Origin of the sequence: Aurantimonas sp. A2-1-M11 (assembly GCF_036549475.1) — a bacterium.
In the GTDB taxonomy this organism is placed as follows: domain Bacteria; phylum Pseudomonadota; class Alphaproteobacteria; order Rhizobiales; family Rhizobiaceae; genus Aurantimonas.
Genome location: NZ_JAZHLI010000008.1, coordinates 1 through 56,285 on the forward strand (window position 1 = coordinate 1; position 56,285 = coordinate 56,285).

General features: G+C 65.3%; 58 protein-coding genes and 1 pseudogene (1 of these 59 running past the window's edge). 28 read left to right on the forward strand and 31 right to left on the reverse strand.

Annotation, left to right across the window (positions count from 1 at the left end):
- Positions 1–161 precede the first annotated feature (161 nt).
- Both VQ042_RS25935 and VQ042_RS05335 read right to left on the reverse strand, forming a co-directional pair.
- Positions 162–557: an EAL domain-containing protein gene (locus tag VQ042_RS25935; RefSeq protein ID WP_442880036.1), complete on the reverse strand. Its 396-nt coding sequence runs from the start codon at positions 555–557 to the stop codon at positions 162–164.
- 35 nt (positions 558–592) lie between these two features.
- A pseudogene (locus VQ042_RS05335) lies at positions 593–1,765 on the reverse strand (EAL domain-containing protein); the annotation flags it as partial.
- Positions 1,766–1,961: 196 nt separating this feature from the next.
- Between VQ042_RS05335 and VQ042_RS05340 the strand changes: the two are divergent.
- The 3 genes from VQ042_RS05340 to VQ042_RS05350 all read left to right on the forward strand — a co-directional run bounded on the left by VQ042_RS05340 (position 1,962) and on the right by VQ042_RS05350 (position 6,384).
- On the forward strand, positions 1,962–3,566 hold the full coding sequence (locus VQ042_RS05340) for a GMC family oxidoreductase (RefSeq protein ID WP_331816347.1): 1,605 nt from the start codon (positions 1,962–1,964) through the stop codon (positions 3,564–3,566).
- A gap of 121 nt (positions 3,567–3,687) precedes the next feature.
- Positions 3,688–4,671 carry an ABC transporter substrate-binding protein gene (locus tag VQ042_RS05345; RefSeq protein ID WP_331816349.1) on the forward strand — a complete coding sequence of 328 codons (984 nt, stop codon included), beginning with the start codon at positions 3,688–3,690 and terminating at the stop codon, positions 4,669–4,671.
- Between the two features lie 12 nt (positions 4,672–4,683).
- Positions 4,684–6,384 carry an ABC transporter permease gene (locus VQ042_RS05350; RefSeq protein ID WP_442880042.1) on the forward strand — a complete coding sequence of 567 codons (1,701 nt, stop codon included), beginning with the start codon at positions 4,684–4,686 and terminating at the stop codon, positions 6,382–6,384.
- Positions 6,385–6,394: 10 nt separating this feature from the next.
- Here the strand turns inward: VQ042_RS05350 and VQ042_RS05355 are convergent, their stop codons facing one another.
- From VQ042_RS05355 to VQ042_RS05370, 4 genes are all read right to left on the reverse strand, one after another.
- Positions 6,395–7,489: an ABC transporter ATP-binding protein gene (locus VQ042_RS05355; protein WP_331816353.1), complete on the reverse strand. Its 1,095-nt coding sequence runs from the start codon at positions 7,487–7,489 to the stop codon at positions 6,395–6,397.
- 153 nt (positions 7,490–7,642) lie between these two features.
- Positions 7,643–8,233 (reverse strand): ion channel, encoded by a 591-nt coding sequence (locus tag VQ042_RS05360; protein ID WP_331816579.1) that lies wholly within the window; start codon positions 8,231–8,233, stop codon positions 7,643–7,645.
- A complete protein-coding gene (locus tag VQ042_RS05365) occupies positions 8,128–8,577 on the reverse strand; it encodes a hypothetical protein (RefSeq protein WP_331816355.1) in 450 nt (149 codons plus the stop codon). The genes VQ042_RS05360 and VQ042_RS05365 overlap by 106 nt, the downstream gene beginning before the upstream one ends.
- Positions 8,578–8,806: 229 nt before the next feature.
- Positions 8,807–10,486, reverse strand: a complete 1,680-nt coding sequence (locus VQ042_RS05370) for a formate--tetrahydrofolate ligase (RefSeq protein ID WP_331816357.1) — start codon at positions 10,484–10,486, stop codon at positions 8,807–8,809.
- Positions 10,487–11,148: 662 nt separating this feature from the next.
- Between VQ042_RS05370 and VQ042_RS05375 the strand changes: the two genes are divergently transcribed.
- The 5 genes from VQ042_RS05375 (at position 11,149) to VQ042_RS25940 (ending at position 15,039) form a co-directional block, all read left to right on the forward strand.
- Positions 11,149–12,096: a choline ABC transporter substrate-binding protein gene (locus VQ042_RS05375; protein WP_331816359.1), complete on the forward strand. Its 948-nt coding sequence runs from the start codon at positions 11,149–11,151 to the stop codon at positions 12,094–12,096.
- A 187-nt stretch (positions 12,097–12,283) separates the two neighbouring features.
- Entirely contained in the window at positions 12,284–13,126 is an 843-nt protein-coding gene (gene choW, locus VQ042_RS05380) for a choline ABC transporter permease subunit (RefSeq protein ID WP_331816361.1), read from the forward strand.
- Positions 13,123–14,175, forward strand: a complete 1,053-nt coding sequence (choV, locus tag VQ042_RS05385; RefSeq protein ID WP_331816363.1) for a choline ABC transporter ATP-binding protein — start codon at positions 13,123–13,125, stop codon at positions 14,173–14,175. The genes choW and choV overlap by 4 nt, the downstream gene beginning before the upstream one ends.
- Before the next feature lie 63 nt (positions 14,176–14,238).
- Positions 14,239–14,397, forward strand: coding sequence for a hypothetical protein (locus VQ042_RS05390; RefSeq protein WP_331816365.1), 159 nt, complete (start codon positions 14,239–14,241; stop codon positions 14,395–14,397).
- A gap of 6 nt (positions 14,398–14,403) precedes the next feature.
- Entirely contained in the window at positions 14,404–15,039 is a 636-nt protein-coding gene (locus VQ042_RS25940; protein WP_442880037.1) for a phosphatidylglycerophosphatase A family protein, read from the forward strand.
- Here VQ042_RS25940 and VQ042_RS05400 read toward each other — a convergent pair.
- From VQ042_RS05400 to VQ042_RS05425, 6 genes are all read right to left on the reverse strand, one after another.
- Positions 14,948–15,952, reverse strand: coding sequence for a dipeptide ABC transporter ATP-binding protein (locus VQ042_RS05400; RefSeq protein WP_331816369.1), 1,005 nt, complete (start codon positions 15,950–15,952; stop codon positions 14,948–14,950). The genes VQ042_RS25940 and VQ042_RS05400 overlap by 92 nt on opposite strands.
- Positions 15,949–16,944: an ABC transporter ATP-binding protein gene (locus tag VQ042_RS05405; RefSeq protein WP_331816371.1), complete on the reverse strand. Its 996-nt coding sequence runs from the start codon at positions 16,942–16,944 to the stop codon at positions 15,949–15,951. Before VQ042_RS05405 ends, VQ042_RS05400 begins: the two co-directional genes overlap by 4 nt.
- Positions 16,945–16,948: 4 nt before the next feature.
- Entirely contained in the window at positions 16,949–17,890 is a 942-nt protein-coding gene (locus VQ042_RS05410; protein WP_331816372.1) for an ABC transporter permease subunit, read from the reverse strand.
- A 9-nt stretch (positions 17,891–17,899) separates the two neighbouring features.
- The gene (locus tag VQ042_RS05415; protein WP_331816373.1) at positions 17,900–18,907 is read right to left on the reverse strand and encodes an ABC transporter permease subunit; all 1,008 of its coding nucleotides are present in this window, start codon (positions 18,905–18,907) and stop codon (positions 17,900–17,902) included.
- Positions 18,908–19,034: 127 nt separating this feature from the next.
- A complete protein-coding gene (locus VQ042_RS05420; RefSeq protein ID WP_331816375.1) occupies positions 19,035–20,630 on the reverse strand; it encodes an ABC transporter substrate-binding protein in 1,596 nt (531 codons plus the stop codon).
- Between the two features lie 96 nt (positions 20,631–20,726).
- Positions 20,727–21,893: an Mrp/NBP35 family ATP-binding protein gene (locus tag VQ042_RS05425; RefSeq protein ID WP_331816377.1), complete on the reverse strand. Its 1,167-nt coding sequence runs from the start codon at positions 21,891–21,893 to the stop codon at positions 20,727–20,729.
- A 231-nt stretch (positions 21,894–22,124) separates the two neighbouring features.
- On the opposite strand from VQ042_RS05425, the gene VQ042_RS05430 reads away from it, so the two are divergent.
- Positions 22,125–22,943: a HugZ family pyridoxamine 5'-phosphate oxidase gene (locus VQ042_RS05430; RefSeq protein ID WP_331816379.1), complete on the forward strand. Its 819-nt coding sequence runs from the start codon at positions 22,125–22,127 to the stop codon at positions 22,941–22,943.
- A 28-nt stretch (positions 22,944–22,971) separates the two neighbouring features.
- Here VQ042_RS05430 and VQ042_RS05435 read toward each other — a convergent pair whose 3' ends face one another.
- The 5 genes from VQ042_RS05435 to VQ042_RS05455 all read right to left on the reverse strand — a co-directional run bounded on the left by VQ042_RS05435 (position 22,972) and on the right by VQ042_RS05455 (position 26,265).
- Positions 22,972–23,280 (reverse strand): hypothetical protein, encoded by a 309-nt coding sequence (locus VQ042_RS05435; protein ID WP_331816382.1) that lies wholly within the window; start codon positions 23,278–23,280, stop codon positions 22,972–22,974.
- 105 nt (positions 23,281–23,385) lie between these two features.
- Positions 23,386–23,670: a hypothetical protein gene (locus tag VQ042_RS05440; RefSeq protein ID WP_331816384.1), complete on the reverse strand. Its 285-nt coding sequence runs from the start codon at positions 23,668–23,670 to the stop codon at positions 23,386–23,388.
- 127 nt (positions 23,671–23,797) lie between these two features.
- Positions 23,798–24,121: a hypothetical protein gene (locus VQ042_RS05445; RefSeq protein ID WP_331816386.1), complete on the reverse strand. Its 324-nt coding sequence runs from the start codon at positions 24,119–24,121 to the stop codon at positions 23,798–23,800.
- Positions 24,122–24,199: 78 nt separating this feature from the next.
- The gene (locus VQ042_RS05450) at positions 24,200–25,213 is read right to left on the reverse strand and encodes a sensor histidine kinase (protein ID WP_331816388.1); all 1,014 of its coding nucleotides are present in this window, start codon (positions 25,211–25,213) and stop codon (positions 24,200–24,202) included.
- Positions 25,214–25,470: 257 nt separating this feature from the next.
- Positions 25,471–26,265, reverse strand: coding sequence for a response regulator (locus VQ042_RS05455; protein ID WP_331816581.1), 795 nt, complete (start codon positions 26,263–26,265; stop codon positions 25,471–25,473).
- 354 nt (positions 26,266–26,619) lie between these two features.
- Here VQ042_RS05455 and VQ042_RS05460 point away from each other — a divergent pair, with 354 nt between their 5' ends.
- The 7 genes from VQ042_RS05460 (at position 26,620) to VQ042_RS05490 (ending at position 29,579) form a co-directional block, all read left to right on the forward strand.
- Positions 26,620–26,802 (forward strand): NepR family anti-sigma factor, encoded by a 183-nt coding sequence (locus VQ042_RS05460; protein WP_331816390.1) that lies wholly within the window; start codon positions 26,620–26,622, stop codon positions 26,800–26,802.
- 6 nt (positions 26,803–26,808) lie between these two features.
- Positions 26,809–27,360 carry a sigma-70 family RNA polymerase sigma factor gene (locus tag VQ042_RS05465; RefSeq protein ID WP_009210302.1) on the forward strand — a complete coding sequence of 184 codons (552 nt, stop codon included), beginning with the start codon at positions 26,809–26,811 and terminating at the stop codon, positions 27,358–27,360.
- A 164-nt stretch (positions 27,361–27,524) separates the two neighbouring features.
- Complete coding sequence (locus VQ042_RS05470; RefSeq protein ID WP_331816394.1) at positions 27,525–27,881, forward strand: DUF883 family protein; 357 nt, start codon at positions 27,525–27,527, stop codon at positions 27,879–27,881.
- Positions 27,882–27,883: 2 nt separating this feature from the next.
- Entirely contained in the window at positions 27,884–28,333 is a 450-nt protein-coding gene (locus VQ042_RS05475) for a hypothetical protein (RefSeq protein ID WP_331816396.1), read from the forward strand.
- Between the two features lie 70 nt (positions 28,334–28,403).
- A complete protein-coding gene (locus VQ042_RS05480) occupies positions 28,404–28,850 on the forward strand; it encodes a host attachment family protein (protein ID WP_331816398.1) in 447 nt (148 codons plus the stop codon).
- A 66-nt stretch (positions 28,851–28,916) separates the two neighbouring features.
- Entirely contained in the window at positions 28,917–29,156 is a 240-nt protein-coding gene (locus tag VQ042_RS05485) for a hypothetical protein (RefSeq protein ID WP_331816400.1), read from the forward strand.
- Between the two features lie 54 nt (positions 29,157–29,210).
- Positions 29,211–29,579, forward strand: coding sequence for a hypothetical protein (locus VQ042_RS05490; RefSeq protein ID WP_331816402.1), 369 nt, complete (start codon positions 29,211–29,213; stop codon positions 29,577–29,579).
- A 92-nt stretch (positions 29,580–29,671) separates the two neighbouring features.
- Here the strand turns inward: VQ042_RS05490 and VQ042_RS05495 are convergent, their stop codons facing one another.
- Positions 29,672–30,586: a diacylglycerol/lipid kinase family protein gene (locus VQ042_RS05495; protein ID WP_331816403.1), complete on the reverse strand. Its 915-nt coding sequence runs from the start codon at positions 30,584–30,586 to the stop codon at positions 29,672–29,674.
- Positions 30,587–30,790: 204 nt separating this feature from the next.
- Here VQ042_RS05495 and VQ042_RS05500 point away from each other — a divergent pair, with 204 nt between their 5' ends.
- The 11 genes from VQ042_RS05500 (at position 30,791) to VQ042_RS05550 (ending at position 44,257) form a co-directional block, all read left to right on the forward strand.
- On the forward strand, positions 30,791–30,955 hold the full coding sequence (locus VQ042_RS05500) for a DUF1328 domain-containing protein (protein ID WP_331816404.1): 165 nt from the start codon (positions 30,791–30,793) through the stop codon (positions 30,953–30,955).
- A 190-nt stretch (positions 30,956–31,145) separates the two neighbouring features.
- Positions 31,146–32,678 carry a PRC-barrel domain-containing protein gene (locus VQ042_RS05505; RefSeq protein ID WP_331816405.1) on the forward strand — a complete coding sequence of 511 codons (1,533 nt, stop codon included), beginning with the start codon at positions 31,146–31,148 and terminating at the stop codon, positions 32,676–32,678.
- Positions 32,679–32,912: 234 nt separating this feature from the next.
- Complete coding sequence (locus tag VQ042_RS05510; protein WP_331816406.1) at positions 32,913–34,256, forward strand: efflux RND transporter periplasmic adaptor subunit; 1,344 nt, start codon at positions 32,913–32,915, stop codon at positions 34,254–34,256.
- Positions 34,253–37,420, forward strand: coding sequence for an efflux RND transporter permease subunit (locus tag VQ042_RS05515; RefSeq protein WP_331816408.1), 3,168 nt, complete (start codon positions 34,253–34,255; stop codon positions 37,418–37,420). Before VQ042_RS05510 ends, VQ042_RS05515 begins: the two co-directional genes overlap by 4 nt.
- Before the next feature lie 182 nt (positions 37,421–37,602).
- Positions 37,603–39,450, forward strand: coding sequence for an ABC-F family ATP-binding cassette domain-containing protein (locus tag VQ042_RS05520; protein ID WP_331816410.1), 1,848 nt, complete (start codon positions 37,603–37,605; stop codon positions 39,448–39,450).
- Between the two features lie 158 nt (positions 39,451–39,608).
- Positions 39,609–41,699, forward strand: coding sequence for a flagellar biosynthesis protein FlhA (gene flhA / locus VQ042_RS05525; RefSeq protein WP_331816412.1), 2,091 nt, complete (start codon positions 39,609–39,611; stop codon positions 41,697–41,699).
- On the forward strand, positions 41,696–42,451 hold the full coding sequence (locus VQ042_RS05530; RefSeq protein ID WP_331816414.1) for a flagellar biosynthetic protein FliR: 756 nt from the start codon (positions 41,696–41,698) through the stop codon (positions 42,449–42,451). The genes flhA and VQ042_RS05530 overlap by 4 nt, the downstream gene beginning before the upstream one ends.
- Complete coding sequence (locus VQ042_RS05535; RefSeq protein WP_331816416.1) at positions 42,448–42,855, forward strand: hypothetical protein; 408 nt, start codon at positions 42,448–42,450, stop codon at positions 42,853–42,855. Before VQ042_RS05530 ends, VQ042_RS05535 begins: the two co-directional genes overlap by 4 nt.
- A gap of 56 nt (positions 42,856–42,911) precedes the next feature.
- On the forward strand, positions 42,912–43,424 hold the full coding sequence (locus tag VQ042_RS05540; protein WP_331816418.1) for a rod-binding protein: 513 nt from the start codon (positions 42,912–42,914) through the stop codon (positions 43,422–43,424).
- Between the two features lie 12 nt (positions 43,425–43,436).
- Positions 43,437–43,796, forward strand: coding sequence for a flagellar protein FlgN (locus VQ042_RS05545; protein ID WP_331816420.1), 360 nt, complete (start codon positions 43,437–43,439; stop codon positions 43,794–43,796).
- Positions 43,793–44,257 (forward strand): hypothetical protein, encoded by a 465-nt coding sequence (locus tag VQ042_RS05550; RefSeq protein ID WP_331816422.1) that lies wholly within the window; start codon positions 43,793–43,795, stop codon positions 44,255–44,257. The genes VQ042_RS05545 and VQ042_RS05550 overlap by 4 nt, the downstream gene beginning before the upstream one ends.
- 9 nt (positions 44,258–44,266) lie before the next feature.
- Here VQ042_RS05550 and VQ042_RS05555 read toward each other — a convergent pair whose 3' ends face one another.
- Positions 44,267–44,569, reverse strand: coding sequence for a hypothetical protein (locus VQ042_RS05555; protein ID WP_331816424.1), 303 nt, complete (start codon positions 44,567–44,569; stop codon positions 44,267–44,269).
- Positions 44,570–44,782: 213 nt separating this feature from the next.
- Between VQ042_RS05555 and VQ042_RS05560 the strand changes: the two genes are divergently transcribed.
- The gene (locus VQ042_RS05560) at positions 44,783–45,262 is read left to right on the forward strand and encodes a hypothetical protein (protein WP_331816426.1); all 480 of its coding nucleotides are present in this window, start codon (positions 44,783–44,785) and stop codon (positions 45,260–45,262) included.
- A 30-nt stretch (positions 45,263–45,292) separates the two neighbouring features.
- Here VQ042_RS05560 and VQ042_RS05565 read toward each other — a convergent pair whose 3' ends face one another.
- From VQ042_RS05565 to fliK, 12 genes are all read right to left on the reverse strand, one after another.
- Entirely contained in the window at positions 45,293–45,604 is a 312-nt protein-coding gene (locus VQ042_RS05565) for a polyhydroxyalkanoic acid system family protein (RefSeq protein ID WP_331816428.1), read from the reverse strand.
- Between the two features lie 202 nt (positions 45,605–45,806).
- Positions 45,807–47,171, reverse strand: a complete 1,365-nt coding sequence (locus VQ042_RS05570; protein ID WP_331816430.1) for a DEAD/DEAH box helicase — start codon at positions 47,169–47,171, stop codon at positions 45,807–45,809.
- Between the two features lie 225 nt (positions 47,172–47,396).
- Entirely contained in the window at positions 47,397–48,581 is a 1,185-nt protein-coding gene (locus VQ042_RS05575) for a D-alanyl-D-alanine carboxypeptidase family protein (RefSeq protein ID WP_331816432.1), read from the reverse strand.
- 168 nt (positions 48,582–48,749) lie between these two features.
- The gene (fliQ, locus tag VQ042_RS05580; protein WP_331816434.1) at positions 48,750–49,019 is read right to left on the reverse strand and encodes a flagellar biosynthesis protein FliQ; all 270 of its coding nucleotides are present in this window, start codon (positions 49,017–49,019) and stop codon (positions 48,750–48,752) included.
- Positions 49,020–49,024: 5 nt separating this feature from the next.
- On the reverse strand, positions 49,025–49,432 hold the full coding sequence (gene flgD / locus VQ042_RS05585; protein WP_331816436.1) for a flagellar hook assembly protein FlgD: 408 nt from the start codon (positions 49,430–49,432) through the stop codon (positions 49,025–49,027).
- Positions 49,429–49,890, reverse strand: coding sequence for a flagellar biosynthesis repressor FlbT (gene flbT / locus VQ042_RS05590; protein ID WP_442880043.1), 462 nt, complete (start codon positions 49,888–49,890; stop codon positions 49,429–49,431). Before flbT ends, flgD begins: the two co-directional genes overlap by 4 nt.
- Complete coding sequence (gene flaF, locus VQ042_RS05595; RefSeq protein ID WP_331816438.1) at positions 49,890–50,237, reverse strand: flagellar biosynthesis regulator FlaF; 348 nt, start codon at positions 50,235–50,237, stop codon at positions 49,890–49,892. The genes flbT and flaF overlap by 1 nt, the downstream gene beginning before the upstream one ends.
- Positions 50,238–50,383: 146 nt before the next feature.
- Entirely contained in the window at positions 50,384–51,439 is a 1,056-nt protein-coding gene (locus VQ042_RS05600; protein ID WP_331816440.1) for a flagellar hook-associated family protein, read from the reverse strand.
- 11 nt (positions 51,440–51,450) lie between these two features.
- On the reverse strand, positions 51,451–52,950 hold the full coding sequence (gene flgK / locus VQ042_RS05605) for a flagellar hook-associated protein FlgK (protein ID WP_331816442.1): 1,500 nt from the start codon (positions 52,948–52,950) through the stop codon (positions 51,451–51,453).
- A gap of 42 nt (positions 52,951–52,992) precedes the next feature.
- Entirely contained in the window at positions 52,993–54,150 is a 1,158-nt protein-coding gene (locus VQ042_RS05610) for a flagellar hook protein FlgE (RefSeq protein WP_331816445.1), read from the reverse strand.
- Between the two features lie 161 nt (positions 54,151–54,311).
- Complete coding sequence (locus tag VQ042_RS05615) at positions 54,312–54,983, reverse strand: response regulator transcription factor (RefSeq protein WP_331816447.1); 672 nt, start codon at positions 54,981–54,983, stop codon at positions 54,312–54,314.
- Between the two features lie 242 nt (positions 54,984–55,225).
- Positions 55,226–56,285, reverse strand: the 3' portion of a protein-coding gene (gene fliK, locus VQ042_RS05620; RefSeq protein WP_331816449.1) for a flagellar hook-length control protein FliK. 431 nt of this gene lie beyond the right edge of the window; 1,060 of the gene's 1,491 nt are visible here — the last part of the coding sequence; its start codon lies beyond the right edge, outside the window — the gene reads right to left on this strand; its stop codon occupies positions 55,226–55,228.

A 56,285-nucleotide genomic window follows, 5' to 3' on the forward strand; every position in this document is an offset into this window, starting at 1 on the left:
CGCAGAGACCCCGGGAAGGACTCACAGCGCCTCAGGCGAATGACCGCAGCATGGGACGACGAGTTCCTTGCAAGCCTCGTCAGACCCTGAGCTCATTCACCCGATTCCCCTGCGTTCGGCCTACGACGCGTCAGCCAACGGCGGACGGCCCGGGCAGGCCCCTATGCCGCAAGTTCGAGCGGCTTTTCCATGGCATCGCGAGACACGATGAAGTCGGCGAAGGCCTGGATGCTCAGCGGACGCGAGATGTGATAGCCCTGCACATAGTCGATGCCCGGCCGCATCTGGAACAGTTCGTGAAGACGCTCCGCTGTCTCGATGCCCTCGACCACCATCACCCGGCCCGAACAATGGATCATCTCCACGGCATGATGCAGCATCCGGGCCATCACGCTTCCGACCGGAGCCATGGCGAAGGCACGATCGAGCTTGACGCCTTCGACCGAAAGCGCCGCGAGGTTCTGGATGCTCGAATAGCCGGTTCCGAAATCGTCGATATAGGTGAAGATGCCCGCTTCGCCGAGGCTCTCGATCTCCCGCTGGGCATGCTCCACCACGATGGCATCGCTTTCGACGAGTCGATGACAATGCGGAAGCGGTCGGGTTCGGCCGCAAAGGGCCGGAAGATCTCGCGCAGCGCAGCGCTGTCGAGATCGCGCGGAAAGACGTTGAAGGTCACCTTCAACTGCCGGTCCGTCGGCATGGCAGCCGAGAGTTCGCGATAGGCCCGTTCCACCACCATCCGCGTGAATTTCAGCGTGAGCCCGTATCGCTCAATGAGCGGGATGAACCGGTCCGGATAGACGATCGTGTCGTCGATATCGCGCCAGCGGGCTAGGACCTCGCAGCCGGCGATCCGGCCGGTGGCCAGTTCCATGATCGGCTGGTAGGCGCAGACCACCGTCTCCTCGGAAATGTAGCGGCGAAACCTGGCATCGAACGCCCAGCGCCGCACGATGAGAGCGCGTGCCTGCAGGGCCAGGACGGCGGCCATGAGCCCCGCGAACAGCAGAGCGGCAATCGCGTACGGTGCACCGTCCTCGAGCAGAGCCATCACCGACGTCTGCGTGGCGACGCAGACCATCCCGCTTGCGCCACACGTGATGTCGCGGAGGTTTCCGTCCAGCCACGGCGTGCTGTCGACCGCCAACTGTCGGTTGCGTTCGAACAGCCCGGAAGTACCGCCCAGATGCCACCAGCGACCAGCCTCTGCCGCAATGACGGTTTCAATTTCCATCCATAGCGGCACGGCCAGCGGAGTGCCGGCGTCGCGCACGACGATGGCGAAGGAGCCTTTGCTGATGATGCTCCCCGCGAGCCCGTCAAGGTCCGAGAACGTCAGGTCCCGGCTGATCCAGGCAGAGATCTCCGATCCAATGCGGATGTCCGGCTCGCCCAGTTGCAGAGGGGTCTCGAACACGCCCATGTTCGCTGAGCAAAGGGCTTTGCCGTCAGTGACATAGAGGAACTCGTGGAAGCCATCCGGCAGAAAGGCGACGCGGCGCAATTGCCCGTTGAATTCCTGTGTGCAAGGCGCGGAGGTGACCTGCGCTTCCAGTGCGGCAAATGTGGAGAGCAGATTATTGTGGATCTTGGCGTAGGGGGCCAGCGCGACGCGGCTCTCGTCCAGCATGGCCTGCCGCGCCTGATGCAGGGCGAACAGGCCCGCCGAAGCAATCAACGTGAGGAAGATAATGATCCCCAAGACGATCGCGATGATCGTTTGCTGGCGACGAGAAATGAAAAGACTGACAAGCTTCGCCATGAAACCGCTGCTAGGTTTTCAGTCCCGGCAGTCAATGCCAAAACCCTCTACGAGTGCTTAAAAAATGCACACGACATGCGGGCGGCTCGAAGCTTTACAAGCGTCGCAAGGCCGCACCTTCCCCAACGGCCCCCTGTGACCCTTTGGGCGAGCGACCGGCATTTCCCAAGCCGGCAGTTTCGGCTAGAGCGAGGTCATGGAAGAATTCGACTATATCGTCGCCGGTGCCGGTTCGGCTGGATGCGTTCTCGCCAACCGGCTCTCGGCCAATCCGCGCAACCGGGTGCTGCTGCTCGAGGGGGGTGGCAAGGACAACTGGATCTGGTTCCACATCCCGGTGGGCTACCTCTTCGCCATCGGCAATCCCCGTTCCGACTGGATGTTCAAGACCTCCGCCCAGACCGGGCTGAATGGCCGGGCGCTGTCCTATCCGCGCGGCAAGACGCTCGGCGGATCCTCGGCCATCAACGCGATGATCTACATGCGCGGCCAGGCTGCGGATTACGACCATTGGCGCCAGCTTGGGCTTGCCGGCTGGGGCTGGGACGACGTCCTTCCGCTGTTCAAGGCGATCGAGGATCATGTGGACGGCGCGAGCGAGTTCCACGGCGACGGCGGCGAGTGGCGCGTCGAGCACCCACGCATCCGCTGGGACATCCTCGACCGGGTCCGCGATGCCGCCCTTGCCGCTGGCGTTCCCAAGATCGCCGACTTCAACACGGGCGACAATGAGGGCTCTGCCTATTTCCAGGTGAACCAGAAGGGCGGGCGACGCTGGAGTGCGGCGCGCGGCTTTCTCAAGCCCGTCCTGCACCGGCCCAATCTGAAGGTCGTCACCGGCGTGATGATCGATCGCGTAAACGTGCGCGCCGGCCGCGCCGTGTCGCTGCAATATCGCCGGGATGGCCAGACCTTCGAGGCGCTGGCGGCCGGCGAGATCGTGCTGTCGGCCGGTGCCGTCGGCTCGCCGGTGATCCTGGAGCGCTCGGGCATAGGCGACACCGACCGACTGAAGACCCACGGCATCGCGTCGGTCCGCCATCTGCCGGGGGTCGGCGAGAACCTGCAGGACCATCTGCAGATCCGGCCGATCTACAAGGTCCACGGCATCAAGACGCTGAACAGCGAATACAAGAACCTCTTCCGTCGGGCGATGATGGGCGTCGACTACGCGCTGCGCCGCCGCGGCCCGATGACCATGGCACCGAGCCAGGTCGGCGCCTTCGTGAAGTCGACGCCGGACCGGGCAACGGCGGATCTGGAGTTCCATTTCCAGCCGCTGTCCCTGGACGACTGGGGCAAGGGCCTGCATTCCTTCTCCGCCTTCACCGCCAGCGTCTGCAATCTGCGTCCGACGAGCCGCGGCAGCGTCCATCTGAGCGGATCGCTGGTCGAGGACACGCCGGATATCTCACCGAACTACCTGGCGACGGACGAGGATCGGCAGGTGGCGGTGGAAAGCCTGAAATGGGCCCGTCGGATCGTCGGGCAGGCGCCGCTGGCCCCGTATCGACCGGAGGAATACAAGCCCGGTGCGCATGTCGTGTCGGACGAGGACATGCTGGTGGCGGCCGGCGATCTCGGCACGACGATCTTCCATCCGGTCGGAACGGCGAAGATGGGGACGGATGGCGACGCCGGCGCAGTTGTCGACGAGCGACTGCGGGTGCGCGGCGTCGATGGGCTCAGGGTCGCCGATGCCTCGGTGATGCCGACCATCACGTCCGGCAACACTAATTCGCCGACCATCATGATTGCCGAAAAGGCCGCGCGGATGATCGTCGAGGATTCGCGGATCTGAGCCACCTCCCTGCCCATCGTCTGCCAGCCGGTCATCATCCTGTCACGGGTGTCGCTGTAGTCGGCCCCTATGGGGGACGCCGACCTTTCAGCGATTCCCGAACCACTTTGAGGAGAACACCATGATCCGCAGCTTCGGCCTCGCCGCCGCCACGCTTGCCGCCACGCTTCTGTCCGGCACGGCCTTCGCCCAGTCGGGCAAGCTGGTGCTCTATACCAGCCAGCCGAACGAAGACGCGCAGGCGACCGTCGACGCATTCGAGGCGAAACACCCCGACGTCGACGTGGAATGGGTGCGGGACGGCACGACCAAGGTCATGGCGAAGCTGCAGGCCGAGTTCGCCGCCGGCAATCCGCAGCCGGACGTGCTGTTCATCGCCGACAGCGTGACCATGGAAGGCCTGAAGCGCGACGACCGGCTGATGCCTTATGCCGACGCCGATACGACCGGTTTCGCCGAGGGCCTGTTCGATACGGACAAGACCTATTTCTCGACGAAGCTGATCACCACGGGCATCGTCAACAACACCCGATCCGAGATGACGCCTGCGTCCTGGAAGGACCTCGTCAAGCCGGAAGCCGAAGGCCAGACGACCATGCCGAGCCCGCTCACCTCGGGCGCCGCGCTGGTCCATCTGGCGACGCTGACCCAGAACCCGGATCTGGGCTGGGACTATGTCGCGGCGCTGGCCGAGAACGGCACCACCGCTTCGGGCGGCAATGGCGGCATCCTGAAGGCCGTCGCGGGCGGCGAGAAGGCCTACGGCGTCATCGTCGACTTCCTGCCGATCCGCGAAGCGGCAAACGGGTCGCCGGTGAATTTCGTCTTCCCCGAGGAGGGCGTCTCGGCCGTCACCGAGCCGGTGGCGATCCTGAAGACCGCGCAGAACCCCGAGGCTGCAAAGGCCTTCATCGATTTCATCCTCAGCGAGGACGGTCAGAAGCTGGCGGCGAGCCAGGGCTATCTGCCGGCCCGCGAAGGCGTTGCTGCACCCGAGGGCTTCCCCTCGCGCGACGAGATCAAGCTGATGCCCTTCGATGCGGCCAAGGCGCTTGCCGACGAGGAAGCGAACAAAAAGCGCTTCGCCGAACTCTTCGGTGGCTGACCGCTGACGCCCATCGCTTCCATTGTCAGACGTTTAAACGGCGAGAGCATCACTCTCGCCGTTCTTGTCGTTTTCGTCGGTCTCGTCAGCGCCGTGCCGGTCACGCGGCTCGTGGTGGAAGCCTTCGCCCCCGGTGGCACGCCCGATCTGGCCAATATCCGCGACGTGCTCGGTTCTCGCTCCACCTGGATCGCGGCCTGGCATTCGCTGGTGACTGCGACGCTCGGCACCGTGATCTCGCTTCTCCTCGGCACGCTCTTTGCGCTGATCGTCGCCCTCACCGACATTCGCGGCAAGGCAGCGCTGGTCTTCTGCTTCCTGCTGCCGCTGATGATCCCGCCGCAGGTGACGGCGCTCTCCTGGGCCCAGTTGTTCGGGCCTGCAAGTCCGCTGCTGATCACGCTGGGCCTTGCGCCCCCGCTCGGCTCGCCGAACCCGATCTATAGCCCCGAAGGCATCATCCTCCTCCTCGGCATACAGCATGCCCCGCTGGTGTTCCTGGCCGTGCGCGCCGGGCTGCGCGGCCTGCCGCGCGAGATGATCGAGGCGGCGCGGGCCTGCGGCGCGCGGCGCCTGCGCGTGCTGGCGACGATCGTCCTGCCGATGATGACGCCGGCACTGGTCGCCGGCGGGGCGCTCGCCTTCGTCTCGGCGGTGGGGAATTTCGGCATTCCCGCACTGCTCGGCATTCCTGCTGGCTATACCGTACTGCCGACACTGATCTACCAGCGGCTGGCGAGCTTCGGCCCGTCGATCATCTCGGAAGTCGCGGTGCTGTCGATCGTCGTCGGCGCCCTCGCCTTCGTCGGCTTCGCCGTCCAGGCCCTGGTCATTGGCAGGCGCGACTACCGGACCGTCGGCGCGCCGGCGCAGGCGCTGCGTTATGCGCTCGGCCGCTGGCGCGCGCCGATCGAGGGCGTCGCCTGGGCAATCATCATCGCCATCCTCGTCGTGCCGCTGATCGCCCTCCTCGCCACGTCGCTGGTCACTGCCTATGGCGTGCCGCTGACGGGCGAGACGATGACCCTGTCGAACTATGCCGAGGTGCTGTTCCGCCAGGACGCCACGGTGCGCGCCTTCCGCAATTCCTTCCTGCTGGCGGCGGGGACATCGCTGTTCCTGGTCACGGTCTGCGTGCCCTTCGCGGCCTTCGTCGTCTGGCGCAAGAGCCGGCTTCTCGACGCGCTGGCGATGACGGCGGAACTGCCCTACGCCCTGCCCGGCATCGTCCTCGGCATCGCCGCGATCCTGATCTTCATCGTGCCCCTGCCGGTGGTCGGCATCAGCCTCTACAACACGATCTGGATCATCTTCTTCGCCTATCTGGCGCGCTTCCTCACGTTGTCGCTGCGGCCGGTGATCGGCGCCGTGCAGCAGACCGACCGGGCGCTGGAGGAAGCTGCGAGGATGACCGGCGCGCGCTATCTGTTCCGGCTGCGCACGGTGGTCTTCCCGTTGCTGGCGCCGGCCGCGGCAGCGGGCGCGATCCTCACTTTCATGACCAGCTTCAACGAGCTCACCGTCTCGGCACTGCTGTGGTCGTCCGGCAACGAGACGCTGGGCGTCGTCGTCTTCAATCTCGACGATTCCGGCGCCACGGTCCTGGCCTCGGCCGTGGCCGCGGTAACAGTGGTGGCGATCATCGCGATCATGGGCGTGACGGCGCTGGCGGCACGCAGGCTGCCGCGCGGCGTGCTGCCCTGGACCGACTGAGGCTGCTGGCTCAGGCGGCGCGCGCGGCTGACACGCTCGCGGCCACCCCCGGCAGCAGCCAGCCATCCTGGACCCGGATGGTCACGCTCGTCCCTGCAGGTACCAGGCGCGGCGCCCAGACCGGCAGAATCTCGCGGGGTGCGGCCTCCGGGGCAACCTCCAGCAAGGCGTGCGAGCCCTTGAACGTCGACTTGACCACGCGAGCGGCAAACCCTTCGCCGTCGCTCAGGCCCAGATGCTCGGGCCGCAGGCACAAGCGGGCGGAGGCGCCAGACGGCGCCAGCGTCGCAGGAGCGGCCCGCACGTCGGCCTCGTGGTCGAACAGCGCGACACGAGCCTTGCCGGATGCCGCCGGGCCGACGACGCGGCACTGCACCACCGAGCCATTGCCGACGAAGCGGGCGACGGCCTCGCTGGCCGGTTCGCCATAGAGCGCCACCGGGTCGGAGACCTGCAGCACCTTGCCCGCTTCCATCACCGCGACGCGGTCGGCCATGGCCATCGCCTCGGTCTGGTCGTGGGTGACATAGACCATCGTCGCCTTGGTGCGTTCGTGGAATTCCTTGAACGTGTCCTCCATCGAGGCGCGCAGATTGACGTCGAGATTGGCCAGTGGCTCGTCGAGCAGCACCACGGCGGGGTCCATGGCAAGGCAGCGAGCCAGCGCCACGCGCTGGCGCTGGCCGCCGGAAAGGTCGGCTGGTCGCCGGTTCTCGAAGCCGGACAGGTCGACGGCGGCGAGCGCCTCCGCGACCTGGTCCGCCTTCGCCGCGCCCCTGATGCCGCGCACGCGCAGCGGATAACCGACATTTTCGGCAACGTTCATGTGCGGCCACAGCGCGTAGGACTGGAAGACGATGCCGACATTGCGGTCTTCCGGGGCGACGTGCCGGCCCTCACCGGCCATCGGCACGCCGTCGAAGCGGATCCACCCGCTTGTCAGCGTGTCGAACCCGGCAATCAGCCGCAGCAGCGTGGTTTTGCCGCATCCCGACGCCCCAAGCAGCGCCACGAATTCTCCCGCCGCGATCTCCAGCGACACGCCATCGACGGCGGCGGCATCGCCGAAGCGTTTGGTGACGGCGGACAGGCTGATTGCGGACATGAAGGACTCATCGTGATGCTGCGTTGCGGCAGAGGATAGAGCGGTCGTCGCCCCGATGCGAGACGAGACGTGGCAATCGGCTGGCGGCACGCCTCTCGACCAAAGGCACGGTATTGGTGAAAAGGCGGCGCGGGGCTGCGTCGGACGGAAACCTCAGCGCGAGGAGAACTGGTCCTCCAGCCGCTGCTGCCATCGGGGCGACAGGATGATGTGGTCGATCTCGGCGCGCAGCCGGTCCGACCCGCCGATCTGAAACAGCAGCATGGCGACAGTGCCCTCGAAGCGCTGGACGCTCTTACCATCCGCCGCGCTCTTGGCCGGCTGATAAGGATGGGCGATCCGGTCGATCTCGTCCGCGTCGAGGGCTTCCAGCGCGCTATCGAGACTGGCGAAGCTCGTCAGCTGCCGTGCCTCTTCCAGATCGCTCGCGGGCACCGCACCGTCCGCGACGAAACCCACATGCTGCTGCGATATGGCATCATCGAGACTGGGTCCGCCGCCCTTCTGGCCGGTGAGCGACACGAGATAGGCGGTCAGGATCGCGGTCAGCGCCATGGAAAACAGCATCCAGATCATCGCCACGACACGCCCGCCCAGCGTCTTCGGCACGAGATCACCGTAACCGATCGTCGTCGCCGTCACACCGGCCCACCAGAAACCGTCGCCGATGCCTCTGATGTGGGATTCGCGCGAGGCGAGGCCGCCGTCGTCGGTGCGCTCGACCAGCCAGAAGATCGTTCCCACGACCAGCAACAGGCGCTGATCATGCCGACGACCTTGAGGAAGCCGATGTTGAAGAGGCCGGCGAGTCCCTCGATGAAGCCCGAGGTACTCGACGCGCCGGGCGCGCCGATCAGTCCGATCGCGTCCACATGGAACGGCAGGCTGCGCACCATCCCGACGGCGGCCAGCGGCTCGGCATAAACCGGAAAGATGGTCTGCGACGGTTGCAGCGCTGGCTGGCTGCCGGCCTCGACCAGTTCATACCCGACACCCGCCGCGTCTGTCGCTTCGCGAAACAGATCGACCGCCGGGCCGCTCCAGTTCCCGTCCTCGTCCTGCATCGCATACGGCGCCATCTCGACCACCCCGACCGCCTGCGCGGTCGCGCTCGAACCGGGCAGGCAGAAGGAGGCAACAACGATGAGACCGGCGAGGAACCGGCAATAGCTTGGCATGATGGATCAGAACCCGATCGGAGAGAATTAGCAGGAACGGTCGCGTCGGCCCTCAGCTGATCGGTCATTCGAGCAGCAACAGGCTTAGTGCGGAACGCCGGCTTGCCGATCGCGATCCATCATTTCGGACGCGAGCCCCTTAAAACAGCCCCTCGATCTCCCCCGCCTCGTTGAGTCGGATGGTTTCCGCCGCCGGTTTCGAGGGCAGGCCGGGCATGGTCATGATCTCCCCGCAGATGGCCACGACGAAGCCGGCACCGGCGGACAGGCGCACTTCCCGGACATGCACGGTGTGGCCATCCGGCGCACCGCGACGGGTCGGATCAGTGGAGAAGGAATACTGCGTCTTGGCCATGCAGACCGGGAGCTTGCCGTAGCCGGCCTCCTCCCAGGCGGCCAGCTGGTCGTGCACGCTCTTGTCGGCCGTCGCCTCCACGCCGCGATAGATGCGCTTGACCACGGTCTCGATCTTCTCGAACAGGCCCATCGCATCCGGGTAGAGCGGGGCAAACTGCGAGACGCCGCTGTCGGCGAGGGCCACCACCTTGTGCGCCAGTTCCTCGATGCCGGCCGAGCCATGGGCCCAATGGCGGCAGACGATCGCCTCCTCGCCCATGCCGGCGACGTATTCCTTGATCGCCGCGATCTCGGCGTCGGTGTCCGTGACGAAATGGTTGATCGCCACCGTCGCGGGCACGCCGAACTGGCGGATGTTCTCGATGTGCCGCCCCAGATTGGCGCTGCCCGCCTTCACCGCTTCGACATTCTCGGTGCCGAGATCTTCCTTGGCGACGCCGCCATTCATCTTCAGCGCCTTGACGGTGGCGACGATGACGGTGGCAGCCGGCTTCAGGCCGGCCTTGCGGCACTTGATGTCGAAGAACTTCTCCGCCCCGAGATCGGCGCCGAAGCCGGCCTCGGTGACGACGTAGTCGGCCAGCTTCAGCGCCGTGGTGGTGGCGACGACCGAGTTGCAGCCATGGGCGATGTTGGCGAACGGGCCGCCATGCACGAAGGCCGGGTTGTTCTCGAGGGTCTGGACAAGATTGGGCTGCATCGCTTCCTTCAGCAGCACCGCCATGGCGCCATCGGCCTTGAGGTCGCGGGCGAAGACCGGCGTCTTGTCGCGGCGATAGGCGACGACGATGGCGCCCAGGCGCTTCTCGAGATCGGCGAGGTCGGTGGCGAGGCAGAGGATCGCCATCACCTCGGATGCGACGGTGATATCGAAGCCGCTCTCGCGCGGATAGCCATTGGCGACGCCGCCAAGCGAAGCGACGATGCCGCGCAGCGCCCGGTCGTTCATGTCCAATACCCGGCGCCAGGTGATGCGGCGCGTGTCGATATCGAGCGCATTGCCCCAGTAGACGTGGTTGTCGATCAAGGCGGCGAGGAGGTTGTGCGCCGTGGTGATGGCATGGAAATCGCCGGTGAAATGGAGGTTCATGTCCTCCATCGGCACGATCTGCGCATGGCCGCCGCCGGCCGCGCCGCCCTTCATGCCGAAATTCGGTCCGAGCGAGGCCTCGCGGATGCAAACTGCGGCGCGCTTGCCGATGCGGTTGAGGCCGTCGCCGAGTCCGACCGTGGTGGTGGTCTTGCCCTCCCCCGCCGGGGTCGGGTTGATCGCGGTGACGAGGATGAGCTTGCCGTCCGGGCGCCCCCCCAGCGACTTGATGAAGGGTGCGGAGATCTTCGCCTTGTCGTGGCCATAAGGAACGATGTCCTCTTCCGCGATGCCGAGCGTGGCGGCGATCTCGCGGATCGGCTTCTTGTCCGCGGCGCGCGCGATGGCGATGTCGGATGTGATCTCGGCCAACCCGGCTCTCCCTGTATCGTCTGCCTAGCAGGCGACCATAGGCAGCCGGGCGCTGCAATGCCAATGCCCGGAGCGCTCAGGAATATCTATCCCACGATAAGCTGCGCTTGGCAGTCCTGCCGAGGCGGGGCGGCATCGTCGAACGCAACGTGCGCCCAAGCTGCAACGGAAAGAGCCCGGACGCAGGCGCGTACCGGGCTCTTCATTCCTGGATCGCGATGCACGGCGTCGGGAGGAGAACACCGCAATCGGACCGTCAGCGCGGATATGGTGTCGAACAAGCCCGCCAACCGGGAGGAAGAAGCCGGGCTCCCCGTTCGGCCAACACCGCAGCAACCTCACTCTAGGCGATGCCGCCAAAAGATGCTGTCACCAGTTTGCTACAAATTGTACCAAAATCGCACAATTGATGCAGCGGGACGACATGCCCGCCATTGCAGCAGATGCCATGCCGTTAACGGGGCACGTGTCAGCACACTGAGACAGAAGGCCGGCGACGGCGGGTCTTGCAATGGCCGCGATAACGTGCCGCCTGGCGACGATAAATCTCGCGAACTGTTGCGTTCACCGGCTCCCACAGCAATAACAAGGCCATCGCCCCATTTTCATGCAGCCGCGGGACGCGCGAGCGCTCCGCCGGTCTGCCGATCAGGAGATATTCGATGCAGTTTTCAAGAATGCTCGCCGGTGCCATGCTCGGAACGGCGCTGTTCGCCGTACCCGCGCTCGCCCAGGAGAACGAAGCCTGCTCCACCGTCCGCTTTTCCGACGTCGGCTGGACGGACATCACGGCGACGACCGCCGTGACGACGGAACTCCTCAAGGGCCTTGGCTACGAGACCAACACCAAGGTCCTGTCGGTGCCGGTGACCTTCGCCTCGATGAAGAACCAGGACATCGACGTCTTCCTCGGCAACTGGATGCCCTCCATGCAGGCCGACATTGCGCCTTATCTGGAGGACGGCTCGGTCGAGGACGTCAAGACCAATCTGACCGGCGCGAAATACACGCTGGCGGTGCCCCAGTACCTGTATGACGAGGGGCTGCAGAGCTTCTCGGACATCGCCAAGTTCTCCGACCAGCTCGACAGCAAGATCTACGGCATCGAGCCCGGCAATGACGGCAACCGCCTGATCCTCGACATGATCGAGAAGGACGCCTTCGGTCTCGGCGATTTCGACATCGTGGAATCCTCCGAGCAGGGCATGCTCAGCCAGGTGGCCCGTGCGGAGCGCTCGGAAGACCCGATCGTCTTCCTCGGCTGGGCTCCGCATCCGATGAACAAGAACTTCGACCTCGAGTATCTCGCCGGCGGCGACGATTTCTTCGGTCCCGACTTCGGCGGCGCGACGGTCCACACGACGGTCCGCAAGGGCTTTCTGGAAGAGTGCCCGAATGTCGGTGCGCTGCTCTCCGACCTCACCTTCTCGCTGGAGATGGAGAACGCCGTGATGAGCGCGATCCTCGACGACGGCAAGAAGCCGGAGGTTGCGGCGCAGGAATGGCTGAAGGCCAATCCCGACCAGATCACCACATGGCTGGAGGGCGTGTCGACCAGGGACGGCGAGGCTGGCCTGCCGGCGGTCAAGACCTATCTCGGCCTGTCGTAAGCTCTGAAGGGTCGGCAGCGCCGGCCCGACCCCGACATGAGGACGCCGGGTCGTTCGCGGCCCGGCCTGCCGTTTGATCGAATTGCCCCTGTCGGCGCAGCCTCGCCGGACGGCCAGCAGGCGCGACGACCTCCGTCGTCATGGCGTCCGCCAGCCGTGACGCGATCCTGGAAGGACCCTTTCGCCCGTGCAGTGGCTTGTAGATCACCCGCTCCCGATCGGCGACTACGCCGAAGCCTTCGTCGATTGGCTGACGGCCAATTTCACCTTTCTCTTCGACGCGATCCGCGACGGGCTGGGCGCCTTCATCGACGCCATCCTCTTCATCCTGCAATGGCCGCACCCGCTGGTGGTCGTCGCGGTCTTCGCCGCCATCGCCTATGCCGCACGGCGCTCGATCCCCATCGTCATCTTCACGGTGGCCGGCCTCCTGCTGATCATCAATCTCGGCTTCTGGGAGGACACGACGGAGACCCTGGCGCTGGTTCTCGCCTCAACCGCCGTGTGCATGATCATCGGCGTGCCGGTGGGCGTGGCCGCCGCCCGGCGCGAATGGCTCTATGCGATCCTTCGGCCGATTCTCGACCTGATGCAGACGATTCCGACCTTCGTCTATCTGATCCCGGCGCTGATCCTGTTCGGCCTCGGGCTGGTGCCGGGCCTCGTGGCGACGGTGATCTTCGCCCTGCCCTCGCCGATCCGGCTGACGCGCCTGGGCATCGCCTCGACGCCGCGCCAGTTGCTCGAGGCCGGCGACGCCTTCGGTGCAACGCCGATGCAGCGGCTGATGACCATCGAGATCCCCTATGCCCTGCCGCAGATCATGGCCGGTCTGACCCAGACCATCATGCTGTCCCTGTCGATGGTGGTGATCGCGGCCCTCGTCGGCGCGCCGGGTCTCGGCGTCCCCGTGCTGCGCGCCCTGAACACGATCAATATCGGCCAGGGCTTCGAGGCCGGGCTGGCGATCGTGCTCCTGGCCATCATCCTCGACCGGTTCTTCCGCATCGACGAACAGGGACGTTCATGAGCCCGATCGTATCCTTCCAGAATGTCTCGATCGTCTTCGGCCGGAACCCCGAACAGGCGCTGCCACTGGCCGACGCCGGCAAGAGCCGCGCCGAGATCCGCGACGAAACCGGCGTGACCCTGGGCGTCGCCGATGCCTCCCTCGACATCAACGAGGGCGAGATCGCCGTGCTGATGGGCCTGTCCGGGTCCGGCAAGTCGACGCTCCTGCGCGCCGTCAACGGGCTGGCACCGATCACCCGCGGCAAGGTGCTGATCGATACCGGCAAGGGCATCGTCGATCCGAAGGATTGCGGCGCCAAGCGGCTGCGGGACCTGCGCCGGCATGAAGTCGCGATGGTGTTCCAGCAATTCGCGCTGCTGCCCTGGCGCACCGTCGCCGACAATGTCGGCCTGGGCCTCGAGTTTTCCGGCATCCCGCGCCGTCAACGGCGCGAACGGGTCGTCGAGCAGCTCGAACTCGTCGGCCTCGGCGACTGGGTCGACAGCCGCGTCGGCGAATTGTCGGGGGGCATGCAGCAGCGCGTCGGCCTGGCGCGGGCCTTTGCCACCAATGCGCCGATCCTTCTGATGGACGAGCCATTCTCGGCTCTCGATCCCCTGATCCGCTCACGGCTGCAGGACGAACTCCTGGAGATCCAGCAGCGGCTCAAGAAGACCATCATCTTCGTCAGCCACGATCTCGACGAAGCCTTCAAGATCGGCAACCGCATCGCGATCATGGAGGGCGGGCGCATCGTGCAGGTCGGCACCGCCCAGGACATCGTCCTGCGTCCGGCCGACGACTATGTCGCCGACTTCGTGGCGCACATGAATCCGCTAAACGTTCTGACTGCAGCGGACGTGATGAAGCCCTATGACCGCACGGACGAGGCAAGCCCGGCCAATGTGGCGCAGATGGCCGAGCCGGAGACGCCGCTGAAGAAGGTGATGGCCGCGGTCAGCGGCGGCAAGGGTACGGTGGTGGTCGCGCGAAAGGGCGAAATCCTCGGCCAGATCAGCCCGCAGGAGATCGTCGACGCACTGGAGCGCCATCAGGTTAACCAGTAACGCCCTCTACCCTGCATCGATCGCGCACCTTTGCCTGTTTGCCTCACCTGAACGGCTGGCAGGTTGGACGTTGGTTTCTCGTTACAATGCGGACCGATCTCCGGCCGCGAGTGCCCCTATCTGCAAGGATCCGTCATGCTCAAATTCTTCGCCAGCGCCGTTGGCATCATCTTTCTCATCGGGCTTCTCGTGGTCGTCGGCCTGCTGATGCTGATCTTCTGACCGGCGTTGGATGAGACTCTCAGACTGCTGGAAATCCCGGACGGTCTGGCGTGGTCCAGCCCGTCACTGTGGCTGTCGACATGGTTCGGCGCCGGTCTCGTCAATCCGCTCCGGGCAGGGCTGGCCATCGCGACGGCGGTGTTCGCAGCCTTGCTGTTGCGGCGCCGCAGATGGTTGGCCGTGGTCCTGGCGGCGGTGACCGGCGCCGGTACCATGGGCGTCATCCTGTGGGACGGCGCGACCGGTACCGGCGATGACCGACGCATCGTCGTCGACGAGGTCGCCGGCTTCCTTGTCGTAGCCTTGATACTCGGCGCCGCCCGATGGCAGCGTCTTCTGTTGGCCGCGCCGATCTATCTCGCCATCGATCGCTGGAAGATCTGGCCGCTGGACTGGCTGGAGACGCTTCCTGGCGCCCTCGGGGATGGGCGACGATATGGGCGCCGCGCTGCTCACGATCCTGCTTTTTCTCGCTGCCGAGCTGCTCAGGCCCTCCGGCACGGCTCACCGCGCCCGGTCATAACGCCCGGGCTCGGCCGGTCCCGCTGGCTCAGGCCTGGATCAGCGTCTCGGCCCGCGCCGGTGGTAGCCGTCCTTCGTCGACCGCGAAACAGGCGACTTCGGTCGCACCGTGCCGCTTGAGCACCGGCAATTCCGAGCGGCAACGATCATTGGCGAAGGGGCAGCGCGGGTTGAACGAGCAGCCAGGTGGCGGGTTGAAGGGCGACGGCAACTCGCCGGTCAGGCGGATGCGCTCGACCTTCTTCGTGGGGTCGGTCGCCGGCGTCGCCGACAGCAGCGCCCGCGTGTAGGGGTGCAAAGGGTTGGCGTAGAGCGCGTCGACCGGGGCGATCTCCACCGGCCGGCCGAGATACATTACCATTACCCGGTCGGCGACATGCCGGACCACCGAGAGGTCGTGGCTGATGAACACGTAGGTCAGGCCGAGCCGGTCCTGCAGGTCGGCAAGAAGGTTCAGGATCTGCGCCTGAATCGACACGTCCAGCGCCGAGACCGGCTCGTCGAGGACGAGGATCTTCGGCTCGAGGATGATCGCGCGGGCGATGGCGATGCGCTGGCGCTGGCCGCCGGAGAACATATGCGGATAGCGGCCGTAATGCTCGGGCCGCAGCCCGACTTCGGCCAGGGCCGCCTCGGCCTTCGCACGGCGCTCGGCGCGCGACAGACTGGTGTTGATCTTCAGCGGCTCCTCGATGATCGTGCCGACCTTCTGGCGCGGGTTCAGCGCGCCATAGGGGTTCTGGAAGACGATCTGCACCGTCGAGCGCAGCCGCTTGGCGTCGCCCTTGTCCTTGCCGGTGATCCGGACGCCGTCGATGTCGAGTTCACCCGACGACGGCGTCTCGATCATCGTCAGCAGGCGGGCAAGGGTCGACTTGCCGCAGCCCGATTCGCCGACGATCGCCAGCGTCTCACCTTCCTCGACCGAGAAGCTCGCTTCCTTGACGGCCTTGAGCTCCAGTTGCTTGGCGAACATGCCGCGCCGGACCTCGTAGACCTGGCTGACGTCCTTGGCCGTGACGATGGCGTTCATCGGGCAGCTCCCTGCGCCTGGGACGCTTCGAGCGGCGCGTTCATCGGGTAGTGGCACAAGGCTTCGCCGAGCGCCGTCGGCTGGCGTGGCGGCACGATGGTGCGGCAGCGATCGTCGGCCTTCGGGCAGCGCGGGTTGAACAGACATCCATTCGGCCGGTCGCCCTGCCCCGGCACGACGCCCGGAATCGTCGGCAGGCGGTCGCCGGTCGAGCGTTCGGGGATCGCGGCAAGGAGGGCCGCCGTATAGGGATGGTGCGGCGTCTCGAACAGGCTCGCCACCTTCTGGCGCTCGACCTGCTGGCCGGCATATTGCACGACGACTCGCTCGGCCGTCTCGGCGATGACGCCCATGTCGTGGGTGATCAGGATCATCGCCATGCCATGGGATTTCTGCAGGTCGAGCAGGAGATCGAGGATCTGCGCCTGGATGGTCACGTCGAGCGCCGTCGTCGGCTCGTCGGCGATTAGCAGCTTGGGATTGCAGGCGGTCGCCATGGCGATCATCACGCGCTGGCTCATGCCGCCGGAGAGCTGATGTGGAAAGGCCGTGAGCCGGCGCTCCGGCTCCGGCATGCCCACCTGCTGGAGCAGTTCGATGGCCCGGTGCTGGCGCGCCTTGCGGTCGAGATCGGTATGCGCCTTCAGCGCCTCCTTGATCTGGAAGCCGACGTTGAAGCACGGGTTGAGGCTCGCCATCGGTTCCTGGAAGATCATCGCGATGTCTCGTCCGATGATCTTGCGGCGATCGCGACCGGCCATCCGCTGCATGTCGTGGCCTTCGAAACTCATCTCGTCGGCAGTGACGGTGGCGCTCGGCGGGAGGAGTCCCATGAGGCCGAGCATCGCCACCGACTTGCCGGAACCCGACTCGCCGACGATGCCGACGACTTCGCCGGGATCGATGGTGAGATCGATGCCGTCGACGGCCTTGAACGGGCCGGATGCCGTGGCGAACGTCACGGAGAGATTGCGGATCGAAAGAAGGGGCATGAGGTCAGCTTCGTTTCATCTTCGGGTCGAGCGCGTCGCGCAGCCCGTCGCCGACGAGGTTGATCGCCAGCACCGTGATCAGGATGGCCAGGCCCGGGAAGGTCACCACCCACCAGGCGCGCAGGATGAATTCGCGCGCCTCGGCCAGCATGGTGCCCCATTCCGGCGTCGGTGGCTGGGCACCCATGCCGAGGAAGCCGAGCGCGGCGGCGTCGAGGATGGCGTTGGAGAAGGACAGCGTCGCCTGGACGATCAGCGGCCCGAGACAGTTGGGCAGGATCGTCACGACCATCAGCCGCAGCGGGCCGGCCCCGACGACTCGGGCGGCCGTGACGTATTCTCGCTGCTTCTCGGCCATCACCGAGGCGCGGGTGAGCCGGACGAAATGCGGTTGCAGCACCAGGGCGATGGCGATCATTGCGTTGAACAGGCCGGGTCCGAGCACCGCCACGAGAACCAGCGCCAGAAGCAGCGACGGAAAGGCGAGGATGATGTCCATCACCCGCATGATCACCGTATCGACCCAGCCGCCGACATAGCCGGCAATGAGGCCGAGCGAGATGCCGGTCGAGACCGCGATGACCACCACGACGACGCCGATGAACAGCGAGTAGCGCGCCCCGTAGATCAGCCGCGAGAGGATGTCGCGGCCGACCGGGTCGGTGCCCAGCAGAAAGGTCATCTGCCCGCCATCCTGGAACGCCGGCGGCACCAGCAGCGCATTGGTGTTGGTCAGGATCGGCGAATGCGGCGCGATCAGCGGCGCGAAGATCGCCGCGAGGACCACCAGCGTGAACACCACGAGACCGCCGACGGCGCCCTTGTTCTCGGAGAAGTAGAACCAGAATTCCTTCAGCATCTCGCGCCGCACGTTCTTCGGCGGCTCGCGGTCGGGAATGTCGGCGCCGATGCCTTCGGCAGCTTCCTGCGCTTCGATATGGCTCATCAAGGCCTCCTATTGCGCCCTGACGCGGGGATTGATCACGCCGTAGAGAAGATCCACGATGAGATTGACGAACATGATGATCATGGCGATCAGCAGGAGCCCGCCCTGCACCACCGGGTAGTCGCGGCGGAAGACGCTGTCGACCATCCACTTGCCGATGCCCGGCCATGAGAAGATCGTCTCGGTCAGGATCGCGCCGGCGAGCAGGACGCCGACCTGCAGGCCGATTGTCGTGACCACCGGGATCAGCGCGTTGCGCAGCGCATGGACGCCGACGACGCGGCGCTGCCCGAGGCCCTTGGCGCGTGCGGTCCGCACATAGTCCTCGCCCAGCACTTCCAACATGGCCGAACGGGTCTGCCGGGCGATGACGGCGAGCGGGATGGTCGCCAGCACCACCGACGGCAGGATCAGATGCGACAGTGCCGAGGTGAAGGCACCGGCCTGGCCGGAACGCAGGGAGTCGATCAGCATGAAGCCGGTCGTGGACGGGAAATAATACAGCAGCGAAATGCGGCCCGAGACCGGGGTCCACTGCAGGACGCCGGAGAAGAAGATGATCAGCAGGAGCCCCCACCAGAAGATCGGCATCGAATAGCCGACGAGAGCCGCGCCCATGATCGACTGGTCGAACCAGGAGCCGCGCTTGACCGCTGCGAACACGCCGGCGGGAATGCCGAGCACGATCGCCAGCACCATGGCGCAGAAGGCGAGCTCGAGCGTCGCGGGGAACAGCGTCAGGAACTCGTCGAGCACCGGACGCCGCGTCGTGATCGACTGGCCGAAATCCCCCTGGAACAGTCCGGTGAGGAAATTCCAGAACTGGATCGGGAGCGGCCGATCGTAGCCGAGCATCGCCGACAGCTCGGCGTGACGTTCCGGCGAAAGACCGCGCTCGCCGGCCATCATCTGCACCGGATCGCCGGGCAGCAGGCGGATGAAGAAGAACGCCACCAGGGCGACGCCAATGAAGGTTGGCACCAGGATGGCGATACGGCCGACGAAGAAACGTAACATGGAACCGTTCTACATGTTTTTGCGGGCTGCGACATGCCGCCAGGCGCAGCCGACGCGCGGCGCAGGCCCCCCAAACGAAGGAGGGGCGGCTGACGCCGCCCCTCCTCTGGCTAACCGTTGGAATGCGTTACTCGGTGATGTCGACGCCGTCAAAGGTCATGTCGCCGAGCGGGCTCTGGACGAAGCCCGTCACGTTGGAGCGCATCGGCACGTAGACCACCGAATGGGCGATCGTGGCCCAGGGAGCCTCGCGCTTGAAGACGACCTGCGCCTGCTCGTAGAGCTCGGCGCGCTCTTCCTGCGTCGGCTTGGACTTGGCTTCCTTCACGAGGGCGTCGAATTCCTCGTTGCACCACTGCGCACGGTTGGCGCCGCCGACGGCGTCGCAACCGAGCAGCACGGCGAGGAAGTTGTCCGGATCGCCATTGTCGCCGGTCCAGCCGAGCAGCACGGCGCCATCGCGGTTGGTCTGCGACGAACGCTCCAGATACTCGCCCCACTCATAGGAGACAATCTCGACATCGACGCCGATTGCGCCGAAATCCGCCTGCATCAATTCGGCCATGCGCCGGGCGTTCGGGTTGTATGGCCGCTGCACCGGCATCGCCCAGATCTTCATCGACAGGTCGGTGACACCGGCCTCCTCGAGTGCGGCCTTGGCTGCCTCGGGATCGTATGCGTCATCCTCCAGCGCGTCGTTGTAGGACCACATCGTCGGCGGGATCGGTGCCTTGGCGACTTCACCGGCACCCTGGTAGACCGCGTCGATGATCGCCTCCTTGTTGATCGCCATGTTGAGCGCTCGGCGCACTTCCGGCCGATCGAACGGCTCCTGCTGGGTGTTGTAGGCGAAGTAGCCGACATTCAGGCCTTCCTGATCCAGCACGGTCAGGTCAGGGTTGTTCCGCAGGCTCTCGAGATCAGCAGGATTCGGGTAGGCCATGATGTGACACTCGCCGGCAAGCAGGCGCTGCTGGCGAACTGAAGCATCCGTGGTGATGGCGAAGACCAGATCGTCGATCGGCTGCACGCCGTCCCAGTAGTCGTCGAAGGATTCGTAGCGGATCACGGCATCGGCCTGATAGGCGACGAACTCGAACGGTCCGGTGCCGATCGGGGCCTGGTTCAGCTGCGCCTGCTGGTTGTTCTCCGCGAGCTGGTCGGCATATTCCTTGGACAGAATCGAGGCAAACGGCATCGCCAGATTGGCGATGAACGGCGCTTCCGGACGGGTCAGCGTGAAGCGGACCGTCAGGTCGTCGACCTTCTCGATCGACTCGACGAGTTCCGGCATCGACATGGAGTTGTAGTACTCCCAGGACGCGCCGGCGACATACTGGTGATACGGGTTCTCGCTGTTACCCTGGCGCTCGAAGGAGAAGATCACGTCGTCGGCGTTCATGTCGCGCGTCGGCGTGAAGGTCTCGTTGGAATGCCACTTCACACCCGGCCGCAGCTTGAACGTGTACTGCAGGCCGTCTTCCGAGATTTCCCAGCTTTCGGCGAGGCCCGGTTCGGCCTCGGTGGTGCCCTTCTTGAACTCGGTCAGGCGATTGTAGATCGGGTGGCCGGACGCATCGAAGGTCGTGCCGGCGGTATAGAGCGCCGGGTCGAAGCCCTCGGGCGAGCCTTCCGAACAATAGACGAGCGTCTTGGCCGAAGCGGCCGAGCCGAGCGCGATGGTCAGCGCGGTCGCGGCCAGCAGCCGGGTTGCAATCTTCATGGATGATATCTCCGAATAGCGATGCGGATCGAGAATCCGCGGAGGCCGGCATCCCACAAGGTTTGCAAAAATCATGCAAGCGCAATTTTTGACCAGTTATTCAAACACGATCTCGGGCGCCTGCGACGCCGTGGCGCCCAGTTCGAGCTGCGCCAGAGCCCGGGCGGCGATGTCCTTATAGATCGTCGCGTGTGGGCCGTCGGAGTCGCTGGCCACGACCGGCTGACCGCTGTCCGAACTCTCGCGAATCGCCATCTCGATCGGCACCTCGCCGAGGAACGGGACGCCCAGCCGTGCGGCCTCCTCGCGTGCGCCGCCGTGGCCGAAGATATCGTAGCGGTGCCCGGTATCGGGGGCGATGAAATAGCTCATGTTCTCGACGATCCCGAGCACCGGCACCTCGACCTTCTGGAACATCGCCAGGCCCTTGCGCGCATCGATCAGCGCCAGATCCTGCGGCGTCGAGACGATGACGGCGCCGGCCAGCGGCACGTTCTGCGCCATGGTCAGCTGCGCGTCTCCGGTGCCCGGCGGCATGTCCACCACCAGAATGTCGAGTTCGCCCCATTCGACCTCGCGCAACATCTGCGTCAGGGCGGACATTACCATCGGTCCGCGCCAGATCATCGGGGTCTCCTCGTCGACGAGGAACCCCATTGACATCGCCTTCAGGCCATAGGCTTCCAGCGGGATCATCGTGCGCCCGCCCGACGTGCGCGGCTTGCCCTTGAGGTTGAGAAGACGCGGGATGGAGGGCCCGTAGATGTCGGCGTCGAGAATGCCGACCTTCATGCCCACCGCCGCGAATCCGAGGGCCAGATTGACCGCCGTGGTCGACTTGCCGACGCCGCCCTTGCCCGACGCGACGGCGACGATCCGGGCGATGCCGGGAATACCGGGCTTCGGTGACGGCTTGCGCGGCGGAGCGGGCCCGGTGGCCGGCGCTTCGCCCTGTCGGATGGCCTCACCGGGGCGCCGCGCAGGCTCTGGCCGGGGCGGTGCTGATCCGGCGGGACGCTCTGCGGTCAGGGCAACGAGCGCATTCGAAATGCCCGCGATCCCGGCGACGGCAGCTTCGACGCTGCGGCAGAACGGTTCGAACCGCTCGGCCTCGGCGGCCGGCACCGACAGGGAGAAGAACGCCTTGCCGTCGGCGATGAAGATGTCGGAGACCATGGCGCGCGAGACGACGTCGCCCTTGCCGTCCGGCGCGTCCATCCCCTTGAGGATGGTCAGGATGTGCGTCTTCTGTGCTTCGCTCACTCTCGACTCCTTGAATGCTGTTTGCCCGCGGGCACGCGGCGCCCCTCGCGGGAACGTCTTGCCTGGCCATGCGTACGGCGCAGACGCGATGCGCCTGCCGGGCCATGCCATGCCAGTCGATGCGCAACCGCTGATATCGTGCGTCGAGCGGGATATCCAACCGGGTCCGGCGTATCCGGGTGGTCGCCGGAGCTGCGTGCGCTCCTCCAGCCGCCGCGCTATGCTGGCGGCATGACCAGAGCAGATGATTCATCACTCGGCAGCATGACTTCACCGGAAGACACCGGAGAGGCCACGCAAACCGGCGTTGCCAGTGCGACGCAGATGCCGCTGCAGCCCGTCGATGACGCGGCCCGGCAACTGGCGCGTTCCCTCCTGCGCAGCGCGCGGGACGGCGCCCTGGCGGTTTCGCGTCCCGGCGACGGACATCCGGCTGCGAGCCTCGTATCCGTCGCCACGGATTTCGAAGGCCGACCGCTGCTCCTCGTCTCGGCGCTTGCCCTGCATTCGGCAGCGCTCGACGCCGATCCGCGCTGTGCCCTGCTGGTCACGCGCGGCGGCAAGGGCGATCCCCTCGCCCATCCGCGCCTCACCCTGTTTGCGTCCGCCAGCGTCGTCCCGGCCGATCATCCCGAGCGCGAGACGCTGCGGGAGCGCTTCCTGGCGCGCCATTCGAAGGCAGCGCTGTATGCCGATTTCGCCGATTTCCGCCTGATCCGGCTGACTGCGGAATCCGCGTCGCTGAATGGCGGGTTCGCCCGCGCCTTCGCGCTGGATGCGGCCGATGTCGTGGACGCACCCGCGCCCGAACTGGCGCGCACTGCGATCAGGGCGCGCGATCATATGAACGACGATCATCGCGACGCAATCGATGCGCTGGCGGCAAACGCCGGTCTCGCCGGAACCGGCTGGCGCATTGCGACCATGGACCGGACGGGCTTCGAGATCGCGCGCGGCGATGTGCTGAAACGGATCGAGTTCGGTCTCGACGCTGCGGAGGCTGGCTACCGTGATGCCTTCGTGTCGCTTGTCCGCGGACCAGCTGGCTGAGAACAGCGCCGGTGAAGCGCCATCTCCGTCAGAGCCCGTATTCGTCCGGACATGCTGCACGGAACCGCAAATTCGTGCCGCCGCGCACGTAGATGCATTGCCCGGTCGCGTTGGCGGCCTCGCCGATCACGCGATCGTCCGGTCCCGCGGTCGTCTCCGGCAGCCGGCCGACGCGATACGGCGCAACGTCCGCGCCTTCCAGCCCGAAAACTGCGCCAAAGGCCGGCGGCAAGCCAGTCCCGCCGCATCCCGAAAGAAGCAGAAGGCCAACCATCGCGGTGGCAATGCTGAACGGCCGACATGGCCGTCCACCCGACTGCCGCTTCATGCTCGTCATGTCCACCCGTCTCCTCGCGCCTGAGGCGCATGCAAACGAAAACGGTCGCCGAGCGCAAGCTCGACGACCGTCGATCACATCAGCGGGTGCTGAGACCCGATGAAATCAGTAGCCGGCCGGGCAACGGTAGACGTTGCCGTCGGAATAGCGGCAGTAACCCTCGCGCTCCCTGGAGCGGCCAACCACGTTACCGGCGATGGCGCCACCAGCGGCACCGATGGCGCCGCCAATCAGCGCGCCTTCGGCGTTACCGCTCACGCCCGCTCCGATCGCAGCGCCACCAAGGCCGCCGAGCGCCGCACCGCCAGCCGTGTAACGATCTTCGGTCGTGCAGCCCGAAGCCGCCAGGGTCAGTGCGGCAACGGCCGCGATCGAAAGCTTCTTGAACATGTTTCCACCTCTCACAAACACAAGCGTCCCACTGCAAAACGCTTCACCGTCGGTTTGGTTCCGCCGCGTCTTGCGTTAAGTTACGTGACGGACGCAAGAACGCTCACGACTGATGGCGCGCTTGCGATCAGCGCGAAGCCACGATCTGGGGCTCGGCGTCGAAAGTGATCAGCAGCTGGCCGTCACGGCTGACAGCCCAGTCGATCGAGGCAGACTGCTCGAACACTTCCTCGTCGACAGCCTTGCACGCGCCGAAGACCTTGCGCTGGTCCGAACCGGTCAGCCGGATCTGCAGGGCCAGATCGCTCTGGCATTCGGCTACGGTTTCGTAAGCGGGGACGGGAACCGGAATTTCCTTGCAGACGGATGCATCGCCCGAACATCCGACCAGCAGCATGAAAGCAGCAACGTGTTCCATGGAACCTCTCCTTTTGTCCTCATAACGGGCCATCGCGAGAGTGGTTCCGCCCTTGACAGGATCGGATGCTGTTTTTCGACGACTATTAGGGGCACAGGTCGCAAAACGACGCTACGTCACGTCGACCTTGCCGGTTTCCGCGCTTGTGACGTCGCGATCGCCGTTCGCGGTGACCTCGTACTGTGCCGCGGGAATGACGAGTGTGTAGCGGATCCCGTCGGGCAGATATTCGAGCTTGGCCTCGCCGCCGACGGCGTTCGGCACGATGCGCTCGAGTGTCGATGTCCCAAAGCGCGGGTCGCGTTCCAGCCTGACCCGAGGGCCATTGCGCTCCTGCCAGACGAAGACCAGCACCTGCTCGTCCTCCTGCCAATCGAAATAGGCGCGGATCGAGACGAGTCCGCCGGGAACGGACAGCGATCCGTAGGAGGCGGCATTCACTGCGAGTTCGTGGAGGGCCAATCCGACATGCAGGGATGCGGTGGGCGACAGATAGACGTCGAGTGCATCGACAGTTATCTGCTCCATCCCGTCCGGTGCATAACGTTCAACCTGCATCTGGACGAGGCTCATCAAATCCGCGCCGCGCCAGTCGGCATCGGTCACGATATCCTGGGACGATGCCAGCGACTGGATGCGCCCACGGAAGCGGACCAGGAATTCGGGTACGGTGACGGAATGGCGGGCGGTCTGGCTGGCCAGGCTCTGGATGATCGCCAGAAGATTCTTCGAGCGGTGCGACAGCTCGCGCAGCAGCGTCTTGAGCGTGTCCTCCCGGCGCTTCTGCTCGGTGATTTCCACCGAGGTTCCGATGAGGCCGCAGATCTTGCCGTTCTCGTCCTCGTCGACATCGATGCGAATGTCGTACCAGCGCACCAGACCCGCAGTCATGGTCGACAATTCGAACCGGGCCGGCTTGCCGGTGTCGATCACCTCCTGCTTCAGCGTTTCCGATCGTTCGGCCACGCTGGCCGGCAGGATGTCGTGATCGCCCATGCCATCGACCGCCGACGCCAACCAGGACCCGCCCGCATTGTAGATCCACGCATAGCGCAGATTGCAGTCCTGAGCGAAGACGGAAACTTCCGTGTTCGCGAGCGCGCGCAAGACCTTGTTCGCTAACATCGTATGCTCAATCGACACGATCGTAGCAGATGGACACTGCTACTATCCCGGACGGCGCATCGAAACACGAGGCGACCGTCCGTACTCAAATACATCCTGTCCCGCCCGGTCGGGCGACCATCCCCGGGATTGCGCGGTATTTGCCGCACCGGGGAAGCGACACGCGTCACCTCGATGATGACGCAGCGCCTCCTGCGGGCGGCGTCATCCCTGCATCGGGACGACGTGCTGCACATCGGGGCCGCCGACCGGCCCGGTCAGGCCGCCGCCTTCTTGTCGGTCTCGAAGAACAGCGCCTGGCTGATCAGCGCCTTGACCATGTCGGGGTTGAACGGCTTGGTCACCAGGAAGGTCGGCTCGGGCCGTTCACCTGTCAGAAGCCGTTCCGGAAACGCGGTGATGAAAATCACCGGTACCGAGACCTTGTTCAGGATATCGTTGACCGCATCAATGCCCGAGCTGCCATCGGCGAGCTGGATATCGGCCAGCACCATGCCCGGCCGCTGCTTGTCGAACAGGGCGATCGCCTCCTTGTGGGTCCGGGCAATACCCGTCACCGCATGGCCGAGGCTTTCCACCATCTGCTCGATGTCCATCGCGATCAGCGGCTCGTCCTCGATGATCATGATCTCGGTCGAGACCTGACGGCCGATATCGGTGCTCGCCTGATCGATCAACTCGGAGAACCGCGTCTCGTCGATGCTGAGGATCGAGGCGGCTTCCTCGGAAGTGAAGCCCTCCACCGCGACCAGCAGGAATGCCTGACGCGGCAGCGGCGAGATGGCTTTCAGATTGTGCGAAGCCTTCTCTTCCCATGCAGAGGTCGGCGCATCCTCACGGATGTTCACCTCGACCGACTGCCAGAGCGACGAGAAGAGCTTGTAGAGAGAGATCCGCGGAGTCTGCTCGTCCGAGAACAGGCTTGGATCGGCAATCAGCGTTTCCAGCACCGCAGCCACGTAAGCATCGCCACTTGCCTGCGAGCCGCTTAGAGCCCGGGAATAGCGCCGTAGATACGGGATATGCGGCGCTATGCGGGATGACATCGACATATAAAAACCCCTCGAATCGATCGAGACAAACTCGTTCACAATGCGGTCGGAAACGTCTCCAGCGAAATAAAGTTCCGAGCATGGGGAACTTCCGACGCCTCCGTGCCCTTTCAGATGGGATGTGGAAGTCGGAAGAAAACCTCGGCGCTTGAATTCCATGGCGAAATCGCTGTGGAACTTGAGGCGCCGAAATGTGCGTCTATATTCCGGCCTCGACTGGAAGCAATGCGAGCGATAAATGCCTACGATGCCGAAAGCCAGCTGTCACGACCTGAAAAGTGCGCGCCGCTCCGGGACTGCCGCAACCGTGCTTCGAGACGCGTGATGGATGATCGCAAGAGCAAGGACGAGAGCATGCAGACTTCTCAGACACAGCGGTCCGAACGCTCCTCCGACAACGGTGTCCAGTCGGCGATCGGCAAGCGTCTGAAGGCCTATTACGACGATGTGGCGAGCGAGCCCGTGCCAGATCGCTTCCTGTCGCTGCTTGATGCGCTGGACGCGGCCGAATCGTCGTCCAAGGCCGGCAGCAAGTAGGCTCCCATGACAGAACAGACGGATTTCCGTAGCGATCTGATCGCCATCATCCCGAATCTCCGCGCTTTCGCCGCGTCGCTCGCCGGGTCCTTCGACCGCGCCGATGATCTGGTTCAGGAGACGCTGGTCAAGGCGTGGGACAAGCAGCACACATTCCAGCCCGGCACGAACCTCAAGGCGTGGCTGTTCACGATCCTGCGCAACGAGTTCTATACGCAGATGCGCAAGAAGGGCCGCGAAGTGCAGGACGTGGATGGTATCCATGCCATGCAGCTGGCCGGACATCCCGAGCAGCACGGGCACCTTGACCTACAGGATTTCCGCAAGGCGCTGGACATGCTGCCGGACGACCAGCGTGAAGCGCTGATCCTCATCGGCGCCTCGGGCTTTTCCTACGAGGAAGCTGCCGAAATCTGCAAATGCGCCGTCGGCACCATCAAGAGCCGCGTCTCACGGGCCCGTACGCGCATCGGCGAACTCCTCGGCATCGAGGGCGATGGCGAATACGGTCCGGACTCGATCTCTTCCCAGATCATCGGCGTCGCGCCGGCGGCCTGATCGCCGGCACCATGTCCACGCGCAGCCTCGCGGCAGTGTGCGAAAACCCCGGCGGCGCGAGGGAACCTCGAAGCCGCAAATTAGTTTCAGTCAGAACCGGATCGGCCGTTTCCACTGGAAGCGCGCATCACCGGCCGGTCAGTTTCATTCGAATGAGGTCCAGCATGGTTTCCGACACCACTCCCAACAATTTCGAGACCAGCGGCACCCCGGGAGGGGCTTCCAAATCGGCGGACAAGGCGGATCTGGAGAACCAGATCGACCATCTGCGCAAGGATCTTGCCGGCGTTACCGAGGCGCTGAAGTCGCTCGCCTCACATCAGGCCGACGACGCCCGTCGCAACGTCTCTGCTCTTCGCGACGACGTCCGCGAGCGGGGTGAGCGCTACATGCAGCAGGCACAGGACGCCGCGTCCGACCTGGAGGAGCAGTTGAGCGAACGCGTGCGATCCGAGCCGATCAAGAGCGTCCTGATCGCGGCCGCCGCCGGTTACCTCTACGCGCGCATCTTCCGCCGCTGATCATGCTCTCCCAGCTGATTACGAAGCTGATCACCGGCGAGGCAGGCACTTTCTTCGCACGGATGAAGCGGGTCATGGGGCTCTACGTGGTCATGGCGTTCTTCGCCCTTGCCACGCTCATGTCTCTGCTTCTGGCACTCTATGTCTTCTTGGCGCAGGTTTACGGGCCCCTGCCCGCAGCGCTCGGCTTTGCCGCAGTCTGGTTCGTTCTGGTCATCGTGACCTGGATCGCGGTTATCATCGCGCGTCGCCCACCGAAAAAGCGGGCCGACGACAGGCTCCAGCGGGATATCGCGTCCATCGCCGGCGTTGCGGCAATGTCCAACCTGCCGCTGATCCTGGGAACGGTGAAGCGTCGGAAGAGCCTGCTTCTGCTTCCCGCAGTCGCGGCCGGCGGTTGGGGTATCTGGCGGGCTATCGGCGCCTACAGACGGGACAGCCGCTACGACTAGGGATCTGGCGCCTCAAGGCGCCAGCCCGATTTGGGACCGAAGGCTTTCGGCAACAGAACGAGGTGGTTCAATGACCAGACCGACGATCGATCACGACACGTGGATCCTCGTTGCGGATGGGCAGAAGGCTCTGTTTCTCCGGAACGACGGTGACGACGAGCTTCGGAACTTTACCGTCTGCCGGGTCGAAGAACAGGACAACCCGCCGACCCGCGACCAGGGGGCCGATCGCCCCGGTCGTATGGGCGACGCGGGGTCCGCGCACCGCTCGGCGGTTGCCGACACCGACTGGCATCAGCTCGCCGAGGATCGCTTTGCCAAGGATCTCGGCGAGATGCTTTACAAGATGGCGCACAAGAACCGGTTCCAGAAGCTGGTGATCGTCGCGCCGCCCCGGATCCTCGGTGAGCTTCGTCACGAACTGCACAAGGAAGTGCTGGACCGGGTCGTAGGCGAAGTGCCGAAGACTCTGACCAATCATCCGATTGATCGGATCGAGACGCTCCTCGGCGACTGACGCGGCGTGCGCCGAATGCCAGATTCCTGGCCCTTTTTATCCAGCAGAATTTTTGAGGAATTTCCTATGTCCAAGATTGATCCGGAGCGCGCCCGCCAGGGCGAAAAGGGCACACCCGTCCTGATGATTCTCCTCGCCGGTCTGGCGCTTTGTGCCGTCGTGTTCGCCGGTCTTGGAATCTACGCCTGGACGATGCCCGACGACACGATTGGGGCCGGGAGTGAAGTTGCCGAAGAACAGGTCGAAGCTCCCGCGGCCAATGGCGACGACCTCGTGACTCCGCAGGAGTCCGAGACTGCCCAGTAGTTAAGCCATGCGACATGCGTTCCTGACCGGGGCGCGAACCACAGGAGACGCGTCATGTCCGATCCGAACGAACATCCGCAGAGCGAGGTGGTTGCCATCGATCAGGAGCCCGGTGGCGACGCAGACCAGCCGGGCATCGCCCAGCCAATCTCGCGCGACGAGATCGATGACCTCATCAACAATTCCCAGATGCCGATCGAGGAGCGCGAAGCGCGGCTTCACGAGATCGCGCAGCGCCTCGGCACCCGAGAGAACATCGATCTCGGCGACGAATTCGATCCGATGCGCGAGCAGGTCAACGAGGCGCTCAACATGCTGGCGAGCGGCGGCCACAGCTATGGCACGCTGGACAGCACCGGTTTCGACCCGGACGATCGGTCCGACTCCCAGCCCGCGGACGATACGGGCCCGTCCAAGGTCTGACACCCGCGCACATAGTACCGGCGCGCCGGCCACCGGCGAGTTCGATTATCCATCTTCGGGAGGTGCGGTCCCGCCGCACCTCTCTTTGCGTTTCAGCGCAGGTAGGTAGCGTCGGATGGGACCAGCACGCTCAGGCCCAGCGGCCGGAGCGTGACCGTCATCTCCGGTTCGATATCCACCAGCTCGCCATCGCGGACAGCCCGTTTGTGGTGGTGGCGTCCCTCGTAGAAAATCCGGACCTCCTGCGCGGTCGTCACCTTCAGGCTGGAATTCTGGCGCCAGCCGCCGAGCATGATGTCGACGGCGACCTTCAGTACCGAACGCAGATCGCGGTCGACGCAGATATAGATGCCGAGCTCGCCGCCCTTCGGGTCGTCGGCATAGGGAATGTGCCCGTCGCCATAGAGGTTGTTGGAGATCGCCACTGCCGGCGTGGTGATCCGCTGGACGACACCATCGATTTCCAGTTCCAGATCAACGACAGGAAAGCGCCGCAGCGCCATGAACACCGCCCGGCTGGTGGCAATCAGCTTGCCGATCCGCGAGGCGTAGGTGATGCGTTTGCGCATCCGAACCATGCGAGCATGCAGCCCCACGGCATATTGGTGGACGAAGGGCTTGCCGTTGACTGCGGCGATGTCCACGGCGGTGATCTCGCCGGAAGCGAGCGCCGCCACGGCCTGCTCCAGCGCCAGCGGGATCTGCAGCGTCCGGGCAAACAGATTCATCGTGCCAGCCGGGAGGATGCCGAGCGCGATCCGCCCATCTGTCAGCGCCTCGGCCGCAGCGGACACGGTGCCATCGCCGCCACCGACGAGGAGCACGTCGAGATCGTCCCGGGCCGCCGCCTTCGTGATCGATGCGACGATCTCTTCGCCGGAACAGCTTTCGACCGTCAGCTCATGACCATGAACCTGGAACTCGTCATGCAGCAATGCGGCCAGCTGCTCGAGATTGGTCGTCTTCAGGCTGCCGCCGTCACGATTGAGGAGGGCGAGAATCTTCATGTCGGCTTTCCGGGGAGCGATTGCAGGGGTCGTGCGGCCGACCACTAACTAGGTCGCTTCTGTAACACGGCTAACCCCCGGAAACAGCAGGCGACGACATTCGTAATGGTTGCCGATCGGAACCATTCCCGCTGGGTGGACATTCTCTGTCATTATACCGCCAATAGGCGCGCGTTCCCGCTCGCCGGCTCAAGGGAGATCGCCATGATCGAATGGATCGTCATTCTGCTTATCGTCGCCGCCGTCGCCAGCCTGCTCGGCTTTCGCGGCGTGGCTGGCGCGTCCGCCAGCATCGCGAAAATCCTGATCTTCATCGTGCTGGTGGGACTGCTTCTGATGCTGCTGTTCGGCGTGCTCATTTTCGCCTGACACGGTCAGAAGCACACGGGAGGGACATTGCCCGCCCGAGGGCGATCCGGTCGCAAAAATCGGCGCTCTCACCGGGAACCTAACGGGCCGCCAGTTCTTCCTAGGCCAGATGCCGCGCGACACATGTTTTCGACGACTCTATGCCGCGCGGCTATCGCCTATCGGAACCAATAGACCAGGAGGTCTTACCATGATCCGCAAGTTGCTTGCCACCACCGCTCTCGCATCTGTCATCGCAACCGGTGCGTACGCGCAGGACGCCGCCGGCACGCCGGCCGCGACCGCTCCGGCCCAGGCCGAAGCTCCGGGTATCGCCACATCGACCGCATCGGCGGGTCAGTCCGGCAACTACCTGCGCAACCTGACGGCCGATGAGTACCTCGCATCGGAAATCAACGGTAAGACTATCTATGCCAGCGAAGCCGAGGATGCCGAGACGGTCGGCGAAGTCGAAAATCTCCTCGTCGGCAGTGACGGCACGATCGTCGCAGCCATCGTAAGTGCCACGGTCAACGAGGAGTCGCGCCGGGTTGCGATCCCGTTTGACCAGATCTCCTGGTCGATGAACCAGGATCTGGAGGTGCGTGCGGTACTCAGGGATGGCGTGGAGTTGGCCCAGGCGCCCGAATTCACCATGCCGGAAGCCGTCGAGGCCGCCGCGACTGATACGGGCGTGAGCAATGATGCCGTGAGCACGGGGACTGCTTCCACGCAGCAGCCCGAAACCGCTGCTGCTCCGGCAGCTCCTGCGGACACGGCCGGCACGGCGTCGCAGCCGATCGAGACCGCATCGGCCGCCGACGGCGAATATGCGCGCAGCGTCGGTCCGGACCAGTATCTCAGCCAGAACCTTGTCGGAGCGGTGGTCTACTCTGGTCCGGGCGAGGATGCAGAAAGCGTCGGTGATATCGCCGATCTGGTGATCTCCTCCGATGGCCAGGTTGAAGCGGGCATTGTTGGCGTCGGTGGCTTCCTCGGCATCGGCGAAAAGGATGTTGCGGTACCGTTCGACCGCCTGCAGATGACCCGACAGGATGACGAGATCCGCGTTGTCGCTTCGGCGTCGCGTGAGGAACTCGAGCAGGCCACGTCCTTCGAGGACGAGCGCCCGGCCGAGATTGCGGCATCTCAGGGTGTTGAAGCCACCGATACCGCCGCAGCACCGATGGAGCCCACCGAGCGCGTCGCGCTCGGCTCGGACGAGACGACGGAAGCCCTTGAGGGTGCCGCCGCAGCGACGGGTTCGGACGCCGGTACGGAAACGGCAACCAACACCAACGCAGAGAGCGAGACCACCGCGTCCCTCGGTGGCATCTCGGAGCGCTCGCAGATGCAGCCCGTCACGGACGCGGCCGAGCTTACGGCGGACAATCTGTTGGGGACGACGGTGTACGGTCCGGACGACTCCACGGTCGGTGACATCGGCGACATCGCGATCAGCCCCGAAGGTCAGGTCGACGCCGTGATTGTCGACGTGGGTGGCTTCCTCGGCATTGGCGAGAAGCAGGTCGCGGTTTCCATGGACAACCTGCAGTTCATGCGGGACGCGAACGGCTCCATGTATCTCTACACGCAGTTCACCGAGGAACAGCTCGAGAACGCGCCTGAGTACAACGCCGACACCTACGCGGAAAACCGCGGGACCATGCGGATCCAGAACAACGGCATGACTGGTCAGACTGAGATGGCGCCGACATCCGATACTCCTGGCATCGCCGACTGAGCGATACGCGTCGCAACATCGAAAGGGTCCGCTACAAGGCGGGCCCTTTTTTGCGTCCGGATGCGACCGAAAGGCGCAGTCGATGCGGCGAATGCCGCCCTTGTGATCGCGAGGTTGCGTCTGGATTACAGTTCGTAACAAAACCAGCGGGAAATGGTCGGAATCTCCCCTATAGTGTCGGCATCTGATGGCGTCGCTCGGGCGCTGCACAAACATCGACGCCTCAAGGTGCCCATGGGTTTTCTGAAGCAGATCCTCGTGACGATACTGGTTCTCGTCGTCGCTGGTGCGGGATACATCAAGTTCGACCCTTCGGCGGGTAGGGCACTGCTCGATTCCGATCTTCCCCTGCCCGATCAGATGCGGTCGGCGATCCTGTGGATCTCCCCCGAAGCCGGCGAACCCGCCGCGGAAGTGGCCAGCGGCGAGAGCGGGCCTGGTCGTCGCCGGGGCGGCGGCGGCACCATGGTCGTCACAGCGCCCGTCACCACCGGCTCCACCCGCACCCAGATGCGGTCCATCGGCAGCGGCGAAGCGGCGCGCTCGGTCGTCGTCCATCCGGACAACACCACCGGCATCATCGAGGAGGTTGCGGTGCAATCGGCCGATGTCGTGGAGGAAGGGACCGTGCTCGTGCGGCTGGAACGGGCGAGCGAGGAACTGGCGGTCGACCGGGCGCGGATCGCGCTCGACGCGGCCGAGGACAAGGTCGCCCGTTTCGAGCGGCTGCGCCAGGCCAACACGCTCAGCGCCGTCGAAGTCAACGACGTGATGCGCGAGCGCGACAATGCCAGGCTCGACCTGCGGGCCGCCGAGATCGCGCTGGGCAAGCGCGACATCCGCGCGCCGATCCCCGGGCGGGTCGGCATCATCGCGGTCGACCGCGGCGACCTCGTCTCCACCGACACGGTCATCGCGACGGTCGACGACCGCGAGCATCTGAAGGTCATCTTCTACACGCCTGAAAGCTTCGTGCAGCAGCTTGCAATCGGCACCAGGGTGGAGGCGGTCTCCACCGCCCAGCCCGACACGGTCTACGACGGCGAGATCACCGCCATCGACAGCCGCCTCGACGAAGCCAGCCGAACCCTGCGCACGGAAGCGCTGATCGACAACAGTGCCGACCAGCTGCGCCCCGGCATGTCGTTCAGCGTGTCGCTCTCCCTCGAAGGCGAGACGTTCCTCTCCGTCGATCCCATCTCGGTCGTCTGGGAGCGAACCGGACCGATCGTCTGGAAAGTCGTCGACGGCAAGGCCGTCAAGGCACCGGTTCGCATCATCGAGCGGACCATCGACCGCGTCCTCGTGGCATCCACCGACCTTGCGGTCGGCGATACAGTCGTCGTCGAAGGGCTGCAATCGGTCCGCGAAGGCGGCCCGGTGGAGATCCTGAATGGCGGTCCCGAGATCGCCGATCCGGCTCCCGCCGAGCCGACACCTTCGGCGAGCACCGCGCCGGCAGCGTCGGGCGGCGACAGCCGCGCCACAGCCGAAAGCCTCGTCGGCATCACGAGGGCCGAAGCCGCCGAACAGCCGCGGACCGGTCAGGATGCGTCTGCCGGAGCCGCACGCCGATGAGCACGCCGCCAAAGCCGGACGGCATCACCGCCTTCACGAGCCTGTTCATCCGGCGTCCGGTGCTGACCATCGTGGTCAACCTGCTGATCGTGGTTGCGGGTCTGGCTGCCTTCAGCGCCATCGAAGTGCGCGAGCTGCCGAATGTCGACCGGCCGGTGATCAGCGTTTCCATCGATTTTCCCGGCGCATCCCCCGAGACCGTCGACCGGCAGATCACCGGCGAGATCGAAAGCGCCGTGGCGCGCGTCTCGGGCATCTCTTCGGTTTCCTCGAAATCGGAATTCGGCGACAGCCGCGTCACGATCGAGTTCACCGACACGACCGACCTCAACGTGGCCGCCAGCGACGTGCGCAATGCCGTCAGCCGCATCGCCAACTCCCCGCCGGAAGGCGCCGAGGAGCCGCGGATCGTCAAGGCCGATGCCGACGCCCAGGCGATCATGCGCCTGGCGGTGACCGCACCAACGATGTCGATCGAGGACCTGACGACGCTGGTCGAGGACCGGATCGCCGACCAGCTCGCGGCGGTCGAGGGCGTCGCCGACCTCCAGATCTACGGCGAGCGCGAGAAGATCATCTATGTCGACGTCGATCCCGACCAGCTGGCCACGCGCGGCCTGACCCTGGGCAACGTCTCGACGGCTCTCCAGAACGCGGCGCTCGACGTGCCCGCCGGCTCGCTCGGCTCGCCGTCGCAGGACCTGATCGTGCGGGCCGATGCCAACGTCACCTCGCCCGAGGAGTTCGAACGCATCTTCCTGGACGACCGTACCCGGCTCCGGGACGTTGCCAGCGTGCGTTTCGGTCCTGACGATGCGGCCTCGCAGCTTCGCCGCAATGGCGAGACCGGCGTCGGCATGGGCGTCGTGCGGCAGGCCGGATCGAGCACGCTCGACATTTCCGACGGCATCCGCGCGGAAGTCGCCAATCTGAACGACACATTGCCCGACGGCGTGACCGTCCGCGTCACCAGCGACGACGCGACCTTCATCAATGGCGCCATCCACGAGGTCGAGATCGCGCTGGCCATCTCGGTCGCCGTGGTGATCTTCGTGATCTTCCTGTTTCTCCTGAACGTCAGGGCGACGATCATTCCGGCCGTCACGATGCCGATCGCGCTGATCGGCGTGGTCGCCTTCATCTACCTCGCCGGCTTCTCCATCAACATCCTGACGCTGCTGGCGCTGGTGCTGGCCACCGGCATGGTCGTCGACGACGCCATCATCGTTCTGGAAAACATCGTGCGCCGCCGTGACATGGGCGCCAGCCCGCAGGCGGCCGCCGTGCTGGGCACGCGCGAGGTGTTCTTCGCCGTGATGTCGACGACGGCCACCCTGGCGGCGGTCTTCGTGCCGATCTCCTTCCTGCCCGGCCAGGCCGGTGGCCTGTTCCGCGAGTTCGGATTCGTCCTGGCGATGGCGGTGGTGATCTCCTCCTTCATCGCCCTCACCCTCTGCCCAATGCTGGCCGCCCATCTCCTGAAGTCCCGGGAAGCCGAGCGGCGACCCGGTCCATTCCAGCGCACGGTCCGCTGGGCCGGATCGCGGCTCGCCGGTCTCTATGCGCTGTCGCTGCGATTCTGCCTCGCCTTCCCGCTGCTGATCGTCGTAGGCGCGGGCATCTTCTCCTTTGCCGCCTATCTGGTCTTCCTGCAGATGCCGCAGGAACTGACACCGACCGAGGATCGCGGCGTCGTCCTGATGAGCATCAGCGCCCCGCAGGGCGCCAGCCTCGACTATACCAATGCCCAGCTTCGCCGCGTCGAGGACGTGGTCATGCCCTATGTCGAGAATGGCGAGGCCGACAACGTCTTCGCGATCTCCGGCCGCGGCTCGGCCAATTCCGCCTTCCTCGTCGTCTCGCTCAAGGACTGGGCGGTGCGCGCCCGCAGCCAGCAGGAGATCGTCGCCGAGATCAACGGCAAGCTGCGCCGTATCACCGGCGTGCGGGCCTTCGCCATCCAGCCCAATTCGCTCGGCATCCGCGGCGGCGGCCGTGGCCTGCAATTCGCCGTCGCCGGCCAGAATTTCGAGGAACTGGCGCAGACCGCCGACAAGCTTCTGGCGGCGATGCAGGCGGATGGCCGCTGGGGCGACGTGCGGCTGTCGGAGGATGCCACCCAGCCGCAATTGTCGGTGCTGATCGACCGGGCGCGCGCGTCCGATCTGGGCATCGACATCGACGGCCTGGCCACCGCCATGCAGGCGCTGCTCGACGGACGCGAGATCGGCCAGACCTATGTCGAGGACAAGCAGGTGCCGATCAAGCTGATCGCCAGCTCCGATCCGGTCAACGATCCCGATGACATGCGCAACATCTTCCTCAAGGCCAGCGACGGGCGCATCGTACCAATGTCCACTGTGGCCAGCGTCGAGGAGAAGCCGATCGCCCCGGCGCTGACCCGCGAGAACCGGTCGCGCGCGGTCTCGCTGTCGGCCCAGATCCCCGATGGCTATTCCATCCAGGAAGGCTGGACCGATCTGCAGGTCTTTGCCGAGGATGTCCTGCCGGCGGACCAGCGCCTCGTGCCTCTGGCCGAAGCGGCGACGCTGAACGAGACCAACAGCGGCCTCGCCCTCGTCTTCGGCTTCGCCGTCGTCATCATCATCCTCGTCCTGGCCGCGCAGTTCGAGAGCTTCGTCTCGGCCTTCATCATCATCGCGACAGTGCCGCTGGGCGTCGCCTGCGCCATCTTCGCGCTCGATTTCTTCGGCATGAGCCTCAATCTCTACAGCCAGATCGGGCTGGTACTGCTGGTCGGCATCATGGCCAAGAACGGCATCCTGATCGTGGAATTCGCCAACCAGCTGCGGGAAGAAGGCCTTCCGGTCCGGGAGGCGATCGAGCAGGCGGCGCTGATCCGGCTGCGGCCGGTGATGATGACCATGATCGCCACCGTCGTCGGCGGCGTGCCGCTGGTTCTCGCCTCGGGGGCCGGCGCCGAGGCACGCGTGGCGCTTGGCTACGTCATCGTCGGGGGTCTCGGCCTTGCCACCTTCTCGACGCTCTTCGTTACCCCGGTCGCCTATCTCATCCTCGGCCGGTTCTCGACGCCGAACGCCGAAAAGACCGCCCGGCTGCAGCGCGATATCGCCGAGGCGGAAGCGGCCCATGCCGAGCGCGGACGCAACCGGGACGACGCAGCGGTGGCGCCGGCGGAATAACCCGGCAGGCACCGCGGACCGATAGGCTCCGAGCGGGCAAGACCACGTCGCCGCTCCCACGATCTCGGGCGAGCGCCGTGCAGCGGAACGGTCGCAGAAGGGCGCTCCAACCGATGAAATCTTCGCCTCAAGACATCCGAAAATCGATTCCGATTTGCGGGCCGATGCTGTAGAACGCCGCCATGGCACCCCCTCCCCTATTGCGCCTCGATGGCGTCCGCCTCACCTTCGGCGGCACGCCGCTTCTGACTGGCGTCGAGCTGAACGTCCTGCCGGGCGAGCGCATCGCGCTGGTCGGCCGCAACGGCTCCGGCAAGTCGACCCTGATGAAGATCGCCGCCGGACAGGTCGAGCCCGACGGCGGCGAGGTTTTCCTGAAGCCCGGCACCACCCTGCGCTATCTGCCGCAGGAGCCCGATTTCGGCGACTTCACGACGGTCGGCGCCTATGTCGCCTCCGGTCTCGGCCCGGCCGACGATCCGTACCGCGTCACCATGTGCCTCGACGCTCTGGGCCTGACGGAGGACATGGACCCGCAGCATCTGTCGGGCGGCGAGGCCCGCAGGGCGGCGCTGGCCCGAACCCTGGCGCCCGAGCCCGACGTCGTGCTCCTCGACGAGCCGACCAACCATCTCGACCTGCCGACCATCGAATGGCTGGAAGACGAAGTGCGCCAGATGAAGAGCGCCGTCGTCGTGATCAGCCATGACCGGCGGTTCCTGGAACGGGTCACCCGCGCCACCGTCTGGATCGATCGCGGGTCGGCCAAGCGCCTTGACCAGGGCTTTGGTGCCTTCGAGGCCTGGCGCGACAAGGTGCTGGAAGAGGAAGAGCGCGACCTGCAGAAGCTCGATCGCAAGATCGTGCGCGAGGAGCACTGGCTTCGCTACGGCGTGACCGCTCGGCGCACCCGCAACCAGCGCCGTCTGGAAGGCCTCCACAATTTGCGCCAGGAGCGCCGGGACACGCGCCGCGCGATCGGCCAGGTGTCGATGGAGGCAAGCGCGACCCGCGAGAGCGGCAAGCTGGTCATCGAGGCTTTTGGCATATCGAAAGCCTATGACGGGCGTACGCTGGTCGACGATTTCTCCACCCGCATCGCGCGCGGCGACCGGGTCGGTTTCGTGGGTCCGAACGGCATCGGCAAGACCACGCTCCTGAAGATGCTCATCGGCGAACTGAAGCCGGATTCCGGCCGGGTGAAGCTCGGCACCAATCTCGACCTCGCCTTCCTCGACCAGAAGCGGGCGGCACTGGCCGACGACCTGTCGGTTCAGGACGCCATCACCGACGGCCGTGGCGACCAGGTCATGGTCAATGGCGAGCCGCGCCACGTGGTCGGCTATCTCAGGGACTTCCTGTTCACGCCCGAGCAGATCCGCACCCCGGCCGGCAAGCTGTCCGGCGGGGAGCGGGCCCGCCTGCTGCTGGCCAAGACGCTGGCGACCCCGGCAAATTTCCTCGTCCTCGACGAGCCGACCAACGATCTCGACATGGAGACGCTGGACCTGCTCGAGGAACTGATCGCCAATTATCCCGGTACCGTGCTCCTGGTCAGCCACGATCGCGATTTCCTCGACCGCACCGTCACCAGCACCATCTCGCCGGACGGCAACGGCCACTGGCTGGAATATGCCGGCGGCTACAGCGACATGGTCGCGCAGCGCCGCGACGCGGCAAAGACAGCCTCCGCCGGCGCAGGCAGATCGTCCGACAAGGGCGTTGCAAAAAGCGGCGGCAAGCCCGGTTGCGGCTCGTCCTCGGGCGCTGTGAACGACCGGAAAGCGGGTGCCGCCAAGCTCTCCTTCAAGCAGAAATTCGCCCTCGAGAACCTGCCCAGGGAGATTGCCCGTCTGGAGGCGGCGATCGCCAAGGCCGAGGCGGAAATTGCCGATCCGGCGCTGTTCACCAGGAACCCCGACCGCTTCGCCGGCCTCGCCGCCGGGATCGACCGGGATCGCGCGGCGCTGGCCAAGGCCGAGGACGAGTGGCTGGAGCTGGAAATGACCCGCGCCGACGCGGAAAGCTAGACAGCAACGGGAGCGCGTTTCCTCCCCGGCCCGAAAGGGTCAGCCCGGTGCAACCTTCGTCTGCGACGAACAAGCGCCGGATGATATGGCGCAATGGGCGATGAAGCCCGTCTGAGCTGCAGGGTCCGGCGGAACGCAATGCCGCAGAAGGGCCCCGCATGGCCGTCGACACGCTAAGACCCATCGCATCAGTCGAATCCAAGGGTGGCCGCGACATCGGCTTCGCCGTTGCCGTCGTCTTCGTCCTGACCGTTCTGTTCGTCCCGATCCCGGCCTTCCTGATCGACATGGGCCTGGCGCTCTCGATCGCATTGTCGGTGCTGATCCTGATGGTCGCCCTGTGGATCCAGAAGCCGCTGGACTTCTCGGCCTTTCCGACCGTTCTCCTGCTGGCAACCATGCTGCGGCTGTCGCTGAACATCGCCACAACCCGGGTCATCCTGTCGGAAGGCCACGAGGGCGTGAACGCCGCCGGTCACGTCATCGGCGGCTTCTCGCAATTCGTGATGGGCGGCGACTTCTTCATCGGCATCGTGGTCTTCGTGATCCTGATCGTCGTCAACTTCATGGTGATCACCAAGGGCGCCACGCGTATCGCGGAAGTCGGCGCCCGCTTCACCCTCGACGCCATCCCCGGCAAGCAGATGGCCATCGATGCCGACATGTCCTCGGGCCTCATCGACGAGAAGCAGGCCCATGCGCGGCGCAAGGAACTGGAGGAGGAAAGCGCCTTCTTCGGTTCGATGGACGGTGCCTCGAAGTTCGTGCGCGGCGACGCCATCGCCGGCCTGATCATTACCGCGGTCAACGTCTTCGGCGGGATCATCATCGGCATTACCCGCCACGACATGGACGCTGCGGGCGCCGCCGAAGTCTTCACCAAGCTGTCGGTCGGCGACGGCCTCGTCTCGCAGATCCCGGCCCTGATCGTCTCGCTGGCGGCCGGCCTGCTGGTCTCCAAGGGCGGCACCCGCGGCGCGGCCCAGACGGCCGTCCTGGGACAGCTCGGCTTCTACCCCCGCGCCCTTGCGGTCGCCGCCGGCCTGATGGCGCTGCTCGCCCTGCTGCCGGGCCTGCCCTTCATTCCCTTCATGCTGCTTGCCGTGATCATGGCCTCCATCGCCTACCTGGTGCCCAAGCGCCGCAACGAGGAGTTCCGCCAGGCCGAGGCCAGCCGGGCCGAGGAGACCCAGGCCGCCCAGAACGCCGAGCGCAACTCGGTGAAGGAATCGCTCAAGATCGTCGAGATCGAGCTGGTCTTCGGCAAGCAGACCTCGGCGCATCTCCTGTTGCAGCGCGACGAGATGGCCCACCGGGTGCAGAAGATGCGCCGCCGCTTCGCCGCGCGCTATGGCTTCGTGGTGCCCGAGATCAAGCTGTCGGACGATCTGGCGCTGGATCCGAAATCCTACGCCATCAAGATCCACGGCACGACGGTCGCCACGCAGCAGTTGCGGCTGGGCGAATCGATGGTCGTTCTCGGCGATGCCGGCGCGCCGGACGTGCCGCACGATCTGACCAAGGAGCCGGCCTTCGGCATGCGTGCGGCCTGGGTCTCCGAGACCTTTGCCACGGAAGTGCGGCGCCAGGGCTTCGAGCCGATCGACACGCTGTCGATCGTCCTCACCCACCTGTCCGAGACGATCCGCAACAACCTGGCACAGCTCCTGTCCTACAAGGACATGCGCACCCTGCTCGATCGCCTGGAGCCGGAGTACAAGCGCCTGATCGACGAGATCATCCCGGCGAACATGTCGTATTCGGGCCTGCAGGCCGTCCTCAAGCTGCTGCTCGCCGAACGCGTCTCGGTCCGCAATCTCAACCTGATCCTGGAAGCCATCGCCGAGATCGCGCCGCATGTGCGCCGTTCCGAGCAGATCGTCGAGCATGTGCGCATGCGCATGGCGCAGCAGATCTGCGGCGATCTCCTGCACAACGGCCAGCTCGGCGTCCTGCGTCTCGGCAACCAGTGGGATCTCGCCTTCCACCAGGCGCTCAAGCGCGACGCCAAGGGCGAGGTCGTCGAGTTCGACATCGATCCGCGGCTGGTCGAGCAATTCGCCACCGAGGCCACCAAGGTCATTCGCGAGAAGATGGACCAGGGCGAGATGTTCGTGCTGGTCGCGGCGCCCGACGCCCGCCCGTATGTGCGCATGATGATCGAGCGCATCTTCGTCACCCTGCCGGTGCTGTCGCATCTGGAAATCGCACGCGGCGTCGACATCCGGGCGCTCGGATCGATCTCATGACGGTAGAACTGTCGGAACTCGTCTTCTCGCTGTTCCTGATCTTCTGCCGCTTCGGCTCCTGCCTCCTCCTGATGCCGGGGTTCTCGTCCTCGCGCGTGCCGATGCAGGTGCGGCTCTTCCTGTCGCTCGCCATCTCGATCGCGCTGTCACCGGCGCTCCTGCCGACGCTGCAGCCGCTGGTGGCAGCGGCCGACGACAACGGCAAGCTGGCGCTGATGATCACCGAGATCCTCAACGGCCTGTTCATCGGCCTCCTCGGCCGCAGCTTCATGATCGCGCTGCAGTTCGGCGGCCATGTCATCGCCAACTCCATCGGCATGGGCATGCAGATGGGCGTGAACATCGACGAGACCGACCCGATGCCCGCGGTCGCTTCGCTGATCACGCTGACCGCCACAACGCTGATCTTCGTCCTCAATCTGCATGGCGAGATCGCCCGTGCGCTGGTCGCGTCCTACTCCGCCATGCCGGCGTCCGCCGGCTTCTCGATCCGCGGCAGCCTGGTCAACATCACCGACAATCTCGACGAGGCTTTCCTGCTGTGCCTGCGGATCACGGCCCCGTTCGTGATCTACGGCATCGTCGTCAATTTCGCGATCGGCCTCGCCAACAAGCTGACGCCGACCATCCCGATCTACTTCATCTCCCTGCCCTTCGTGCTCGCCGGCGGACTGGTCCTGCTCGGCTACACGATCGGCGACTTCCTGGTGCTGTTCATGCAGGATTTCGAGCGCTGGGTGCTGGTGGGATGAGCGACGAGAGATCGCGCGTGCGCCGGCTCGACCGCATCCTCAAGGTGCAGGGCCAGAAGCGGCTCCTGGAGGAATGGCGACTGTCGAATCTGCGCCAGGAGCGCGACGACATCGACAAGGACGACGTGGCGCTTCTCGACAGCCTGGGCACGGAGTCGCAGCTGCACGGCCTCTTCATCGAGGCGAAGGTTCGCAACCTGCGCCGCAACGAGGTCAAGCGCAGCGCCAATCTCAAGGACCAGAGCGCCACGGCGCAGCGCATCACGTCGACGCGCCGCGCGGAAAAGGGCGTCGCAAAGGTGCGCGACGATGCTCGCCGCGCGCGGGACGCCGACGAGGAGGCACGCAGCCTGGACGCCAGCGTCGAGGGTCATCTCGCGCGCCGACACCCCAGCTTCGAATAAGCCCGCGACGCTAGAAACGCGTCGAACCTTCCCGTGCCCAAGCTGCGTATCCGCCGATGACCAATCCCGCCAGTCTCCAGGCCATCCTGCCCGCCACGCAGCCGGCGACCGCCAGGACTGCGCCTGCCCGCAAGAGCTCAGGCACCGACGTCGAGAGCTTCGTGGCGGCGCTCGACGCGGCGAAGACGACGAAGCCTGATGGCGGCAGCACGCCCTCAGCGCCGATCGTTCCGCTCGTCGCCCACAGATCACGGGTCGCCTCGCCCCTCGAACAGTTCGAGGGGTTCGTCCTGCGCAGCTTCGTGGAATCGATGCTGCCGAGCGAAGCCTCGAGTTATTTCGGTGAAGGCACCGCCGGCGAAGTCTGGCGCTCGATGATGGCCGAAGAGATCGGCAACGAGCTGGCCAAGAACGGCGGCATCGGCATCGCCGACTCGATCCGCAGCCGCGAGAAGCCGGCGCCCGCCTCCGGCGAAGGGACCCTCACGGCGGCGGGCGGCCTCGACCGCATGCTCCGGCAGGCCGATCTGGCCCGTGCCGGCGCCATCCGTGACAACGTTTCAGAATAGGAGTTGCAGACCGTGGACATCGCCTTCAGCAAAGCCGTCGACCGCCTCGAGGCGGTCCTGACCGCCGAAACCGGCGCGCTCGCCAGCGGCGCACCGATCGATCTCGGAGAGATCGCGGCCCGCAAAAACCAGAGCCTTCTGGAATTCTCCCGGCTCAGCCGCCGCATGCCCCCGCGCGAGAAGGACGACGAACCGGCATTCGGCGATCGCCTGAAGCGGCTGGCCGGCCTTCTGGAAGAGAACCGGCGGACGCTGGAGCTGCACGTCACGGCCAGCCACCAGGTGTCGGAGATGATCTCCCGCTCGCTCGCCGACGCGGATTCGGACGGCACCTATAGCGCCCAGCTGGGCCGCCCGGCAGCCGCGCGGTGATCAAGCTTCTGGCGGTCGGCTTGTGGGTCTGCGCCGTGACGCTCGGATCGAGCTACGTCATGGCGTCGATCAACTCCGCACCCACGGAGGTGGCGGAGCCGGATTATTTTGCCGGGCTCGACTATCGCAAGACCGAGAACATCACGATTCCGATGATCAAGGATTCGGCGATCCGGGGCTATATCCTGGCGCGCTTCGTCTACACGATCGATGGCAAGACGGTGAGCGAGCTCAAGGTCCCGCCGGACCCGTTCATTCTCGACGAGGCGTTCCGCCGGCTCTATTCGACCGACGGCTTCGACTTCGACGAGCCGACCCGGTTCGACATGACTTCGCTCACCGACGGAATCCGCGACGCGGTCAATGCCCGCTACAGCAAGGAAATCGTCAAGGAGATCCTGGTCGACCAGTTCGACTTCATCGCCAAGGAAGAGATCCGCAACGGCCGGGCCGGAGGCTAGGTCGGGCGTTCAGTCGGTGACCGCATAGAAGCGGCCCGTCAGGCGGTGCATGTCGGCCCGTGTGCCCGGCCGTGGGGGGCCGGCAAAGCGTACCCCGATTTCCGGGCCTCGCGACCAGACCACGAGAGCCAGGCGGAACGCATTGTCCGCCTCGTCATAGACCGCCAGCCGCGCAGGAACCCGGTCCGCATTAAACCGACGGATGCGGCATCCGCTCTCCGACACGTCGATGGCGGTGCCGTCCTCGATGAAGCGCCCCGCGACAGTGACCAGCTTGACCGGACGCAGGCGCGTACGGCGGCGCGATGCCATCCGGCTGTCATGACTGCTGGTGATCGAGGACCCGGCCATGCGCCAACATAACGCGCGGATGCCGAACAAATCCTGAAGGCCGCCTCCGCTCTTTGGCCGGCCTGCGGTGCACGCAGAAAGCATTAACCGTTCGATGCGATGGTGGATGGGAAATCCAGCTCCGGACCAGTTCCGGCGTCTGGCCCAGTCAGTCCAGCGTTCATCGAGGTCGTCTTGTCCGCGTCAGGTCCTGCATTCTCCGACGCCGGCCGCAACAAGGCCGCTGCCGAAACCAGTTCCGACCGGATCGGCTTGCTCGGCGGCACGCTGTTCGTCCTCTCGATCCTCTTCTTCGGCGCCGTCAACGCCATCTCGTCGCTGGATCCGGGCTATTTCGACCGCCTGCTGCTGTCGGCCATGCGCAGCGACGAGATCGACCCGATCGAGACCGGATCGACCGACAAGGAAGGCGGGACCGGCGTCCCGGCGATGCCGGTGTCGGCCGTCGTGCGCACCAAGCCGCTGACGCCCGAGGACTTCCAGATCATCATGGTGTTCCAGTCCGAGGCCCATCTCGCATCGCCCGACGAACTCTGGCGCGTGCGCGTGGGCTCGCAGGTCCCGGGTCTCGGCAAGATCCTCGCCATTGAATCCGGCAGCAACGGCGGCACGGTGAAGACCGAAAACGCCACGCTGACCGGCGTCCCGAAATAGGGTTTCGTCAGCCGGCCTCGCGCTGACCCCCTACTTCTTCTCCAGCAGAACCTGGCCTTCCTTGCGCAGGCGACCCTTCAGCTTCTCGGCGATGGCGGCCAGGAAGGTCGGCAGGTCGATTTCCAGATGCACCGACTCGTCGAGGACGTCGAGGCGTCCGGTGACGCGCTGGCCCATCACCCGGGCATGGAAGTCGAGATGGTCGCCGGTCCAGATATCCTCGAACTTGACCATGCCCCCAAGCATGTCCTGGCGCAGCCGGTCGAAGCCCTCGTCGATGCGTTGGCGTGCCGTCTGGCGCGTCAGCTTGTGCGGAATGTCGACCTTGATCGTTTCGGCCATGAAAAGCTCCTCGTCTCGTTCCTGACCATATGGCTACCCTGCCATTGTCAGACAACGGTGACCCGCGACGATGGTCGCTGGCGACATCCCCGCTGATCGCAAACGCATGCCGAAACGCAAGAAGGGGCAGCCGCGAGGCCACCCCTTCTTCAGTTCTGCAAACTTGCCTGCCTTTCGCCCCTACGGGCTCGGGCCGGCGCCGTCAGGCGTAGGTCCCGGTACGGCTCGATGTGCCGCTGCGCCGGGGACGGCTGTTGCTACGACCGCCCGGCTTGCCACCCTCAGTGCGCTGGCCGCGGCCCTCGCCCGAGCGTTGGCCGCCCGGGGCCTGCCCGCCACCGCGACGTCCTGCGCCCTGTGGCTTGTTGCCGAAGCGCTTCGGCGCGCCGCGCGGCGGCCGCTTCTCTTCCGGTGCATTCAGGTCGACATGCGCCGAATAGTCGGTCTGCTGCAACTCGAAGGTCAGGCCGGTGAGCCGCTCGATCTGGCGCAGCTTGGAGCGCTCGGACGGATCGACCAGCGCGACCGCGATGCCGGACTTGCCGGCGCGGGCCGTACGGCCGATGCGGTGGACATAGCTTTCCGGCTCTTCCGGCAGGTCGAAGTTCACAACATGGGAGATGTCGTCGACATGGATGCCACGGGCGACAATGTCGGTGGCGACCAGCACGCCGACCTTGCCGCTCTGGAACTCGCCGAGCGCCTTCTGGCGGGCGCCCTGGCTCTTGTTGCCGTGGATGGCGCGGGCGTCGATGCCGGCCTTCTCCAGATCGGCGGCGAGCTTGTTGGCACCGTGCTTGGTGCGCGTGAAGATCACCGTCTTCTCGAATTCGGGCTTGGCCAGGCTCTCGATCAGCCACAGCTTCTTGGCCTTCTGGGGCACCAGGAAGACGCTCTGGTTGATCTTCTCGACGGTGACGACTTCCGGCGTCACTTCGACCCGGACCGGATTGGTCAAGATCTTGGCGGCCAGGTCTTCCATCACGCGCGGCATGGTGGCCGAGAACAGCAGCGACTGGCGGTCGGCCGGCAGCAGCTTGACGATGCGCATGACGTCCTTGACGAAGCCCATGTCGAGCATCCGGTCGGCCTCGTCGAGCACGACGTGGTGGACCTCGGACAGGGTCAGGGCACGCTGGTTGAGCAGGTCGAGCAGGCGTCCCGGCGTCGCGATGACGATGTCGACGCCGCGGCGCAGCGCCTCGATCTGCGGACGGATCGAGACACCGCCGAAGATCACGTGATGGGTCAGCTTGGTGCCGGCGGTGTAGGACTTGACGTTGTCCGCGATCTGCGAGGCGAGCTCGCGGGTCGGGGTCAGGACGAGAACCTTGGGGGTCTTCGAGGCCGGACGGCCGCCCTTGGCAATCAGTGCGTCGATGACGGGCAGCGAGAAGGCCGCGGTCTTGCCGGTTCCGGTCTGGGCGATGCCGAGAACGTCGCGGCCCTGCATGACGGCCGGGATCGCCTGGGCCTGGATCGGCGTGGGCTGGGTGATGTCGAGACGCGCAAGCGCGGCGAGAAGCGTATCGGCGAGGCCGAACGCCTGAAAATCGGTATGGGTCAAGATATGCCTTGCGGAACGCGGACACTGACGGTCCGCTGGAATGCCGATCGTCTTCGCGCTGGCGGACGGGTCGGCGGGCCGTGTCGGATCGTGGGATCCCGCGAACTCAGAAGCTGCGGGCCGGTCCGATGGCGCTGGCAAAGAATTCCGGTAAAGGTCGGGAAACAAGCAGGCGCTGCGCTATCACGGCGTGCAGGCTCCATATCGGGCTTTGGGTGCGCCGCGTCAAGGTGTTTGTGCACCGCCCCAGCCGAGATTCCTGGCCAGCGTCTCGGCGATGCGCTGGAACAGGCCCGCCTCCTCGACCGCGGTCTCGGACAGCAGAGGCACCTGGCGCAGGGTCTCGTCGCCGCGCGCGAACCGGACCCAGCCGAGCCGCTGCCCTTCGCTCACCGGGGCAACGAAGGGGCCGTTCTCGACCACCTCGCGCTCGACATCGGACAGGCTGCCGCGCGGCACCAGCATGCGCAGATCCTCTGCGGCGGCCATGTCCACCCTGTCGACGACACCGCCGCGCACTGCCGCGGTCCCAAGGGTTTCGCCCGCCGTCACCAGGACGACTTCCTCGAAATCCTGCAGCCCGAAATTCATCAGCCGCCGAGCCTCGCTCGCCCGTTCGGCGGCCGAGTCCATGCCGCTCATGGCAAGCACGATGCGCCGGCCGTCCCGCTGCGCCGACGCGACCAACCCGTAACCGGCGTCTGAGGTGTGGCCGGTCTTCAGGCCGTCGGCACCGAGGGCGAGCAACGGATTGCGGTTGCGCTGGTTGATGCCGTTATAGGCGAAGCTCTCCTCGGCGAATATCGGATAGTCCTCGGGAAATTCGCGGATCAGATGGGCCGCCAGGCGCGCAAGGTCGCGCACGCTCACATGCTGCTCGGGGTCCGGCAGGCCGTGGGGATTGGTGAAATGGGAATGGGTGAGACCGATCGTCTCGGCCTCCTCGTTCATGCGCTTCGCGAACGCTTCGACGGAGCCGGACAGGCCTTCGGCGACCACGATGGTCGCGTCGTTGCCGGACTGGACGATGATGCCGCGGATGAGATCATCGACGCTCACGTCGGAATTCAACGGCAGGAACATCGTCGAGCCGCCGGATGACGCTCCGCCGGTGCGCCAGGCATATTCGGAGACCGTAAAACGGTCGTCGCGCTGCACCCTGCCCTGCTTCAGATCTTCGAACAGGACGATGATGGTCATCAGCTTGGCGAGGCTCGCCGGCGCGATCTCCTCGTCGGCGGACTTCTCGTACAGGACACGGCCGGTGCCGTGATCGACCAGGATGGCGGTTGGCGCGGAGGTCTCGAAGGCGGCGGCCGGCCCCGTCGCCGGGGCGCCGAGTTGCAGCAGCGCGGCGAAGCAGCAGAGAACGAACCCACGACAGACGCGCCGCCAGACCAGCGCAGACACGTGTCTCGAAGCCCGGTTCCAGTCTCGCTTCACCGCCACCTGCATGCCCTCACCCCGCCCGGAACGCCGCGGCCGGTCGGCCGGACGTCGGTCCTGTCACGTCAGGCAGCCTACAGGCTTTGACCCGATCGCGTGAACAGGAAACGGTGATGCATGACGCCAGAGCGTTCAGCGGAAGCCGTCCTCGATGCGCGAATAGGATTCCTGGGTGAAGGCGTAGACCTGCGCGCCGGTGAAGGAGGCGGTCAGGGCGATCACAACGAAGATCGCCAGGATCTTCGGAACAAAGGTCAGCGTGACCTCCTGGATCTGGGTGAGTGCCTGGAACAGTGCGATCAGGACACCAACGAACATGGCGGCGCCGACGGCCGGCCCGCAGGCCGCTACGATCGTCCAGACCGCGGACTGGACGATATCGAGTGCGTCGGCTTCGTTCATGTCTTCTACCCCACGGTGGTGCCGGAGATCAGCGGCAGGCTGTAGCCGCTCTCCAGAATGGCTTCGACGGCGCCATCGACGACCCGCACCGCAGCAACCTTGCCGGACAGCGAGCCGTCCGCCGAGGTCGCCGTCTGACCGATCAGCGAGTTCGCCTGGGTCAGTGCGGAAACCGTCATCATGGAATCCAGCTTCTTATTGGTCTGGATGGCTTGCTCGACGCTGGAGAAGGACGCGAACTGCGCGACATATTCGGTGGAATCCGTCGGATTGAGCGGATCCTGGTTGGACATCTCGGCGACCAGGAGCTTCAGGAAGGCGTCGTAGTCCATCCCGTTCTGCTGGGCCGCGACACTGAGGCCCGTCTGGGTCGAAGCAGTGGCGCTCGTCGCGCCGACTCCAGTCACGCTCATCGCATTCCTCCGGCGGCAAGCCGCAATTCGGGTGTATGGGAGACGACCGGCGCCCGCGCGTCGACCTGTCCCTGGATGACGCCGTCCTCGATCGGGATCAGCGTCCGCAGACACTTCAGCGCCTCGAAGATGCGGTCGCGGCCGACCAGTTCCTTCACATCGAGGAGTCCCCCGATGATGTCGCGATTGCGATAGGTGCCGATCATTGCGGTATGGGTGGTGCCAAAGAGACCCCGCGCTGCGTCAGCGCTGCTCGGCTCGATCAACATCATCTGCACGATGAAGTAGAGCTGGCGCAGGGGGGTGGTCGCGTCCTCGGCCTGCATCACGTGGCTTTCGAGCAGGAAGGTCACGTCGTTGAGAAATTCCAGCGTGGTCTTGCGGTCGACCTTCAGGACGGCCCCGTTGACGAAGATCCGTTCGCCAGCCCGCAGGGTGATGCGCAAACTCGCCATGATTATTTCAAGCCTTCCCGGATGAGGGTCGTGATCTCGATGATGCCCTTGAAATTGTCCGACTTGCCCAGACGGATCGCTTCCGCCTCGCGCATGATCCACAGGCCGATCGAGATCAATTCGGCCCGCAGCGCCTCGGGCAGGCCGTTGTCGGCACTGGCGAGGTCCTCGATCACGAGCGCCCACAGGCTGCGAGTCGTGTAGATCGCTTCGATCGCCGCACGCGAGCGTGGCCCATCGGCATCGGCCTTCTTGAGCTGCTCGATCGAGTGATCGAGCGCCTGCCGCTCGCGCTCACGGGCATCGACCTCGATGTCCTGCGCCACTTCCGCGTATGAGAACTGATACATTCCATCCCCTTGTGATCGTCAGGCCGACGCACCGGCGTCCGGACCAACCCTTGCGATCTGTCGTTTGCATGTGATCGGCCGACAGGGCCCACCGGCCGGCTGATCGCTCAATTGCCGAAGAGAGTCGGGTTCGGCGCCCGTTGCAGCTACAGGTAGTTCATGATGCTGAGCCGCGAGATGCGGGCGGTCAGCGCGTAGGATGCCTCGAGAAGGTTGGTCAGCGTCGTAACCCGCGTCGAAGCCTCGTAGGCGTCGACGTCCTCGAAGGAGGAGATCGACATCGTCAGGACGTTCTTGCGCGCGCCCAGAGCCTCGTTCGTGATTTCCAGCCGGGACTGCTTGCTGCCGATATCCGCTCGGATCTCGGTGAGCTGCGACAGGCCCAGGCTCAGAGTTTCCACTGCCCGGCTTGCGAGAAGCTGACGTTGGTCCTCGCCCATGTCCTGCAAGCCGAGATCGCTGACCATGACGTAGGCCTTGACGATGTTGCGGAAGGCATCGTTCGTGGCCGGATAGGAGACGTCGAGGGTCTCGCTGTCGCTGATGCGATTGTAGACCGGCGCGGCGTTCGCCTTCGACCACATGTCCCAGCCGGTGCCGTCGCTGGGATCGGGCACCTCGAAGAGGTCGTTGAACGGGCCGTCGAGAAACGCATCGAGGTCAGTTACCGGCGCTGCGAAGGCCAGCGCATCCGCCACGGCCTTTCTGGCGGTCGAGTTGTCTTCGTAGCTGTCGGCGACACCGCCGCCACCGACCTTCTCGAAGGCGAGTGCCGGCTGGTCTGTCGCAGCACCCGAGAACAGGAAACGCGAGCCGGAGGAGGCGTTGATCGCGCCCATGAACTGCTGCAGGCCGGCCTTGGCCTGCTGGGTGCTGGCCGAAATGCCGGCATCGGTGGGGCCGTTGGAGATCAGCGACGCCAGGAGGTTCTCGCCGGTCTTGGCGATCGATTCCAGGGCGGTCTGCATCGTGTTGAAGCGCTGCCCGATCAGGGTATTGGCTTCCTGCATCCGAATGGCGCTTTCGCGCTCGACCCTCAGCGAGACGGTCTGGTTGGTGCGTGATCCGAGGACGAGGCCGACATCGGCAAACCGGCCGGTCGTCACCTCCTTCTGGGCCGTGCGCAACTCATCCTGGATGTGGAAGACCGCGGAACGGGGCGCCGAGGACAGCGAGAAGCTGGATACGAGAAAATTGCTCATCGTTGATCCACTCAGGCAATCGCGAGGAGGGAATCGATCATCTGACCGACGGTGGAAATCAGCTTGCTGGAGGCCTGGTAGGAGCGCTCCAGGTCGAGGAGCCGTGTCATCTCGTCGTCAATGTTGACGCCGGTGGCGTCGGACAGGGTCTCCTGCGTGCGCGACAGCAGCACCGTCTGGTACGAGGACGCGTCGTTCGCTGTGGCCCGGCGGCCCTCGAACCAACCGATCGACGAAGCCGTGTATTCCGTCAGGGTCGCCGAGCTGCCGGCGCCGAAGGATGGATCGAAGCTGCGAGAGGTTGCGAAGCCGGCGATCAGATCATTCAACCGCCCGGTGAAACCACTTGCGCCGCTGGTGTTGTAGCGAAAATTCGCCTCGTCGGCGGTGCCTGCAAAGGAGATGCCGCCATCCCTGAGCAGTGCCGGCTCGCCGCCGGGCTTGGTGGGATCGACCGCCGCCGCGATCCGGATGGTTCCGGCCAGCCCCTTGGCATCGTTCATCGTCAGCTGAATGGCGTTCGTGCCGTCGGCCGTGAACAGCCCGGCAAAACGCCCCGCCATGTAGCCCGGATCGGCCGGTAGACGCTGGTCGGTTTCCGCGAAGGCGTCGACAAGCGCATAGGCGATCCCGTCGAGCTGACCCTGGAAGGTCGTGGCCGTCTCGTCGCGCAGCGTCAGGAGGCCGTAAACGCTGCCACCCTTGATCGGCATCGGCGAGGATGGCCCGCCGACGACGACACCGTCGATCTTGAAAGCGTAGCCCGCAACGGTGGCGTCGTAGGCCGGCTGCGGCGTGAACTCGACTGCCCGCGCCGTCTTGTCGAACAGCGTGATGCCGGAGTCCGTATAGAGCGCCATGTCGTTGCCGGACCGGACCTGCACGTTCAGGCCGACATAGCCCGAAAGGGTGCGAACAATCTGGTCGCGCCGGTCGACGGCGTCGGTGACGTCCCCGCCGGTGGAACTGCCCGCCATGATCTTGGCGTTCAGGGTCGCGAATTCGCCGAGCAGCCGGTTCATGTCCTTGGCAGCCAGGTTGAGCTGGTCGTCGGCATCCTTGCGGGCAGACTGGACTGCGTCGGTCGCACGGTTGAGGCTGACGGCCATGTCACGGGCGGCGTTCACGGCGGCTTCCGCCGTCTGACCGTTCTCCGGTGACACCGAGTATTGCGACAACGCCGCCTTCAGGGCCGACAGGCTCGCGGCCGGAGAGGTCGGGGCGTCGACGTCGCCGATGACCTCGCGGATGCGATTGAGCGCCTTGGCGTTGGCTTCGGCCGAACCGAGGGCGGAATTGGTCGTGATGAGAGAGCGGAACAGCGCCTGGTCGCCGGACTGCGCGATCGACATGATCCGGACGCCGCCCGTCTGGGCGACCGTGAGCCCGGCAAATTTGCGCGTGGCGTAGGGATTGTCCGCATTCGCGATATTTCGCGAAACCAGCGCCGACTGGCTGGCCACGCTGGAAAGCGATGCCGTTGCATTCGAGAAGGCTGACAGAAGAGACATGGTGAGGACTTATCCGGTGCGCGGCAGGGAGCGGTTCTGTGCCTATCGCTTCAGGTTCACGAGCACGTCGAGAATCTCGGCGCCCGTCTGGAAGACTTTCGAATTGGCGCTGTAGCTGCGCTGGGATTCGATCATGGTGGTGAGTTCGGAGGCCATGTCGACATTCGACTGTTCCAGGCCGCTGGAGACCAGCGAACCGAAGCCGTTGGTGCCCGGTCCGCCCATCGTGGCGACGCCCGAGGTTGCCGTGCCGCTGTAGACATTGCCTGCAGAAGCCTGGAGCTGGTCCGGGCTGGCGAAGCGCGCGAGGTTGATCTCGTATAGCGGGATCAACTGACCGGTGTTCATCACGCCGCTCAGCGAGCCGTCATCGGCGAAGGCGAAGCCGGTGAAGCTGCCCGGAGGATTGCCGTTGGCGACCAGCTTGGCCGAAAAGTCGGTGGCATACTCGGTCAGCGATTCGAACTCGATGTCGATGGCCTCGCCATTGACAGGAGTGTAGGTCATGTTGGCAGGAGGCGCGGTCGGCCGACCAGTATTCGGGTCGAAGGCGATGGTCGTCGGAACCCCGCCACCGACGCTGATGGTCCAGGTATTGGCGGCGGTCTTCTCCATCTCGACCGGGACTTCGATCGCCTTGCCGATCCTGTCATAGACAACCATGGACGACTTCTTCGTGTCTAAGATGGCGGCTGATTCCGGGAACTGGATGGAAAAGGATCCTGCGTCGGTGGCCTTCGGGGCGACGATCGCGCCGACCGGGAGTTCAATGGGCCCCGCGGCGCCGCCGCCGATGGGCGAGCCGGTCAGGCGGTAGCCCGCCGTGTTGACCAGGAAGGTTGTCTCCCTGCCGCCGACGGTTTCGGTCCGCTGCACGAAGGAGCCGGCGCGGGTGAAGAATTCACGTCCCGCCGTGTCCTGCACCACGAAGAAGCCATCTCCCTGAATGGCGAGGTCGGAGCCCGAGGAGGTCGCGGCGATGCTGCCCTGCTGGCTGATCGACTGGCGGACCTGGGTCTTCACCGAGCCCGGATTGTACTCGCCGCCACCCTGGGCAAGGACGAGCGAAGCGAACTCGGTCGAGCTGCGCTTGTAGCCGTTGGTGCTGGAGTTGGCGATATTCTCCGACACGGTGGACAGCCTGTTGGCCTGCGCATTCATACCGGACACGCTGGTCCGGAAGACACCGTTGATGCTCATTGCCTGGTACTCCGTGGCGTAGATTTCTTTCTCTCGGAATACGGAGTGAAGCTTGCGCCGAACTGTCAAATTCGCTCCCTGACAGTATAATAGCAAAAGAAAAAGCCTCGCCGAACCAACGACGAGGCTACTATTCTTAACGGCTTGTTAACCAGTTTTTGTCAGTCGACGCCGATGCCGTAGCCGAGATAGCGCTTGGAGGAGACCGGGTCGTAGCCGAGGCGCATCTTCAGCTTCTTGCGCAGCTTGGAGATGTGGCTCTCGATGACGTTCTCCTCGACGTTTTCGTCGAAGATGCCGTAGATCGCGCTGAACAGCTGCTGCTTGGAAACGCGGCGGCCACGATTGGCGACCAGATATTCCAGGATGCGGCGCTCGCGGCGCGGCAGCGCCATCGGCTTGCCGGCGACTTCGGCGTCGCGGCCATCCTGGTAGACGGAGATCTCGCCGACGACGGTGCGGGCTTCCTCGGTCTCGTTGCGGCGTCGGATGGCGCCGACCCGGGCGAGGATTTCCTTGACATGGACCGGCTTGGCGACGACGTCGTCGACGCCGGCGGCGAACAGGTCGAGCGTGCCGTCTAGGTTGCGACCTTCCGACAGCGCGATCATCGGCGCCTTGGAGCGGGAGCGGATCAGTCGCGGACAGATCGTGCGATCATCGAAATCACCGAGCAGGAACGCTTCGACGGCCGACAGATCCGACTCCGACGCGGTCTCGACCCAGTCACGGAATTCGTCTGCGCGAAAGCCCGCCGCAGACACTCCTTCGCGACCAAACATGGACTCGTAGCCATCCGTCACGAGTTCCCGATTGTCTACTACAACGATCATTTCCGTCACCCCCGGTCCGCCGTTTGTCTGTGAACAGAGAGTTAAACTGACCCCGAACTTGCGCCTATCCTGAAATTTAGTGATCCGTTAACCATGCGCGTGATTTTCCGACTAAGTCACGAATCCGACTCACGAATTTTTTTCGTTAACGAAACCTTAACGGCCCGATCTCGGCCACAATTTGGCCGTGATGGCGCGCCGGTGGTGTCCGGATCGTCTCGTGGGATGCTTGTCGGGTCGTGTCAGAGATAGATCGACGGGTCGAGATCGCGGCGACGTGCGCTGCTCTCCTCACCGGTGGGTGCGGCCACCGCCTGATCGGACCGTGCATCCCTCTGGGATGCCGAGCCGTTTCCGCCGGATCCGGCGGCTCCGTCCCGAGCAGCCCCGTTGCCGGCCTGGCCACCTGCCGACTGGCCGTCAGCCTGGCCCTGTGCCGGCAGGCCCGATGCATTGCCGCGTAGCGCTGTGGCATCGCGCATGCCGATGCTGATCGCCGCCTCGTCGACCGTAAATCCGGCCTTGCTCAACAGTGTCTTCAGCCCTTCGGCATCGTCCTTCAGGCGCAGGGCCGTCTCGGCTTCGCTGGCGACGATGTGAATCGCCAGTTGCCCGTCGATCAGACGCATGGTCACGTCGAGCTTTCCGAGCTGTTCCGGCTGAAGCTGAATCTGGATGGTCTTGAGGGCCGCGCCACCGGCGCGCATCTGCAGCCGGGCGGCCTCCCCCGTATCGCCGGTCGGCAGCGCCGCCCCCGCCAGCGACGTGGTCACGGCGTCGGCGACCTGCCGGCCGACGCCGTGCGCTGCGGCAGTCTGTCCGGCCATCGGGCTCTCGACCGACTGGGCGGTCACGCCGATGGACGCGGAGGTCTTTCCGGCAACGCCGTCCCTGCCCCTCTCCCTGTCAGCGCGCTCGCCGAGTGTCTCGCCACGGGCACGGCGCGGATCGCCGGCCTCGCGCCCGGCAAGAACGTCCAGCATGTCGGGCTCGCCTGGCATCTCGCCGTCGGTCATTGAAGCACCATCGCTGCCGCGCAACTCGGCCGAGGCCAGCATTTGGCGAATGTTCGTGGTGGCGGCTCCACCCGGCTTGCCCGCAACGACGGCCGATGCCCCGGCAGTGTTGTCGGCCGGCTCGAAATCGGTCCGTTGCGAGACCAGATCCACCCGTGCACGCGCCGGCTGCTCCCCGGAAGAGGCCTTGCCGGCGCCAAGGGTTTCGCCCGCCATTGCCACGAGCTTGGACACCGTCTCGTCGCCGTCGCTCGCGGCCATCTGCGCGAACGGATTCGTCGCAGCC

What these genes read in the sequence shown, in the direction of transcription:
- VQ042_RS05540 (WP_331816418.1), top strand. Translation starts at nt 42,912, where the DNA reads ATGACCAATCCCGCCAGTCTCCAGGCCATCCTGCCCGCCACGCAGCCG.
- flhA (WP_331816412.1), top strand. Translation starts at nt 39,609, where the DNA reads ATGGCCGTCGACACGCTAAGACCCATCGCATCAGTCGAATCCAAGGGT.
- flaF (WP_331816438.1), bottom strand. Translation starts at nt 50,237, where the DNA reads ATGTATCAGTTCTCATACGCGGAAGTGGCGCAGGACATCGAGGTCGAT.
- VQ042_RS05405 (WP_331816371.1), bottom strand. Translation starts at nt 16,944, where the DNA reads ATGCCCCTTCTTTCGATCCGCAATCTCTCCGTGACGTTCGCCACGGCA.
- VQ042_RS05480 (WP_331816398.1), top strand. Translation starts at nt 28,404, where the DNA reads ATGACCAGACCGACGATCGATCACGACACGTGGATCCTCGTTGCGGAT.
- VQ042_RS05520 (WP_331816410.1), top strand. Translation starts at nt 37,603, where the DNA reads ATGGCACCCCCTCCCCTATTGCGCCTCGATGGCGTCCGCCTCACCTTC.
- VQ042_RS05505 (WP_331816405.1), top strand. Translation starts at nt 31,146, where the DNA reads ATGATCCGCAAGTTGCTTGCCACCACCGCTCTCGCATCTGTCATCGCA.
- VQ042_RS05355 (WP_331816353.1), bottom strand. Translation starts at nt 7,489, where the DNA reads ATGTCCGCAATCAGCCTGTCCGCCGTCACCAAACGCTTCGGCGATGCC.
- flgK (WP_331816442.1), bottom strand. Translation starts at nt 52,950, where the DNA reads ATGTCTCTTCTGTCAGCCTTCTCGAATGCAACGGCATCGCTTTCCAGC.
- VQ042_RS05440 (WP_331816384.1), bottom strand. Translation starts at nt 23,670, where the DNA reads ATGTTCAAGAAGCTTTCGATCGCGGCCGTTGCCGCACTGACCCTGGCG.
- VQ042_RS05410 (WP_331816372.1), bottom strand. Translation starts at nt 17,890, where the DNA reads ATGAGCCATATCGAAGCGCAGGAAGCTGCCGAAGGCATCGGCGCCGAC.
- VQ042_RS05535 (WP_331816416.1), top strand. Translation starts at nt 42,448, where the DNA reads ATGAGCGACGAGAGATCGCGCGTGCGCCGGCTCGACCGCATCCTCAAG.
- VQ042_RS05400 (WP_331816369.1), bottom strand. Translation starts at nt 15,952, where the DNA reads ATGAACGCCATCGTCACGGCCAAGGACGTCAGCCAGGTCTACGAGGTC.
- VQ042_RS05565 (WP_331816428.1), bottom strand. Translation starts at nt 45,604, where the DNA reads ATGGCCGAAACGATCAAGGTCGACATTCCGCACAAGCTGACGCGCCAG.
- flgD (WP_331816436.1), bottom strand. Translation starts at nt 49,432, where the DNA reads ATGAGCGTGACTGGAGTCGGCGCGACGAGCGCCACTGCTTCGACCCAG.
- VQ042_RS05415 (WP_331816373.1), bottom strand. Translation starts at nt 18,907, where the DNA reads ATGTTACGTTTCTTCGTCGGCCGTATCGCCATCCTGGTGCCAACCTTC.
- VQ042_RS05465 (WP_009210302.1), top strand. Translation starts at nt 26,809, where the DNA reads ATGACAGAACAGACGGATTTCCGTAGCGATCTGATCGCCATCATCCCG.
- VQ042_RS05530 (WP_331816414.1), top strand. Translation starts at nt 41,696, where the DNA reads ATGACGGTAGAACTGTCGGAACTCGTCTTCTCGCTGTTCCTGATCTTC.
- VQ042_RS05345 (WP_331816349.1), top strand. Translation starts at nt 3,688, where the DNA reads ATGATCCGCAGCTTCGGCCTCGCCGCCGCCACGCTTGCCGCCACGCTT.
- VQ042_RS05450 (WP_331816388.1), bottom strand. Translation starts at nt 25,213, where the DNA reads ATGTTAGCGAACAAGGTCTTGCGCGCGCTCGCGAACACGGAAGTTTCC.
- VQ042_RS05555 (WP_331816424.1), bottom strand. Translation starts at nt 44,569, where the DNA reads ATGGCATCGCGCCGCCGTACGCGCCTGCGTCCGGTCAAGCTGGTCACT.
- VQ042_RS05485 (WP_331816400.1), top strand. Translation starts at nt 28,917, where the DNA reads ATGTCCAAGATTGATCCGGAGCGCGCCCGCCAGGGCGAAAAGGGCACA.
- VQ042_RS05470 (WP_331816394.1), top strand. Translation starts at nt 27,525, where the DNA reads ATGGTTTCCGACACCACTCCCAACAATTTCGAGACCAGCGGCACCCCG.
- VQ042_RS05475 (WP_331816396.1), top strand. Translation starts at nt 27,884, where the DNA reads ATGCTCTCCCAGCTGATTACGAAGCTGATCACCGGCGAGGCAGGCACT.
- fliQ (WP_331816434.1), bottom strand. Translation starts at nt 49,019, where the DNA reads ATGAACGAAGCCGACGCACTCGATATCGTCCAGTCCGCGGTCTGGACG.
- VQ042_RS05495 (WP_331816403.1), bottom strand. Translation starts at nt 30,586, where the DNA reads ATGAAGATTCTCGCCCTCCTCAATCGTGACGGCGGCAGCCTGAAGACG.
- VQ042_RS05615 (WP_331816447.1), bottom strand. Translation starts at nt 54,983, where the DNA reads ATGATCGTTGTAGTAGACAATCGGGAACTCGTGACGGATGGCTACGAG.
- VQ042_RS05420 (WP_331816375.1), bottom strand. Translation starts at nt 20,630, where the DNA reads ATGAAGATTGCAACCCGGCTGCTGGCCGCGACCGCGCTGACCATCGCG.
- VQ042_RS05500 (WP_331816404.1), top strand. Translation starts at nt 30,791, where the DNA reads ATGATCGAATGGATCGTCATTCTGCTTATCGTCGCCGCCGTCGCCAGC.
- VQ042_RS05455 (WP_331816581.1), bottom strand. Translation starts at nt 26,265, where the DNA reads ATGTCGATGTCATCCCGCATAGCGCCGCATATCCCGTATCTACGGCGC.
- choV (WP_331816363.1), top strand. Translation starts at nt 13,123, where the DNA reads ATGAGCCCGATCGTATCCTTCCAGAATGTCTCGATCGTCTTCGGCCGG.
- VQ042_RS05375 (WP_331816359.1), top strand. Translation starts at nt 11,149, where the DNA reads ATGCAGTTTTCAAGAATGCTCGCCGGTGCCATGCTCGGAACGGCGCTG.
- VQ042_RS05340 (WP_331816347.1), top strand. Translation starts at nt 1,962, where the DNA reads ATGGAAGAATTCGACTATATCGTCGCCGGTGCCGGTTCGGCTGGATGC.
- VQ042_RS05430 (WP_331816379.1), top strand. Translation starts at nt 22,125, where the DNA reads ATGACCAGAGCAGATGATTCATCACTCGGCAGCATGACTTCACCGGAA.
- VQ042_RS05445 (WP_331816386.1), bottom strand. Translation starts at nt 24,121, where the DNA reads ATGGCCCGTTATGAGGACAAAAGGAGAGGTTCCATGGAACACGTTGCT.
- VQ042_RS05435 (WP_331816382.1), bottom strand. Translation starts at nt 23,280, where the DNA reads ATGACGAGCATGAAGCGGCAGTCGGGTGGACGGCCATGTCGGCCGTTC.
- VQ042_RS05610 (WP_331816445.1), bottom strand. Translation starts at nt 54,150, where the DNA reads ATGAGCATCAACGGTGTCTTCCGGACCAGCGTGTCCGGTATGAATGCG.
- VQ042_RS05490 (WP_331816402.1), top strand. Translation starts at nt 29,211, where the DNA reads ATGTCCGATCCGAACGAACATCCGCAGAGCGAGGTGGTTGCCATCGAT.
- VQ042_RS05515 (WP_331816408.1), top strand. Translation starts at nt 34,253, where the DNA reads ATGAGCACGCCGCCAAAGCCGGACGGCATCACCGCCTTCACGAGCCTG.
- VQ042_RS05510 (WP_331816406.1), top strand. Translation starts at nt 32,913, where the DNA reads ATGGGTTTTCTGAAGCAGATCCTCGTGACGATACTGGTTCTCGTCGTC.
- VQ042_RS05600 (WP_331816440.1), bottom strand. Translation starts at nt 51,439, where the DNA reads ATGAGCAATTTTCTCGTATCCAGCTTCTCGCTGTCCTCGGCGCCCCGT.
- VQ042_RS05460 (WP_331816390.1), top strand. Translation starts at nt 26,620, where the DNA reads ATGCAGACTTCTCAGACACAGCGGTCCGAACGCTCCTCCGACAACGGT.